The 55,808-nt window shown below is 66.7% G+C and carries 51 protein-coding genes and 1 pseudogene (1 of these 52 running past the window's edge); 24 read left to right on the plus strand and 28 right to left on the minus strand.

Translation table 11 applies throughout. From position 1 onward, the window contains the following. Positions 1–129 precede the first annotated feature (129 nt). The 5 genes from otsA to ACSFBF_RS33975 form a co-directional block, all read right to left on the minus strand. Positions 130–1,515, minus strand: a complete 1,386-nt coding sequence (gene otsA / locus ACSFBF_RS33955; protein ID WP_435474684.1) for an alpha,alpha-trehalose-phosphate synthase (UDP-forming) — start codon at positions 1,513–1,515, stop codon at positions 130–132. Beyond that, positions 1,512–3,434, minus strand: coding sequence for a glycoside hydrolase family 15 protein (locus tag ACSFBF_RS33960; RefSeq protein WP_435474686.1), 1,923 nt, complete (start codon positions 3,432–3,434; stop codon positions 1,512–1,514). The genes otsA and ACSFBF_RS33960 overlap by 4 nt, the downstream gene beginning before the upstream one ends. Continuing rightward, entirely contained in the window at positions 3,431–4,225 is a 795-nt protein-coding gene (gene otsB, locus ACSFBF_RS33965; RefSeq protein WP_435474688.1) for a trehalose-phosphatase, read from the minus strand. Before otsB ends, ACSFBF_RS33960 begins: the two co-directional genes overlap by 4 nt. An 87-nt stretch (positions 4,226–4,312) precedes the next feature. Next, on the minus strand, positions 4,313–6,136 hold the full coding sequence (locus tag ACSFBF_RS33970; RefSeq protein ID WP_435474690.1) for an ATP-binding response regulator: 1,824 nt from the start codon (positions 6,134–6,136) through the stop codon (positions 4,313–4,315). Positions 6,137–6,181: 45 nt separating this feature from the next. Next, positions 6,182–7,348: a tRNA nucleotidyltransferase/poly(A) polymerase-related protein gene (locus ACSFBF_RS33975; RefSeq protein ID WP_435474692.1), complete on the minus strand. Its 1,167-nt coding sequence runs from the start codon at positions 7,346–7,348 to the stop codon at positions 6,182–6,184. 164 nt (positions 7,349–7,512) lie between these two features. Here ACSFBF_RS33975 and ACSFBF_RS33980 point away from each other — a divergent pair, with 164 nt between their 5' ends. Next, a complete protein-coding gene (locus tag ACSFBF_RS33980; protein ID WP_435474694.1) occupies positions 7,513–8,238 on the plus strand; it encodes an OmpW/AlkL family protein in 726 nt (241 codons plus the stop codon). Between the two features lie 24 nt (positions 8,239–8,262). Here ACSFBF_RS33980 and ACSFBF_RS33985 read toward each other — a convergent pair whose 3' ends face one another. The 3 genes from ACSFBF_RS33985 to ACSFBF_RS33995 form a co-directional block, all read right to left on the minus strand. Beyond that, on the minus strand, positions 8,263–8,949 hold the full coding sequence (locus ACSFBF_RS33985; protein ID WP_435474696.1) for a glutathione S-transferase family protein: 687 nt from the start codon (positions 8,947–8,949) through the stop codon (positions 8,263–8,265). Between the two features lie 110 nt (positions 8,950–9,059). After that, the gene (locus ACSFBF_RS33990; protein WP_435474698.1) at positions 9,060–9,584 is read right to left on the minus strand and encodes an MgtC/SapB family protein; all 525 of its coding nucleotides are present in this window, start codon (positions 9,582–9,584) and stop codon (positions 9,060–9,062) included. 1 nt (position 9,585) lies between these two features. Next, positions 9,586–11,628, minus strand: coding sequence for a lytic transglycosylase domain-containing protein (locus tag ACSFBF_RS33995; RefSeq protein WP_435474700.1), 2,043 nt, complete (start codon positions 11,626–11,628; stop codon positions 9,586–9,588). 9 nt (positions 11,629–11,637) lie between these two features. Here ACSFBF_RS33995 and ACSFBF_RS34000 point away from each other — a divergent pair, with 9 nt between their 5' ends. Beyond that, positions 11,638–12,255, plus strand: coding sequence for a 5-formyltetrahydrofolate cyclo-ligase (locus ACSFBF_RS34000; protein WP_093056112.1), 618 nt, complete (start codon positions 11,638–11,640; stop codon positions 12,253–12,255). A gap of 10 nt (positions 12,256–12,265) precedes the next feature. On the opposite strand, the gene ACSFBF_RS34005 is transcribed toward ACSFBF_RS34000, so the two are convergent. Next, positions 12,266–13,249, minus strand: a complete 984-nt coding sequence (locus ACSFBF_RS34005; RefSeq protein ID WP_435474702.1) for a LysR substrate-binding domain-containing protein — start codon at positions 13,247–13,249, stop codon at positions 12,266–12,268. 172 nt (positions 13,250–13,421) lie between these two features. On the opposite strand from ACSFBF_RS34005, the gene ACSFBF_RS34010 reads away from it, so the two are divergent. After that, on the plus strand, positions 13,422–13,739 hold the full coding sequence (locus ACSFBF_RS34010) for a DUF2917 domain-containing protein (protein WP_435474704.1): 318 nt from the start codon (positions 13,422–13,424) through the stop codon (positions 13,737–13,739). 106 nt (positions 13,740–13,845) lie between these two features. Here the strand turns inward: ACSFBF_RS34010 and ACSFBF_RS34015 are convergent, their stop codons facing one another. Next, entirely contained in the window at positions 13,846–14,256 is a 411-nt protein-coding gene (locus tag ACSFBF_RS34015) for a BLUF domain-containing protein (protein WP_435474706.1), read from the minus strand. A 92-nt stretch (positions 14,257–14,348) separates the two neighbouring features. Here ACSFBF_RS34015 and ACSFBF_RS34020 point away from each other — a divergent pair, with 92 nt between their 5' ends. Beyond that, positions 14,349–15,119: a Crp/Fnr family transcriptional regulator gene (locus ACSFBF_RS34020; protein ID WP_435474708.1), complete on the plus strand. Its 771-nt coding sequence runs from the start codon at positions 14,349–14,351 to the stop codon at positions 15,117–15,119. Positions 15,120–15,137: 18 nt separating this feature from the next. On the opposite strand, the gene ACSFBF_RS34025 is transcribed toward ACSFBF_RS34020, so the two are convergent. Further along, positions 15,138–16,025 carry a DUF6279 family lipoprotein gene (locus ACSFBF_RS34025; RefSeq protein WP_435474710.1) on the minus strand — a complete coding sequence of 296 codons (888 nt, stop codon included), beginning with the start codon at positions 16,023–16,025 and terminating at the stop codon, positions 15,138–15,140. On the opposite strand from ACSFBF_RS34025, the gene glmU reads away from it, so the two are divergent. Continuing rightward, positions 16,024–17,451 carry a bifunctional UDP-N-acetylglucosamine diphosphorylase/glucosamine-1-phosphate N-acetyltransferase GlmU gene (glmU, locus tag ACSFBF_RS34030; RefSeq protein ID WP_435474712.1) on the plus strand — a complete coding sequence of 476 codons (1,428 nt, stop codon included), beginning with the start codon at positions 16,024–16,026 and terminating at the stop codon, positions 17,449–17,451. The two genes, ACSFBF_RS34025 and glmU, sit on opposite strands and share 2 nt — an antisense overlap. Before the next feature lie 6 nt (positions 17,452–17,457). Here the strand turns inward: glmU and ACSFBF_RS34035 are convergent, their stop codons facing one another. Beyond that, positions 17,458–17,949: an Lrp/AsnC family transcriptional regulator gene (locus ACSFBF_RS34035; protein ID WP_435474714.1), complete on the minus strand. Its 492-nt coding sequence runs from the start codon at positions 17,947–17,949 to the stop codon at positions 17,458–17,460. A gap of 138 nt (positions 17,950–18,087) precedes the next feature. On the opposite strand from ACSFBF_RS34035, the gene glmS reads away from it, so the two are divergent. Next, complete coding sequence (gene glmS / locus ACSFBF_RS34040) at positions 18,088–19,968, plus strand: glutamine--fructose-6-phosphate transaminase (isomerizing) (protein WP_435474716.1); 1,881 nt, start codon at positions 18,088–18,090, stop codon at positions 19,966–19,968. A gap of 48 nt (positions 19,969–20,016) precedes the next feature. Here glmS and cuyB read toward each other — a convergent pair whose 3' ends face one another. From cuyB to ACSFBF_RS34085, 9 genes and pseudogenes are all read right to left on the minus strand, one after another. Next, entirely contained in the window at positions 20,017–20,733 is a 717-nt protein-coding gene (gene cuyB / locus ACSFBF_RS34045) for a cysteate racemase (protein WP_435474775.1), read from the minus strand. Beyond that, positions 20,733–21,422: an aspartate/glutamate racemase family protein gene (locus ACSFBF_RS34050; protein WP_435474777.1), complete on the minus strand. Its 690-nt coding sequence runs from the start codon at positions 21,420–21,422 to the stop codon at positions 20,733–20,735. The genes cuyB and ACSFBF_RS34050 overlap by 1 nt, the downstream gene beginning before the upstream one ends. 15 nt (positions 21,423–21,437) lie before the next feature. Further along, positions 21,438–22,931, minus strand: a pseudogene (gene hydA, locus ACSFBF_RS34055) (dihydropyrimidinase); the annotation flags it as partial. A gap of 20 nt (positions 22,932–22,951) precedes the next feature. Further along, on the minus strand, positions 22,952–23,887 hold the full coding sequence (locus ACSFBF_RS34060; RefSeq protein WP_435474718.1) for an N-carbamoyl-D-amino-acid hydrolase: 936 nt from the start codon (positions 23,885–23,887) through the stop codon (positions 22,952–22,954). A 43-nt stretch (positions 23,888–23,930) separates the two neighbouring features. Next, positions 23,931–24,617 (minus strand): amino acid ABC transporter permease, encoded by a 687-nt coding sequence (locus ACSFBF_RS34065; protein ID WP_435474720.1) that lies wholly within the window; start codon positions 24,615–24,617, stop codon positions 23,931–23,933. A 21-nt stretch (positions 24,618–24,638) separates the two neighbouring features. After that, positions 24,639–25,319, minus strand: a complete 681-nt coding sequence (locus ACSFBF_RS34070) for an amino acid ABC transporter permease (protein ID WP_435474722.1) — start codon at positions 25,317–25,319, stop codon at positions 24,639–24,641. A 21-nt stretch (positions 25,320–25,340) separates the two neighbouring features. Next, complete coding sequence (locus ACSFBF_RS34075; RefSeq protein ID WP_435474724.1) at positions 25,341–26,090, minus strand: amino acid ABC transporter ATP-binding protein; 750 nt, start codon at positions 26,088–26,090, stop codon at positions 25,341–25,343. 39 nt (positions 26,091–26,129) lie between these two features. Then, positions 26,130–26,972 carry a transporter substrate-binding domain-containing protein gene (locus ACSFBF_RS34080; RefSeq protein ID WP_435474726.1) on the minus strand — a complete coding sequence of 281 codons (843 nt, stop codon included), beginning with the start codon at positions 26,970–26,972 and terminating at the stop codon, positions 26,130–26,132. A 256-nt stretch (positions 26,973–27,228) separates the two neighbouring features. Then, entirely contained in the window at positions 27,229–28,143 is a 915-nt protein-coding gene (locus ACSFBF_RS34085; protein ID WP_435474728.1) for a LysR family transcriptional regulator, read from the minus strand. 207 nt (positions 28,144–28,350) lie between these two features. On the opposite strand from ACSFBF_RS34085, the gene ACSFBF_RS34090 reads away from it, so the two are divergent. Next, positions 28,351–29,208, plus strand: coding sequence for an AraC family transcriptional regulator (locus ACSFBF_RS34090; protein WP_435474730.1), 858 nt, complete (start codon positions 28,351–28,353; stop codon positions 29,206–29,208). A 40-nt stretch (positions 29,209–29,248) separates the two neighbouring features. Next, positions 29,249–30,298, plus strand: coding sequence for a threonine aldolase family protein (locus ACSFBF_RS34095; RefSeq protein WP_435474732.1), 1,050 nt, complete (start codon positions 29,249–29,251; stop codon positions 30,296–30,298). Here the strand turns inward: ACSFBF_RS34095 and ACSFBF_RS34100 are convergent. Beyond that, positions 30,222–31,493, minus strand: coding sequence for an NADH:flavin oxidoreductase/NADH oxidase family protein (locus ACSFBF_RS34100; protein WP_435474734.1), 1,272 nt, complete (start codon positions 31,491–31,493; stop codon positions 30,222–30,224). The two genes, ACSFBF_RS34095 and ACSFBF_RS34100, sit on opposite strands and share 77 nt — an antisense overlap. 79 nt (positions 31,494–31,572) lie before the next feature. Between ACSFBF_RS34100 and ACSFBF_RS34105 the strand changes: the two genes are divergently transcribed. Then, positions 31,573–32,025 carry a MerR family transcriptional regulator gene (locus tag ACSFBF_RS34105; protein WP_435474736.1) on the plus strand — a complete coding sequence of 151 codons (453 nt, stop codon included), beginning with the start codon at positions 31,573–31,575 and terminating at the stop codon, positions 32,023–32,025. A 30-nt stretch (positions 32,026–32,055) separates the two neighbouring features. Here the strand turns inward: ACSFBF_RS34105 and ACSFBF_RS34110 are convergent, their stop codons facing one another. Next, the gene (locus ACSFBF_RS34110) at positions 32,056–32,643 is read right to left on the minus strand and encodes a DUF308 domain-containing protein (protein ID WP_435474738.1); all 588 of its coding nucleotides are present in this window, start codon (positions 32,641–32,643) and stop codon (positions 32,056–32,058) included. A gap of 170 nt (positions 32,644–32,813) precedes the next feature. Here ACSFBF_RS34110 and ACSFBF_RS34115 point away from each other — a divergent pair, with 170 nt between their 5' ends. Beyond that, positions 32,814–34,289, plus strand: a complete 1,476-nt coding sequence (locus ACSFBF_RS34115) for an HD domain-containing phosphohydrolase (RefSeq protein WP_435474779.1) — start codon at positions 32,814–32,816, stop codon at positions 34,287–34,289. On the opposite strand, the gene ACSFBF_RS34120 is transcribed toward ACSFBF_RS34115, so the two are convergent. Next, positions 34,282–35,712, minus strand: coding sequence for an MFS transporter (locus ACSFBF_RS34120; protein WP_435474739.1), 1,431 nt, complete (start codon positions 35,710–35,712; stop codon positions 34,282–34,284). The two genes, ACSFBF_RS34115 and ACSFBF_RS34120, sit on opposite strands and share 8 nt — an antisense overlap. Before the next feature lie 141 nt (positions 35,713–35,853). Between ACSFBF_RS34120 and ACSFBF_RS34125 the strand changes: the two genes are divergently transcribed. After that, on the plus strand, positions 35,854–36,780 hold the full coding sequence (locus ACSFBF_RS34125; protein ID WP_435474741.1) for a LysR family transcriptional regulator: 927 nt from the start codon (positions 35,854–35,856) through the stop codon (positions 36,778–36,780). 43 nt (positions 36,781–36,823) lie between these two features. Here ACSFBF_RS34125 and ACSFBF_RS34130 read toward each other — a convergent pair whose 3' ends face one another. Next, positions 36,824–37,177 (minus strand): nuclear transport factor 2 family protein, encoded by a 354-nt coding sequence (locus tag ACSFBF_RS34130; protein WP_435474743.1) that lies wholly within the window; start codon positions 37,175–37,177, stop codon positions 36,824–36,826. Positions 37,178–37,928: 751 nt separating this feature from the next. On the opposite strand from ACSFBF_RS34130, the gene ACSFBF_RS34135 reads away from it, so the two are divergent. Then, positions 37,929–39,959: an alpha/beta hydrolase domain-containing protein gene (locus ACSFBF_RS34135; protein WP_435474745.1), complete on the plus strand. Its 2,031-nt coding sequence runs from the start codon at positions 37,929–37,931 to the stop codon at positions 39,957–39,959. Positions 39,960–40,038: 79 nt separating this feature from the next. Here ACSFBF_RS34135 and ACSFBF_RS34140 read toward each other — a convergent pair whose 3' ends face one another. After that, positions 40,039–41,184: an NAD(P)/FAD-dependent oxidoreductase gene (locus ACSFBF_RS34140; RefSeq protein ID WP_435474747.1), complete on the minus strand. Its 1,146-nt coding sequence runs from the start codon at positions 41,182–41,184 to the stop codon at positions 40,039–40,041. A gap of 119 nt (positions 41,185–41,303) precedes the next feature. Here ACSFBF_RS34140 and ACSFBF_RS34145 point away from each other — a divergent pair, with 119 nt between their 5' ends. From ACSFBF_RS34145 to ACSFBF_RS34180, 8 genes are all read left to right on the plus strand, one after another. Continuing rightward, positions 41,304–41,786 carry a helix-turn-helix domain-containing protein gene (locus ACSFBF_RS34145; RefSeq protein WP_435474749.1) on the plus strand — a complete coding sequence of 161 codons (483 nt, stop codon included), beginning with the start codon at positions 41,304–41,306 and terminating at the stop codon, positions 41,784–41,786. Positions 41,787–41,797: 11 nt separating this feature from the next. After that, positions 41,798–42,187, plus strand: a complete 390-nt coding sequence (locus ACSFBF_RS34150; RefSeq protein ID WP_435474751.1) for a VOC family protein — start codon at positions 41,798–41,800, stop codon at positions 42,185–42,187. A gap of 143 nt (positions 42,188–42,330) precedes the next feature. Further along, positions 42,331–43,128 carry a (R)-mandelonitrile lyase gene (locus ACSFBF_RS34155; protein ID WP_435474753.1) on the plus strand — a complete coding sequence of 266 codons (798 nt, stop codon included), beginning with the start codon at positions 42,331–42,333 and terminating at the stop codon, positions 43,126–43,128. A 14-nt stretch (positions 43,129–43,142) separates the two neighbouring features. Then, positions 43,143–43,994: an aldo/keto reductase gene (locus tag ACSFBF_RS34160; protein ID WP_435474781.1), complete on the plus strand. Its 852-nt coding sequence runs from the start codon at positions 43,143–43,145 to the stop codon at positions 43,992–43,994. After that, positions 43,987–45,078 (plus strand): alpha/beta hydrolase, encoded by a 1,092-nt coding sequence (locus tag ACSFBF_RS34165; RefSeq protein ID WP_435474755.1) that lies wholly within the window; start codon positions 43,987–43,989, stop codon positions 45,076–45,078. The genes ACSFBF_RS34160 and ACSFBF_RS34165 overlap by 8 nt, the downstream gene beginning before the upstream one ends. A 189-nt stretch (positions 45,079–45,267) precedes the next feature. After that, the gene (katG, locus tag ACSFBF_RS34170) at positions 45,268–47,469 is read left to right on the plus strand and encodes a catalase/peroxidase HPI (protein WP_435474757.1); all 2,202 of its coding nucleotides are present in this window, start codon (positions 45,268–45,270) and stop codon (positions 47,467–47,469) included. Positions 47,470–47,600: 131 nt separating this feature from the next. Beyond that, on the plus strand, positions 47,601–48,029 hold the full coding sequence (locus ACSFBF_RS34175) for a hypothetical protein (RefSeq protein WP_435474759.1): 429 nt from the start codon (positions 47,601–47,603) through the stop codon (positions 48,027–48,029). A gap of 67 nt (positions 48,030–48,096) precedes the next feature. Next, complete coding sequence (locus tag ACSFBF_RS34180) at positions 48,097–48,489, plus strand: carboxymuconolactone decarboxylase family protein (protein ID WP_435474761.1); 393 nt, start codon at positions 48,097–48,099, stop codon at positions 48,487–48,489. A gap of 13 nt (positions 48,490–48,502) precedes the next feature. Here the strand turns inward: ACSFBF_RS34180 and putA are convergent, their stop codons facing one another. Further along, on the minus strand, positions 48,503–52,231 hold the full coding sequence (putA, locus tag ACSFBF_RS34185; RefSeq protein WP_435474763.1) for a trifunctional transcriptional regulator/proline dehydrogenase/L-glutamate gamma-semialdehyde dehydrogenase: 3,729 nt from the start codon (positions 52,229–52,231) through the stop codon (positions 48,503–48,505). 158 nt (positions 52,232–52,389) lie between these two features. Here putA and ACSFBF_RS34190 point away from each other — a divergent pair, with 158 nt between their 5' ends. From ACSFBF_RS34190 to ACSFBF_RS34205, 4 genes are all read left to right on the plus strand, one after another. Further along, the gene (locus tag ACSFBF_RS34190; RefSeq protein ID WP_435474765.1) at positions 52,390–53,418 is read left to right on the plus strand and encodes an alpha/beta hydrolase family protein; all 1,029 of its coding nucleotides are present in this window, start codon (positions 52,390–52,392) and stop codon (positions 53,416–53,418) included. A gap of 57 nt (positions 53,419–53,475) precedes the next feature. Further along, the gene (locus ACSFBF_RS34195; RefSeq protein ID WP_435474767.1) at positions 53,476–54,072 is read left to right on the plus strand and encodes a helix-turn-helix domain-containing protein; all 597 of its coding nucleotides are present in this window, start codon (positions 53,476–53,478) and stop codon (positions 54,070–54,072) included. Positions 54,073–54,077: 5 nt separating this feature from the next. Then, positions 54,078–54,632 carry a GNAT family N-acetyltransferase gene (locus ACSFBF_RS34200; protein WP_435474769.1) on the plus strand — a complete coding sequence of 185 codons (555 nt, stop codon included), beginning with the start codon at positions 54,078–54,080 and terminating at the stop codon, positions 54,630–54,632. 99 nt (positions 54,633–54,731) lie between these two features. Beyond that, positions 54,732–55,265 carry a DUF2147 domain-containing protein gene (locus ACSFBF_RS34205; RefSeq protein ID WP_435474771.1) on the plus strand — a complete coding sequence of 178 codons (534 nt, stop codon included), beginning with the start codon at positions 54,732–54,734 and terminating at the stop codon, positions 55,263–55,265. A gap of 31 nt (positions 55,266–55,296) precedes the next feature. On the opposite strand, the gene ACSFBF_RS34210 is transcribed toward ACSFBF_RS34205, so the two are convergent. Then, positions 55,297–55,808, minus strand: the 3' end of a protein-coding gene (locus tag ACSFBF_RS34210) for an N-acyl-D-amino-acid deacylase family protein (RefSeq protein ID WP_435474783.1). 937 nt of this gene lie beyond the right edge of the window; the window shows 512 of its 1,449 coding nt (coding positions 938–1,449); its start codon lies beyond the right edge, outside the window; it ends in the stop codon at positions 55,297–55,299.

Genomic DNA, 55,808 nt, shown 5'->3' on the forward strand with positions numbered 1-55,808 from the left:
GAGCGGGGTTTACCGGACGGGCTCCCTTCAGCGCTACGGGAGCGGGAGAAACAATATCAGGAGGAGGCCGAAGGCCGGGGGACATTCGCGGAGCAAGGTACCCCGTCGGCGTGAGCGTGCCCCGAACCTTCAACGTTCGCTAGCCGCTTCCCGCAGCGCCTCGAGAAAGCTATTCCGCCACCAGTGAATGTCCTGCTCACGAATACGTGACAACAACTTCTGGTGCCGTTCGCGTCGCTCTTCCAGCGGCATCTGCAGTGCTTGCTGAACAGTCTCAGCCGTGCCGTGCGTGTCGTACGGGTTCACCAGCAGCGCTTCTTTCAATTGCTCCGCCGCCCCGGCAAAGCGCGACAGCACCAGCACGCCCGGGTCGGCCGGGTCCTGCGCCGCGATGTATTCCTTGGCGACGAGGTTCATGCCGTCGCGCAGCGGCGTCACCAGCCCTACGGCTGCTGCGCGGCACAGCCCCGGTACGCGCTTGCGTGCCACCATGCGGTGGATGTAGCGCACCGGCATCCAGTCGAGCTCGCCGTAGTCGCCGTTGATGGCACCGCACAGCGATTCGAGTTCGCGCCGAATGTCACCGTACGCGTCGACCGTCTCGCGCGTGGGCGAGGCGATCTGGATCAGCGTCGCGCTGCGCCGGTTCTCGGGGTAGTTGGCCAGCAGCTCGCGGAACGAACGCACGCGCTGCGGAATGCCTTTGGAGTAGTCGAGCCGGTCGATGCCCAGCAGCAGCCGGCGGCTCGAATACTCGCGCTTCATGGTCTCGTACATGTCGCGCGATTCCTTCGCATGCGTGAGCGCCGCGAATTCGTCGACGTCGATGCCGATGGGAAAGGCGCTGCTTCGCACCGTCTGCCCGTAGGCGCGGTACATGTCGTTGCCCAGGTACTCACCGTGGGCCTCGTTGCGCACGTAGTGCTCGAAGTGCTGCACATCTTGCTGCGCCTGGAAGCCGATCAGGTCGTACGAGAACAGCGAGCGCATGAGCCATTCGTGCTGCGGAATGGCCGCGGTAATGATCTGCGGCGGCAACGGAATGTGCAGGAAGAAGCCGATGCGCTGCCTGCAGCCCATGGCGCGCAGCTCGGCCGCCAGCGGGATCAGGTGGTAGTCGTGCACCCAGATGACGTCGTCGTCCTTCAGCAGCGGCAGCAGCTTGCGCGCGAACAGCTGGTTCACGCGCCGGTAGCCGCCGATGAAGCCAGCGTCGAAGTGCGCCAGGTCGAGCCGGTTGTGAAACACCGGCCAGAGCACGTCGTTGCTGTAGCCGAGGTAGTAGCTGTCGTGGTCTTCGCGACTCAGGTCGATGGTGGCGAGCGTTACCTTGCCGGCCTGTTGCCGGTGCAGTTCGCCTTCGCCGGTGGGGCCGCCTTCGATGACTTGGCCGCTCCAGCCGAACCACATGCCGCCGCTTTGCTGCAGGCTTTCGCCGAGCGCCACGGCCAGGCCGCCGGCTGCCGGCTTGCGTGGGTCTGCCACGCGGTTGGAAACGACGACTAGACGGCTCATATGCAAGAGTCCCAGGGAGCGGACAGGCGCACGGCCGCGTTGATGATGCCGACCATCGAATAGGTCTGCGGAAAGTTGCCCCACATCTCGCCCGTGACCGGGTGCGTGTCTTCAGACAGCAGGCCCAGTGGGTTGCGCGCAGCGAGCATGGTCTCGAAGATCTGGCGGGCCTCGGCCTTGCGGCCGATCTTGGCGAGCGCGTCGATGCGCCAGAAGGTGCAGATGTTGAAGGCGGTCTCGGGCTTGCCGAAGTCGTCGGCCGCTTCATAGCGGCGCATGTAGGGGCCGTCGCACAGCGACTTCTCCATCGCGTCGACGGTGGAGATGAAGCGCGGGTCGCGTGCGTCGATCAGGCCGACCTCGACCATCAGCAGGATGCTCGCGTCGAGCTCGTGCCCGCCGAAGCTCTCGGCAAAAGCCTGGCGCTCTTCGCACCACGACTTGGCGAGGATCTCTTCCTTCATGCGCGAGGCGTGGCCGTGCCAGTAGGCGGCGCGCTCGGGCAGCGCCAGCGCGCGCGCGATCTTGGCAAGCCGGTCGCAGGCGGCCCAGCTCATCAGTGCCGAGCTGGTGTGCACGCGGGCGCGCGTGCGCAGCTCCCACATGCCGGCGTCGGGCGTGCCGTAGACGCGCACAGCCTGCTCGCCCACCGCCTCGAGGTGAGGAAACTCCGCCAGCCCCGCGCGGCTGAGCAGCCGGTGGTCGTGAAAGGCCTGTGCCGCGCCGAGCACGATGTTGCCGTACACGTCGTGCTGGAAGTGCTCTTGTGCCTGGTTGCCCACGCGCACCGGGCCCATGCCGCGGTAGCCCGCCAGGTTCTCGACAAAAGACTCGGGCAGCTCGCGCTCAAGCCCGATGCCGTACAGCGGCTGGATGTGCTCGCCGTGCGAGCCGATCACCACGTTGGCGAGCCAGCGCAGATAGTCTTCCATGGTGCCCACTTCGCTCAGCGAATTGAGCGCGCGCACCACGAAGAAGGCGTCGCGCAGCCAGCAGTAGCGGTAGTCCCAGTTGCGCTGGCTGCCCGGCGCCTCGGGAATGCTGGTGGTCATGGCGGCGACGATGGCGCCGGTGTCCTCGTACAGCGAGAGCTTCAGCGTGATGGCCGCGCGGATCACCGCCTCCTGGTACTCGAAGGGAATCGCCAGGCGCTTGCTCCAGGTGCGCCAGTAGGAGATGGTTTCCTGCTCGAAGCGGCGCGCGGTGTCGGCAATGCCGTCCATCAGCGTCTCGTCCACGCCGAACATGAAGTTGAATTCGCGCGAGATCACGAAGGGCTGGCGCGAGAGGATGTGCGAGATCGACGCATCGGTGTTCAGCCGCAGCGTCACGTCGGGCCCGACGTAGCGGATGTGGTTGCTGCCGCGCGTAACCTCCACCGGCGCCGAGGCGCCCCACTGGAAGCGCGGGTCGAGCGACACGCGGATGCGCGGCGCACCAGCAATCGGCCGCACGCGGCGCACCATCATCAGCGGGCGGAAGTAGCGCGAGCGGCTGTAGAAGCGCGGCGCGAAGTCGGTGATCTCCACGCCCTGGCCTGCGCTGTCGAACAGCTGCGTGCGCAACACGGCCGTGTTCGGCTCGTACCACTGCTTGGCTTCGGCGAAGTCTTCGATGTCGATGCTCCACGCGCCCGCATCTTCACCGGGGTGCAGCAGGGCGTTGAACACCGGGTCGCCATCGAAGCGCGGCAGGCAGCACCACACGGCACGGCCGCGCGCGTCGATGAGCGCGCTGTAGGCGCAGTTGCCGATCACGCCGACGTTGAGCGAAGGCTCGGCCGGCGGGGCAAAGCCGCGCGGGCCGGGGGCTGCGGCTGCCTGCATGTCGGCCGGCGCGCGGTCGTCCGGGCCGGCCGCACCTGCCAGCGCCTGGCCGGCGCGGTCCTCGGGCGCCACCGGCAGTTGTTGTTCGCTCATCGGGGGCTCCTCGGGGATTCTTCGGTTTTCGTGGGGCGTTGTGCGCCCAGCATGTCGCGTGCCTGCACCAGCCATTCGTAGACGGCGCGCGGCGATTCGAGCCGGTGCAGCGCCAGGCTCGGCCCCGAGCCGACCTTGATGGCAATGCCGCCGCGCGGCTGCACCACGGCAAAGCCGCTCTCGTCGGTGGTGTCGTCGCCCAGAAAGACCGGCGTGCGGCCCGCGAACGGCGCCTCGGTCATGAAGGCGTCGATGGCAATGCCCTTGTTGATGCCCGTGGGCTTTACCTCGAACACGAACTTGCCGTGCATGAGCTCGAGCTGCGGATGGTTTTCGATGGCGCGTGACATCGCGTCACGGCACACCGCCTCGAGCTGCGGCGCGAGCCGGTAGTGCAGGGCGATGGCGGCGTGCTTGCGCTCCACCAGCAGGCCTTCGTGCACCCGTGCGAGTTCGTTGGCAATTTCCAGGATGGGGATGAGGTCGGGCGGGCGCTGCTCCTGCGTGTGACCGCTGGCGTTGCGGCGCTGCACGCCGTGCTCGCCGGCCGCGGGCAGCCGCAGCGGCGCGAGAAAGCGGTCGATGGAATCGATCTGGCGGCCCGACACCACGGCGAGCGCGCCGCCGAGCTGGTCGCGCAGGTCGCTCAGCAGGGGCACGAGGGCAGGCGGAATCTCGATGGCTTCAGGCGTGGGCGCAAGCCCGACCAGCGTACCGTCGAAGTCGAGGAAGAGGGCTGCATCCCGGCCCAACGGAGGAGGCAACTGCAAGTTGCTGGAGGACTTTGGCATCGGGAAAAACCTTAACACGCACTGCAACGCAAGCATGTCGGCCAAAACCTTGAGCTGGGCTTTTCCCGGGGGCCGTGCCCCTTCGCGTCAGGTGACGGGCACCACCTCGGCGAGTGCGCGCAGCAGCGTCGCGGCGTTCACCGGCTTGAACAGCACCGGCACGCCGGAGGCGCGCACATGCTGCAGCCGCTCGGGCGAGGTCTCTCCGGTCACCAGCATCAGCGGCGCCTGCAGCCCGAAGCGGCGCTGCAGCCTCAGGCCGACGTCGAGGCCGTTGTCGCCGTTGGAAAGGCGGTAGTCGCACATCAACAGTGCGAAGGGCCGCTCCTGCGCATCGGGCCGGCCCAGCACCTCGACGGCTTCGGTTTCGCTGGCCACGGCGTCCACGGCCAGGTCGTGGGCGTGGAAGAGGCCGGTCATGGCCTCGCGGATCTCGGCTTCGTCGTCTATCAGCAGGATGCGTGCGCGTGTCGCGTGGATCATCGCCCCGGGCGAAGCAGCGGTGCCGCGGAAAGCGGGTGCGGCCGACTCGACGTCGGCCACCAGGGGCGCCGCGGCCGGCAGCCGGATGCGGAAGCGCGAGCCGCCGCCCAGGCGCGACTTCACCTGCACCGGATGCTGCAGCAGGCGCGAGAGCCGCTGCACGATCGACAGGCCGATGCCCAGCCCCTGTGCGCGGTCGCGGCCGGGGTTCTGCACCTGGTAGTACTCCTCGAACACGCGCTCCTGCTGCTCGGGTGCGATGCCGATGCCGGTGTCGAGCACTTCGATCCACACCGTGTCGCCGCGCGAACGGGCCCGCACGGCGACGCCGCCGCGTGCCGTGTACTTCAGCGCGTTGTCGACGAGGTTCGAGAGCATGCGGTACAGCAGCTGCGGATCGCTGCGCACCCACAGGCCGCTGGCGCGCACCCGCAATTGCAATTGCCGCTGCTCGGCCTGCGCCGCGAACATGTGGTTGAGCGAGCGGAACAGCGCGTCCAGCGACACGGGCCCGACGGCCGGCATGACCACGCCCGCGTCGAGGCGCGACACGTCGAGCATGGTGTCGAGTGAATTGCCCAGTGCATTCACCGCGCGCATCAGCCGCTGCGCGTTGCGCCCGCCGTGGTGCTCGCGCAGCTCGTTCTCCAGCGCGGCGCCGAACAAGGCGATGGCATGCAGCGGCTGGCGCAGGTCGTGGCTGGCGGTGGCGAGAAAGCGCGTCTTCTCGGCGCTGGCGCGTTCGGCGACGGCAATCTGCTCGCCGAGCTGCGCGGCCAGCGCCTCGTTTTCGAAGCGCAGCACCAGCGAGTCGGTCAGCAGCTTGTGCTGCTGGTCGCCCACGCGCAGCGTGAACAGCAGATAGCCCAGGCTGAACACCGCGAGGAAGAAGTGCAGGGCGTCGCCCTGCCAGGCCAGCGCTGCAATCAGGCTCAGCATCATCGGCAGGGTGTAGCCGTACAGCGCGGGCTTGAGCGGCCACAGCAGCTGCATGGCCCTGGCGCAGCTGCCGATGATGACCACCGTTACCACCGAGGTCACGGGCAGGTCGTCGGCCGAGATGAAGAGCAGTGGCGCGGTGGCCGTGGCCAGGCTGACGGCAGTGACGGTGCGCGAATGCCGGCGCGCCCAGCGCGTGGTGTCCGCGAGCGGCACGCCGTCGTGCCAGCGCGGCATGAAGAACAGGACGAGGCCGAACGACAGGTGGGCCGCCATCCAGGCCAGGATCCACAGGCGGGGCTGGTGCACGTACATGGCCGCGCCGAGCGCCGCGCCCAGGCCGAAATGCACGAACACCGACGCGTTGTAGGTCGCGTACACCGAGGCCACGTGCTCGCGCAGCACGCGCAGGCTCAGGTCGTCCGGCCCGGCGGACGGATGCGGGGAAGCGTCGGATTTGTGTGCAGGCTTCGGCGCGGGGGCATTCACCCGGTCGATGCTATCGGCCGGGTCTGCTCCGGGAAGTGCCAGAAGTCATGCCCTGGCGGGCAGCGATGCCGCGACGGCTTCGACCCGGGCCCGGTGGATCGCCTCGCCAATCTTCGGGCCGGTGGCGCCGGACTGCTGGGCGGCTTGGGCCACCACGTCGGTGGCCACGGCCGCCGCCGTCGCCAGCACTGCGAGCAGGCGCTCGCGCTGCGGGTAGGGCGCGTCTCCGGAGCCCGGCCGGCCGCGCGTATCGCACTCGCAGGCCAGCAGCGCCTCGGCGAAGCGCGCGGGCTTGCGGAAGGCGTCGCAGCGCTCCAGCAGGCGCACCAACCCCGCGGCATCGAGTGCGTCGCTGCCGTCGATGTGGCCGTGCTCGCGCGCCACCACTTCGGCCAGTTCGCGGATTTCCACCGGCACGCGCCAGCGGTCGCACACCTGCTGCAGCTGCTTGACGCTCTCGTTGCGCATGAGGCAGGCGAAGCGCACCGCCAGCGAGGCCTGCAGGCGCGCGCTGGTATCGACGACTGCCATCGTCGCTTGCGTGCCGCCGTCGAGTTCGGGCAGCAGCACGGCCAGCGCACCGCATTCGCGCAGCACCTCGAACATGCGCGAGGGGCGCGTTTCCATCAGGCCGCGCGACAGCTCCTGCCAAACGCGCTCGGCCACCAGCGCATCGACCTCGCCGGCGGCGACCATCTCGCGCATCAGCGCCATGGTTTCGGGGGCGACGCTGAAGTCGTCGAAGCGCGCGGCGAAGCGCGCCACGCGCAGGATGCGCACCGGGTCTTCGCGGAAGGCGTCGGTCACGTGGCGCAGCACCTTGTCGCGCAGGTCGCGCTGGCCGTGGAAGGGGTCGGCCAGCGTGGCAGGCGTGGGGTCGAAGCGGCCGTCGGCGCTCACCAGCTCGGCCGGCAGCGCAATGGCGTTGACGGTCAGGTCGCGGCGCGCGAGGTCTTGCTCCAGTGTGACGTCGGGCGCGGCGTGCACGGTGAAGCCGCGGTAGCCCGGCGCGCTCTTGCGCTCGGTGCGGGCCAGCGCGTATTCCTCGCGCGTCTCGGGGTGCAGGAACACCGGAAAGTCGCGCCCCACGGGCAGGTAGCCCCGGGCCACCATTTCTTCAGGCGTGGCGCCGACCACCAGCCAGTCATGGTCGGACACCGGCCGCTGCAGCAGCCGGTCGCGAAGTGCACCTCCAACGAGAAAAATTTTCATAAGTGCAGTGTAGGGATACTCCCGGGCTAAGAATAGAACGGTCGTTCGATAATCCTTGACGCAGACCGGGCAATCGTTCGTTCATCGGACGAAATTCAGTGGCAGCCACAAGTCCACGCCTGCATCCGCAGAGGGATATTTCAACCAAAGGAGCAATTCACATCATGAAGAAAACAATGTTTGCGCTGGCGGCTCTGGGTGCCTTGGCATCTGGAAGCGCAATGGCGCAGCAGGCGGGCGACTGGGTCGTCGGCGCGGGCTGGTTCCATCTGTCACCGCAGGATTCCAGCAAGCCGCTGACCGTGACCTCGCCGATTCCGGCCGTTCTGGCCGGTTCGGGCGCCAGCGTGAGCGATTCCGACACCCTGGGCCTCAACGCCACCTATTTCATCGACAGCCACTGGGCGGTGGAAGGTGTCTTTGGCGTGCCGCCGAAGTTCAAGCTCAACGGCACCGGCACCCTCGGCCGCGTCGGACAGCTCGGCGAGGCGCGCCAGTGGAGCCCGACGATCCTGGGCAAGTACTTCTTCAACGAAGGCAACGACGCCTTCCGGCCGTTTGTGGGCCTGGGCGCCACCTACGTCTGGTACAGCGACGTCAAGCTGACCTCGAATCTGCAGGGCGCGCTGGCCAGCCAGTTCCACCAGTCGCCGCTTGCGGTCAATACCACGGCCAAGCTCGACAGCTCGTTCGCACCGGTGATCAACGTGGGCGCGGCCTACCAGTTCGACAAGCACTGGGGTGTCTCGTTCTCGGTGTCGTACATCCCGCTGAAGACCAAGGCCAAGCTGACCACGACCTCGATCTACGGCCTGCCGGTGGCCAACAGCGAAGCCAGCCTGAAGCTGAACCCGATCGTCACGTACGTGGCGGCAACCTACCGGTTCTGATCCGCCCCACCTGCTTCGAAGACCCTAGCGCCCCGTGCGATAGGGCTCTTCGAACTGCAGGAAGTCTTTCTCCGCCAGTGCATCGTCGATCCAGGCCTTGACGCCCGGCAGCGCCTGCACGCGCTCGATGTAGGCCGTGATGTGCGCCGGCACCGGCAGGCCATAGGTCTTGATGCGCGTGCCGATGGGCGCGAAGTAGGCGTCGGCGATGCCGAACGCGGCGCCGAACAGCATCGGGCCGCCATGCGTGTCGAGCAGGCCGCTCCACATCTGCACGATGCGCGCGAGGTCGCTGACGACCTCGGGCACTTCCTTCAGCAGCCGCGCACCCACCTCGGGCAGCGAGGCCTCGATGTTCATGCCGCAATGGTTGCGCAGGCCGCCGAAGCCCGAGTGCATCTCGGCGCAGACGCTGCGGGCGCGTGCACGGTCGGCTGCCGACCGGGGCCAGAGCTGCTTTTCGGGGAAAGTTTCGGCGAGGTATTCGGCGATGGCCAGCGTGTCCCAGACGACGAGGCCGTCGTCCACCAGCACCGGCACCTTGGCCACCGGGTTCAGCGCGGCGATGGTGTGCTTGAACTGCGAATCGGCCTCGAACGAATCGAAGCGCACGATGACTTCCTCGAAGTCGATGCCGGCCTGCTTCATCAGCACCCAGGGCCGCATGGACCACGACGAGTAGTTCTTGTTGCCAACATAGAGCTTGCGCATGAGAGGGGTCTCCGGTCCGTTGCGGTGGTTCAAAACAGGGTCTTCGATGCTAGCCGGGCGCGGTGCGGCGATTGATGCCGAAGGCAGCGCGAATTGATGCGGGAGCGCGCTCAGCGCTCGGGGGTGTCGTCGTTCTTCTTCGGATCACCGGCTACGCGCTCGATCACGCTCACCAGGCGCGGCACCAGCGCCAGCACGGCGAGTGCCAGCAGCGCGCTCACCACGGCTGTCACCTCGCGGCCGAGCCCGCAGGCCATGCCGATGGCAGCCGTCATCCACAGGCCGGCGGCTGTGGTCAGGCCCTGCACGTGGCTTTCGTCCTTGCCCTGCTTGAGGATAGTGCCGGCGCACAGGAAACCCACGCCCGCCACCAGCCCCTGGATCACGCGGCTCATGTCGGCCGGCACGATGCCGGTCTGCTGCGGGATCAGCACGAACATCGCCGAGCCGATGGCCACCAGCATGTGGGTGCGCACGCCGGCCGCCTTGCCCTGCTGCTCGCGCTCGAAGCCGAGCACGAAGCCCAGTGCGCCAGCGAGCGTGAGGCGCAGCACGATGCGCGTGAGTTGCGCGACGTCGCTCACGTCCGAGAACTCGGACGCGAGGGTGTCGAGCACCTCGTCGCGCCAACTCATCTCAGGGGAGGTCCTTGTTGGGTTCCGGCTCGGAAGCATCGCGCGGACCTACGCGGCCCAGGCGTTCCTTCAGCGACTGCGGCCGGCCGCTGATGATGGCCGCGTAGTTGGTGGTGTTGGCCAGCACCTTCTTCACGTAGTCGCGCGTTTCGTTGAACGGCACGTTCTCCGCCCAGATGGCGGCGTCGATCACCGGGCCGTTGCGCCAGCTGCGCGGCCGGCCGGGGCCGGCGTTGTAGGCGGCGGCGGCCAGCGCCATCGACCCGTCGAAGTCGTCGAGTGCGAGCTTCAGGTAGTTGGTGCCGATGGTGATGTTGGTCTCGCGGTCGTTGATCTGGCCGGGCGAGAAGTCGGTCATGCCGATCTTGCGGGCCGTCCAGCGCGCGGTGGCGGGCATGACCTGCATCAGGCCCGAGGCGCCGACGCCCGAGCGTGCGTCCATGATGAAGCGGCTTTCCTGGCGGATCAGGCCGTAGACGTAGGCCGGGTCGAGGCCGATGTCCTGGCTCTTGCGCAGCACCGTGTCGTGGAAGGGCATGGGAAAGCGCTGCTCGACGTCGACCACGCCCTTGGTGCGCTCGCTGGTGTTGATGCAGCGGTCCCACACTTCGCGCTGGCAGGCGAAGTCGGCCGCGGCCAGCAGCGCGCGGTCGTCCATGCCGCCCTTGTCGTGCAGGTTGGTGGCGTAGTTCCACTCGCGCGTGCCTTCGGAGCGCAGGCCGATGGCGATGGCGTAGAGGCCGCGGGCGAGCGCCGGGTTGTTGCGCGCGGCGGCTTTTTCCTCGGGGGTGAGCGGGTCGGGGCGGGTGGGCACCACGGTGCGCTGGCCGAGTTCCTCGAGCGCCAGCATCTCGTAGAAGCCGCGGGAGCCGGCGATGCTCTGGTAGAGGTCGCGGGCTTGTGCGCGGCGTTCGTCGCCGCCAGCGCTGGCCAGGGCGCGGGCCTTCCAGTAGACCCAGGTCGGGTCGAGCTGGGCGGTTTCGCTCATGGCGTTGATGGCGGGCGCCACCTCTTTCCACTGGCCGGCGCGCAGGGCGGCGCGCGCGCGCCAGCCGAGCATGTCGTCGGACAGGTCGCTGTTCTTGGTGACGTTGGCGTAGTAAGTGCCGGCCTGCGGCCAGAGCTTCAGCGCGGCGGCGCGGCCGATGGTGCCCCAGAGCCAGTTGCGCTCTTCGGCGGAGAGCATCGGGCCCCACTTGCTGTCGAGCTGCGAGGCGGCCAGCTCGGGGTCGGCAATGGCGATCTTGATGAGCGCGAGCACCACCAGCTCCTTGCGCGACTTGGCGGCCACGAAGGCGCGGCCGGTCAGGAACTTGGCCGAGCTGGCGTTGAGCTCCTCGAACAGCGGCAGCGCATCGGGCGCGGCGATGGTGACGGCGGCGCGCGCGGCTTGCGGGCGGTTGGCCTCGATGGCCAGGCGCGCCTTCTTCCAGGCGTCGTTGGTCGACATCAGGCGGGCGGCGACCATGCGGTCGGCGGCGGTGAGGCAGCCGTCGTCAAGGTCTTTCTGGGCGAGCCAGTTGCGGCGCACCTCGTCGGCCTGTGCCTGCGTGGCGGTGCCGGTGCGCAGCGTGTCGACCAGGACCGCATAGCAGCGCACCTGCGCGTCGTCGCCCATGCGGAAGCCGTCTACCGAGGCGGAGAAGTTGTCCCAGTCCCGGCGTTGGCCGAGCAGAAGCAGCCAGTCGTTGCGCAGGCGGTCTTCCTGGTAGGTGCCGGGGTAGCGCGCGAAAAAGTCTTGCACTTCGTTGGCGGGGGCGTCCTGCAGGCGCGCCTTGAGTTCCCAGTAGGCGGCCCAGGGCTCCAGTGCATGGCCGCGGGCTTGCGGCAGCAGGGCGGTCAGGCGGGCCTTGTCGCCGCGCTGGAAGGCCTGCTTCATCTGGGTCAGCACATCGTCGTTGGTGTTGCTCTGCGCGGCTGCGGGTTGCTGCGAGAGCAACGCAGCGAGGGCAAGAACAGTGGAAAAAACGAGTGCGGGTGCCGCGTTGCGCGGGTTGACGCGCGGGCGATGGCGCTTGGGTGCCAAAATGCTTGGGAACTGCATCGGGGGATTATGGACAAGTCAAAGGGTGCCGACACTTCGGCAACGGCGAGTTTTCTTAAGGAACAGTTGAGGAAGGCACTCATCGAGCAACGTCTTGCGATGCCCGACCGGCTGACACGCGCAGACCTTTTGCAGCGCGTGATGCGGATCTGGCTGGTCGGCCGGCCCGACACCGTGATCGGCGCCTACTGGCCGATCAAGGGCGAGTTCGACCCGCTGCCCGCCCTGCACCGCTGGAAGGAAGACGGCGAACTCATGGAAGAGACGCAGCGCCGGCGCATCGGACTGCCGGTGATCGACAAAGTCCACAAGACCCTGACCTTCCACGCCTGGTACCCGGGCTGCCAGATGGAAGAAGACGCCTACGGCATTCCCAAGCCCAAGGACACCGAGCTGATTGTGCCGACCCTGCTGTTCGTGCCCTGCGTGGGCTACAGCGCGGGCGGCTACCGGCTGGGCTACGGCGGCGGCTTCTATGACCGCACGTTGGCGGCGCTGGAGCCGAGGCCCTTCACGGTGGGTCTGGGCTTCACCCACGGCTTTCTCGAAGACTTCGAGCCCGAGGCGCATGACCTGCCGCTCGACGCCATCCTCAACGACAACGGCGTGGTCTGGCCGACCAGCTGACCTGTCAGCGTCAGTCGATGTTGTCGACGGTGTCCGGGTCGGGCACTTCGCCGATGGTCTCGCGTGTGGTCACGGCCTGGAGCAGCAGCCAGTCGCAGAAGGCCCTGATTTCCGGCCGTAGCGCGCTGCGCGGCCCGGCAATGAGCCAGTAGGACATCGGCGAATCCATGCGGTGCTGGGGCAGCACCTCGACCAGGTCGCCGTTGGCCAGGCTCTCGGCAATGAGCGAGCTGCGCGCCAGCGTCACGCCTTGCCCGGTAAGAGCGGCCTGCACCATCTGGTAGGCGTAGTTGAAATAGAGCCAGCGCTTGGGCTGCGCGCGTTCCAGCCCGTTCACCTCGAACCAGCGGCGCCAGGTCAACCATTCCAGGTGCGTGCGGTGCGCGTCGCCGGCCTCGATCAGCGTGAACTGGGTGATGTCGGCGGGTGTCTTGATGGGCGGGCTGCTCTTCAGCAGCCAGGGGCTGGCCACCGGCGTCAGAGTTTCTCCGAACAGGCGCACGGCGCCGGCCGTCATGGACTCGCGCGGGCCGTAGCGCAGGGCGATGTCGACGTCGGCCACTTCGAGGTCTACCGCCACGTCGCTGGCGTCGATGCGGATGTCGATCTCGGGGTTGTCGCGCTGGAAGGCCTCCAGCCGCGGGATCAGCCACATCGAGGCGAACGAGGCAAAAGTGGTCAGCGACACGCTCTGCCGCCCCGCGCTCTGGCGGATCTGGCGCACCGCCGTGTCGATGCGCGGCAGCGATTGCTGCACCGCCAGCAGCAGCAGCGCCCCTGCGCTCGTGAGCTCCACCGCGCGCGTGTGGCGCAGGAACAGGGCCACGCCCACCTCTTCTTCCAGCGACTGGATCTGGCGGCTCACGGCCGACTGGGTCAGTGCCATTTCTTCAGCTGCTGCGCGGAAGTTCAGGTGCCGGGCCACCGCCTCGAAGGCGCGCAGGTGCCCGGCGGAGATCGGACGGGAGCGCAGATGGGTTTGCGAATGTTGCATGGATATGACTTTGGAGGACTGGTCGGCGTTCAGATCGATTGATGCGAAACACGCATCAGTAGGCTACCTCGTTTTCATTGGACCGCCAACGCCATAGAAACGATCATTCATTCCCGAACTGCGCTATTGCCACTTTCTGACAAGCGCTTCGGCAAAGCCAAGGAGTTACATCATGTCCACCGCCGTCTGCACCACCCAATCGCTCTCGTCCCTGTCCGTTCCCGCCCGCACCGCCGCCGTTCCGCCGGCCGTTCGCCGCGGTGCCTGGCAGATCGCGCCCGGCGAGGCGATGAGCCTGAAGGCGCGGGCGGCCAGCATTCTGCGGGTCAAGCAGGGCCGGGTGTGGATCACGCCTGATGCCACGCTCCAGAACCCCAGCGAAGACCTGGTGCTCGCACCCGGCGAATCGCTGACGGTGGCCGCGGGCCAGCGCATCGTCATGGAGGCGTGGGACGGCTACGGCGCGACCTACAGCTGGGACAACGCCTGAGCGATTGTTTTCCCTCCATGTGCTGAAAAGGCGGCCTCGGCCGCCTTTTTCTTTTTGAAGCGTCTTTTGGGGTAGGGCCGCCGGGCCGCCGCCCATTCAGTTCAATTCAACCGTTGATGTCGAAGCTGGGAACCAGCGCCAGGAAGTGCCGCAGCGCCGCCTCGCCGTCCAGCGCATGCACGCCGGCCATCAGGTCGGGGCCCTCGCATTCGGCCAGCCCCATGCCAAAGCCGCTGTAGCGGCGGGCTGCCAGCGGGGCCTGGTAGACGACCCTGACGCCGACATGGCGCGGATCGCTCTCGATCTGCTGCATCAGCGCGTCGATGGCTTCGGGCGGGCCTTCCAGGTGCTGGCAGAAACGCATGCCGTCGAACACCAGCAGGCCGGTGATGTCGCGCTCCGCATTGCGCATGCGTGCCCGGGAAGCGATCGAACCCACCGTGTCCGGGGGCAGGCCTTGGGCGAGCGTGCTGCAGTAGAGGACTTCGTAGAGCGGGAGCGTTGGTTCTGCTGTCATGCGTCTTGGGGGAGGAAGGCGGTGCGGAGTGTAGGTACCCCCGGGACGCCGCGAAATGTCAAAAGACACAGGCGCAGCGCCTATAGTGAAGCGTGAAATTCGAGGACTATCCCGCCGCTGCCGCGCCTCCCCAGGGCGTGAACTCGTGCGACCAGTGCGCGTTGCGCCAGCTCGATGCCTTCGTGCCGGCCTCCGGCGAAGAGCTGCAGGCCATCCAGTCTTTCCGCATCGGCACCCGGCGCGTGGAGGCGGGCAGTTCGATCATCGACGAGCACCGGCCGAGCCCGCAGCTCTTCACCCTCTATTCGGGCTGGGCCTTCCGCTACAAGACGCTGAGCGACGGCCGGCGGCAGATACTGAGCTTTCTGCTGCCCGGCGATTTCCTCGGCCTGCAGGACGAGTTTGCCGAGGGGCAGACGCACGGCGTCGAGGCGGTGACCGACGTCACGCTGTGCGCCTTCTCGCGCGACCGGCTCTGGGACCTGTTCCATGCCCAGCCCAAGCTGGGCTACCACATCACCTGGCTTGCGGCGCGCGAGGAAAAGATGGTCGACGACAGTCTAGTCACCACCGGCCGGCGCAATGCCGGCGAACGTGTGGCCATGCTGCTGATGCACCTGTACCGCCGCGCACAGCGCGTGGGCATGGTGCGCGACGGCTGGGTCGAGTTTCCGTTCAACCAGCAGCACATCGCCGATGCGCTGGGGCTCTCGCTGGTGCACACCAACAAGACGCTGCGGCGGCTGCAACGGCTGGGGCTCTACAAGATCGACGCCGGCTGGCTGCGCATCATGGAGCCGCACGCGCTGGAAACGCTGGGCGACTACTTCGAACGCCCGATGCGGCCGACGCCGCTGATCTGACCGGGCGCAAGGCCTTCTTCAGCGCGTGGCCACCAGCTGGCGCAGATCGTTCTCGTAGGCCTGCAGCCGGCGCACCGCCTGCGCGCGCTGGCTGGCAGTGGTGCCGTTATGCAGCGCAGCCGTGTTGCGGCAGCCCTCCTGCAGCAGCGCTTGCTGCTGGTCGCGCCATGGCCCGGGCGGCGGCTCGGCGATGCGCTGGATGTAGCCATGCAGCGCCGTGCGCGCCTCGGCCGGCGACGGCTTGCTGGCCACGAAGCCGCGCAGCAGCACCAGCGCCTCCTGCTGGCGCTTGCGGCGCTCGGCGTCCGCCAGCCGCGGATCGAACACCGACTGCGCAACCTGCTGCTTCAGCAGCTCACGCTGTTCCGTGCTGAGGCGGCCGTAGAAGTCTTCGGTGCGGTCCAGGAACTGGTCGTAGCGCTTTTCCTGCACCTGCGCCGGGGTGCGGTCGAGCCAGTCCTTGCGGTATTCGGCGTTGTTCTTCGCGTACTTGCGCTCCAGCTGCTGCAGTTGCGCGTCGGTCAGGCTCAGCGCCAGCTCGGTGCCGGCCGGCTCGGCGCGTTCGGTAACGGCCAGCAGGCGCTCGCGGACGCGGTCGGCCATGGCGCAGACCTGCGCCGGCGTCACCTCTCCCGGCGCCAGCGCCTGCGCTTCCTGCAGCAGCGATGCGATGCGCGGCAACTCGTTCTGGCGGTGCCAGGCCAGCAGCTGATCGAGCTCGTCGCGCACCTTCGGGGTCTGCGCGCCGTCGAAGTCCAGGTAGCCGTCGAGCCACCAATAGCTCACCGTGGGCAGGTTGTTGTAAGCCAGCTTGATCGCGCTGCAGGCGCCCAGGGCGGCGGCGATGAGCAGCACGCCGATAATTCGCGCCACTGCAGCGCAACGAAATCGGGAAGAAAAACGCATGAATCAGACTCCGCAACAAGACAGCCGGGGGCCGGTCGACGTCGTCATCATGGCGGCCGGCAAGGGCACGCGCATGAAAAGCAGACTGCCCAAAGTGTTGCATCGATTGGGCGGCCGCGCATTGCTGGCCCACGTGACGGGCACCGCCGCACGCATCGGCGCGCGCGGCGTGGTGGTCATCACCGGCCATGGCGCGGCCGAAGTCGAGGCCTCGCTGGCCAGCGGCATCGAGGGCGCCACGCTGCGCTTTGCGCGCCAGGAGCCGCAGCTCGGCACCGGCCACGCGGTGCAGCAGGCCGCGCCGCTGCTGCCGGACGACGGCACGGTGGTCGTGCTGTCGGGCGACGTGCCACTGATCGGCGAAGACACGCTGCGCGCGCTCATCGCGGCCAGCGCGGGCAGCAAGCTGGCGCTGCTGACCATCGAATTCGACGACCCAGCCGGCTACGGCCGCGTCATCCGTGCGGCGGAGCAGGGCGAGGTAACAGCCGTCGTCGAGCACAAGGACGCCACCGAGGCGCAGCGCGCCGTGCGCGAGATCTACAGCGGCGTGATGGCCGTGCCCGCGCGCCTGCTCAAGGGCTGGCTCGCGCGGCTGGACAACAAGAACGCCCAGGGCGAGTACTACCTGACCGACGTGGTGAAGTTCGCCGCCGCCGACGGCGTGCCCGTGGTTGCACACATCACCACCGACGCACTGCAGGTGGCCGGCATCAACAGCCCGGCCCAGCTCGCGGCGCTCGAACGCGCCTGGCAACTGCGCCAGGCGAATGCGCTGATGGAGCAGGGCGTGCGCCTGGCCGACCCGGCGCGCTTCGACCTGCGCGGCACGCTCGAATGCGCGGCCGACGTCGAGATCGACGTCAACTGCGTGTTCGAAGGCGCGGTGTCGCTGGGCGAGGGCGTGCGTATCGGCGCGAACTGCGTCATTGCCAATGCGCGCATCGAGGCGGGCGCGGTGATCCATCCGTTCACCCACATCGAGGGCGAGAAGGCCGGCGTGACGGTGGGCGCGGGCTCGCTCATCGGCCCCTTCGCGCGGCTGCGGCCCGGCGCGCAGCTGGGCGCAGAGGTGCACATCGGCAACTTCGTCGAGGTCAAGAACTCGACGCTGGCCGCCGGCGCCAAGGCCAACCACCTTGCCTACCTGGGCGACGCCACCGTGGGCGAGCGCGTGAACTACGGCGCGGGCAGCATCACCGCCAACTACGACGGCGCCAACAAGCACCGCACCGTGATCGGCGACGACGTGCACGTGGGCAGCAACTGCGTGCTGGTGGCGCCCATCACCATTGGCGCGGGCGGCACCATCGGTGGCGGCTCGACCATCAACAAGTCGACCGAGCCGGGGGCGCTGACTGTGGCGCGCGGCAAGCAGGTGAGCTTCGCCAACTGGAAGCGCCCCCAGAAGAAGCCGAAGGCCTGACGGTTCTCAGGCAGAGGGTGTCAGCGGCAGCCGGGGCTCGAATTTCGCGCGCTTGAGGCTGAAGAAGGCCTTGACGTTGCGCACATTCGCATCGGCCGTGAACAGGCGCTGCGTGAGCGCGCCGTAGTCGGGCATGTCGCGCGCGGCCACGACCAGCACGAAGTCCGGGCCCGGCGACACGCGCCAGCACTGCTGAACTGCGTCGTCGGCGATGACGCGGGCCTCGAAGGCGTCGAGCGAGGCGGTGTCCTGCCGGTCGAGCGAGATTTCGATCACCGCCTGCAGGCCGTGGCCCAGTACTGTGGCGAGCCGGTCGGGCGACAGCAGTGCGACCTGGCGTTCGATCAAGCCGACTTCGCGCAACCGCTGCACGCGGCGCAGGCAGGTGGGCGGCGAAATGCCGACATCGGCGGCCAGGCGCTGATTGGTCTGCGAAGCATCGCGCTGGAGGGCGTCGAGCAGCCGCAGGTCAATTGAATCCAGGGAGATTGATTCCATATTCAATGAAATTATGGAATAAAAGTCCAAATCAAAGAAATGAAGAAATAAAAGTCCGAAATCTATGAAATTTCGAATGCATATTTCTTTCTCGCCTTCCTACCATCAAGGCTCTTCTTCATTCAAAGGCAGCTCACCATGTGCGGCATCGTCGGGGCAGCGTCCCATCGCAACATCGTTCCGGTCCTGGTTCAGGGCCTCCAGCGGCTCGAATACCGTGGCTATGACTCGTGCGGCGTGGCGGTGCATGCCGGTGGCCTGACACGGGCGCGCACCACTTCGCGCGTGGCTGACCTCGTGGCGCAGGTGCGCGACGACAAGGTCGAAGGCCTCACCGGCATTGCCCACACGCGCTGGGCCACGCACGGCGCGCCGGCCGTGCACAACGCGCACCCGCATTTCAGCCACGGCCCCGGCACCGATGCGCAGAACGCGCGGCCGGGCCGCATCGCGCTCGTGCACAACGGCATCATCGAAAACCACGAAACGCTGCGCGCCGCGCTCGAAGCGAAGGGCTACGTCTTCGAGAGCCAGACCGACACCGAGGTCATCGCCCACCTCGTCGACAGCCTCTACGACGGCGACTTGTTCGAAGCCGTGAAGGCGGCCGTGCTGCAGCTGCACGGCGCCTACGCCATCGCCGTGATCTGCCGCGACGAGCCGCAGCGCGTGGTCGGCGCGCGCGCGGGCTCGCCGCTGATCCTCGGCGCCGGCAAGGACGGCGCGGAGAACTTCCTCGCCAGCGACGCGATGGCCCTGGCTGGCGTGACCGACCAGATCATCTATCTGGAAGAAGGCGACGTGGTCGACGTGCAGCCGGGCAAGTACTGGATCGTCGACAAGAGCCACAAGCCGGTCACCCGCCAAGTGCGCACCGTGCACGCCCACAGCGGCGCGGCCGAACTCGGCCCCTACCGCCACTACATGCAGAAGGAAATCTTCGAGCAGCCGCGCGCCATCGGCGACACGCTCGAAGGCGTGGAAGGCATCGTGCCCGAGCTGTTCGACGGCATCGGACAAGACGGTGCCACCGGGGCCAGCGCGTACCGCGTGTTCCAGGACATCGACAAGATCCTCATCCTCGCCTGCGGCACCAGCTACTACAGCGGCTGCACGGCCAAGTACTGGCTCGAAGGCATCGCGAAGATTTCCACGCAGGTCGAGATCGCCAGCGAATACCGCTACCGCGACTCCGTGCCCGACCCGAAGACGCTGGTCGTCACCATCAGCCAGTCGGGCGAAACCGCCGACACGCTGGCCGCGCTGAAGCATGCGCGCTCGCTCGGCATGGAGCAGACGCTGACCATCTGCAACGTCGCCACCAGCGCGATGGTGCGCGAGTGCAAGCTGGCGTACATCACGCGCGCCGGCGTCGAAATCGGCGTGGCGTCGACCAAGGCCTTCACCACGCAGCTCGCGGGCCTCTTCCTGCTCACGCTCGCCATCGCGCAGGCCAAGGGCCGGCTGAGCGACGCCGACGAGGCGCGCTACCTGAAGGAGATGCGCCACCTGCCCGTCGCGCTGCAGTCGGTGCTGGCGCTGGAGCCGCAGATCATCGGCTGGGCCGAAGACTTCGCGCGAAAGGACAACGCGCTCTTTCTCGGCCGCGGGCTGCACTACCCGATTGCGCTCGAAGGCGCGCTCAAGCTCAAGGAAGTGACCTACATCCACGCCGAGGCCTACGCCGCCGGTGAACTCAAGCACGGCCCGCTCGCGCTGGTGACGAGCGAGATGCCCGTGGTGGCCGTGGCACCGAACGACGCGCTGCTCGAAAAGCTCAAGAGCAACCTGCAGGAAGTGCGCGCGCGCGGCGGCGTGCTCTACGTGCTGGCCGACGGCGACACGAAGATCAAGAGCAGCGACGGCCTGCACGTGATCCGCATGCCCGAGCACTACGGCGCGCTCTCGCCGATCCTGCACGTGGTGCCGCTGCAGCTGCTGGCGTATCACACGGCATGCGCGCGGGGGACCGATGTCGACAAGCCGCGCAATCTGGCCAAGAGCGTCACGGTGGAGTGACGATGAAGCTCAAGCACTGAGGGGCCTGCGGCGGCACTGCGCGGCAGTTCAGGCCGCGGCGGGTCGCATCAGGCCGATGGCCTCCAGCGCCAGCGCGTCGATCGAATCGGTCAGCACGATGTCGAACTCGCGGCGCCGCTGCGCCGGAACGGCGAGCGGCAGTTCGGTGCACCCGAGCACCACGGCCCGTGCGCCTTGCTGTGCGAGCAGGCGAATGCCCTCGGTCGCGGGGGCGAAAGCGTCGTCGATGCGATTGGCTTTCACGGCCGCGATTGCCGGCACGCACAGGCGCTGCACGTCTTGGGGCGAAGGCTCGATCGGCTGGTAGCCCGCGGCGCGCAGGTGACGCTGGTACAGCCCCATGGCGATGGTTGCGGGCGTGCCCAGGATGCCGACCTTGCCCTGCGTCACGCCCTGGCGGCGCAGGTCCGCCACCACCGAATCGACGATGTGCAGCAGCCGCGTCGGACTGGCGGCCTGCAGTTCATCGAACCACAGGTGGGCGGTGTTGCACGGAATGGCGATGCAGTCGGCGCCGCCGGCCACCAGCGTCTCGATGCCGCGCAGCATGGCGGGCAGCGGGCTCGGCCCGTGGCCGAGGAAGGCCGATGAGCGGTCGGGGATGCCGGGGTCGTTGCACAGCAGCACCGGAATGTGCTGCTGGTCGTTGTCGGCGGGCGTGAGCTGCACCATGCGCAGCGCGAATGCGGCGCCGGCCAGCGGCCCCATCCCGCCGAGCACGCCCAGCCGCCGCGGTGCGGCCATCATGGGGCGGCTCCGTCGCGCCACGCCAGCGCAAGCCGGGCCGAGAGCTCGGCCGCCGCCTCGCACGGGTCGACCACGGGCACGCCCACCGCGGCTTCCAGCGGGGCGCGCAACTCGGCCATGCCGGCGCAGCCGAGCAGCACGACGTCGGCGCCGTCCTCGTCGACCAGCATGCGGGCCGCCGCGATCATCGGCGCCAGCGCGTGGGCGGCGTCGCCCGACAGGTGTACCGGCAGGTCGAGCGGTCGTTCGGCCACCACGTGGTCGCGCACGCCCAGCGCCTCCCAGTAGCGCAGGTGGCGCCCGATGGCGGCACTGGCGATGGCGATCACGCCCACGCGCTGGCCGCACGCCATGGCGGCGCGCATGCCGGCTTCGCCCAGGCCGATGACCGGGCGGTCGCAGCGCGCGCGCGCCGCGGCCACGCCGGGGTCGCTGAAGCAGGCCAGCACGAAGGCGTCGGCCTCGGCCGCGTGCGCAGCCACGTCGTCGGCCGCGATGCGCGCGCCGTGCTCGAAGTCGTCCTGCGTCACGATGCCCGGCGGGCCGTCGTGCGCGGTGATGCAGTCGAAGGCGCATTGCGTCGGCGGCACGGCGGCGCGGAAGGCGCGCGCCACGGCCTCCGTCACGGAGGCGCTGCTGTTCGGGTTCAACACTCGCACGCGCGGCGGGGCGGCGAGCGTGTTCATGCCTTGTCCTTCCCCCAGGCCGATCAGTGCCTTCAGCACATGGCCGTGCGGGCGTTGCGCGTCGGCGACCGGTGCGCGGCGCGCCAGGTCCGGCGCGCCGCGGCGCAGGTAGTGGCCGCTGCCGCGCTCGGCATGCAGCGTGTCGTTCTCGACCACCACGCGGCCGCGACTCACGACCACCTCGGGCCAGCCCTGGATGGTTCGGCCCTCGTAGGGCGTGTAGCCGGCGTTGTCGTGCAGCATCGCGGCGGTGATGGTGGTCTCGCGCTCGGCGTTCCACACGGCGATGTCGGCGTCCGCGCCCAGGGCAATCGCGCCCTTGCGCGGTGCCAGGCCGTAGAGCTTCGCGTGGTTGGTGGCCGTGAGCGCCACGAACTGGTGGATGTCGATGCGCCCCTTCAGGAGTCCTTCGCTGAACAGCAGCGGCATGCGCAGCTCGATGCCCGGCACGCCGTTGGCCATTTCCTTGAAGGTGGTGGCGTCGCCCTTGGGCAGCTTGCCGGTTTCGTCGAAGCGATAGGGCGCGTGGTCCGACGAGTAAGTGGCCAGCGTGCCGTCGATCAGGCCGCGCCAGATGGCCTCCTGCGCATCGGCATCGCGCGCGGGGGGCGAGCAGCAGAACATCGCGCCCTCCAGGCCCGGGCGGTCCATGTCGGCGGCGGTCAGGAACAGGTACTGCGGGCAACTCTCCGCCAGCACGTTGGCGCCCAGGGTCTGGGCCTGGCGGATCACTTCCACTGTGTCGCTGCCGGCCACGTGCACCAGCAGCAGCGGCACGTCGACCAGCCGTGCCAGCGCGATGGCGCGGTAGGCCGCCTCGGTCTCGGCCAGCGGGTCGTGCGCCACGCCGTGGAACTTGGGCGCGGTGTGGCCGCGGTCGATCAGGCGCTGCGCGATCCAGCGGATCATGTCGTTGTTCTCGGCATGCACCATCACCAGCGCACCCTCGGCCCGCGCCAGCGCCAGCACGTCGAGCAGCTCGTAGTCCTCGAGCTTCATGCGGTCGTAGGTCATGTAGACCTTCAGCGAGGTGATGCCGTCGCGGATGGCCGCGGGCAGGTCTGTCGAGAGCGTGGTGGCGTCGGGGTTCGCCAGGATCAGGTGGAAGCCGTAGTCGATCACCGCCTTCTCGGCCGCGCGCCGGCTGTAGTCCGCCAGCACCTCGGGCACCGACATGTCCCGGTGCTGCGCCGCGAACGGCACGATGGTGGTGGTGCCGCCGAACGCGGCGGACACGGTGGCCGAGTAGAAGTCGTCGGCGCACATCATGCCCATGCCCGAGCGCTGCTCGACGTGGCAATGGCTGTCGATGCCGCCCGGCAGCACCCAGCGGCCGGTGGCGTCCACGTCGCGCAGGCCCGGCGGCAGCGAGCCCCCGATGGCCGCGATGCACCCGTCGCGCACGCCGAGGTCGCCCTCGACCACGCGGCCGTCGGTGACGATGCGCCCGCCGCGGATCGTCAGATCGAAGCGCTCTTCGCCGATCAGCGAAGCGATGGTGGTTTCCATGAGGGGCTCCGTGCGCGCGTTCAGACCAGTGGCTCGCCCGCGCCCGTGCGCTCGACGATCAGGCGGTAGTGCTCGGGGCGGCGGTGCTTGGCGAAGTTGAAGACGTGCTGGCGGAAGTGCTCGCCCAGCGACATGTCGGCCTTCACGCAGATCACCTCGTCTTCCTCGGTGAGCGAGCGCGCCACGATCTCGCCCGTGGGCGCGACGATGGCGGAGCTGCCGATCATGTGGTGGCCGTCCTCCGAGCCGCACTTGGCGGCCGCGGCCACCCAGATGCCGTTCTGGTACGCATTGGCCTGCAGCGACACCAGGTGCGTGGTGGTGCGCAGGTGCACCGGCTCGTTCCAGTGAATGTTGAGCGAGGGCGTGTTGTAGCCCAGCACCACCACTTCCGCGCTCTGCAGCGCCATCACGCGGTAGGTCTCGGGCCAGCGTCGGTCGTTGCACAGGCACATGCCGAAGCGCGTGCCCATGGTGTCGAACACGCGAAAGCCCAGGTCGCCGACCTCGAAGAACTTCTTCTCCAGGTGCTGGAAGGGCGCGTCGGGCTTGTGCTCGGAGTGGCCCGGCAGGTGGATCTTGCGGTACTTGCCGACGATGGCGCCCGCGCGGTCCACGATGATCGCGGTGTTGTAGCGCGTGCCCTCGGGCGTGCGCTCCGCGTAGCCGAGGTAGAAGCCCACGCCGAGCTTCTTCGCCTCGTCGAACAGCGGCTGGACCTGCGCGTTGGGCATGGCCGGCTCGAAGAAGCGGGCCTCGGCCTCGGCCTCGTCCATCCAGTAGCGCGGGAAGAAGGTGGTGAGCGCGAGTTCGGGGAACACGACCATCTCGGCACCGCGGCCCTTGGCGTCGCGCATCATCTCGACCAGGCGGCGCACGACCGCCTCGCGGGTGTCCGACAGGTGCACCGGGCCCATCTGGGCGACGGCCAGGCCCAAGGTACGTTTCGTTGTCATCATTGCTTCCTCAGTTAGCGTTGGTGGTTGTTCGGGGGGCGCCTCAGGCGGCCTTGGGGTTCGGGCGGCGATGGCGTCTTTCCAGGCGCCCCAGCAGCACGACCAGCGGCCACAGCAGCGCGAGATAGATCAGCGCGGCCAGCACGATGGGCGTGGGGTTGTAGAGCATCGATTGCGCGGAACGCGCGGCGTAAAGCATCTCGGGCACCGACACCACGCTGGCGATGGTGGTGAGCTTCACCACCTCGATCATGTTGCTCACCAGGTCGGGGAACACGTTGCGCACCGCCTGCGGAATCTCCACGTACAGCAGACTGCCCAGGCGGCCCATGCCGGTGGACAGCGCTGCCTCGCGCTGGCCGCGCGGCACCGACTCCAGGCCCGCGCGCAGGATCTCGCCGAAGTAGCTCGAGTTGTTCAGCATGAAGCCCAGCGCCACGCAGGCCATGGGCGAGAGCTCCACGCCGAGATAGGGCAGCCCGGTGTACAGGAAGATCAGCAGCACCAGCGGCGGGAACGCGCGGAAGAAGTCGATGTACACCACGAGCAGCGCGCGCACCAGCCGGTTGCGGATCACGAAGCCGGCCAGCGCCAGCGCCATGCCGGCCGCCAGCCCGAGCGGGATCACCCAGGCCGACAGCAGCAGCGTGTTGAGCAGGCCCTGCAGGATGTAGGGCGCAACCTCGCGCACCACGCCGAGGTTGAAGAAGTACTGGAGGATGAGTTCCATCGGGGGCTCCGTTCGGCGGCTTCAGTGGCGGCCCGCACCGTGGCGCCGTTCGATGTAGCGCCCGGCGACGACCACGGGCAGGAAGATCACGAGGTAGCCCAGCGCGCCCAGCATCAGCGGCGTGGGGTTGCCCGCGAAGCTGGTGGCCGAGGTGGCCTGGTTCAGGATTTCATTCAGCGCGGCCACCGAGCCGTAGGCCGTGCCCTTGGTGATGGCGATCACGCGATTGGTCAGCGGCGCCACCATCAGCCGGCACGACTGCGGCAGCAGCACGTGCACCATGGCTTGCGTGTGGCTCAGGCCGGTGGAGCGCGCGGCCTCCATCACGCCGCGCGGCTGCGACTCGATGCCGGCCCAGAACACCTCTTCGGAGAAGGCCGCGAGCACCAGCGTCAGTGCCAGCCAGGTCGAGGCGAAGGCGCCCAGCGACACGCCCAGGAAGGGCAGCGCGTAGTACAGCAGGATGATGAGCACCAGCGGTGGCAAGGCGCGCAGGATGTCCACCAGCGTGGACACCAGCAGCGGCAGCCCGCGCACCGGCAGGCTGCGCAGGTAGGCCAGCACGATGCCCAGCGCCAGGCCGGCGGCGATCACCGCCAGGCCCAGCTCGATCGTCACGCGCGCGCCGTCCAGCACCTGGGGCAGGTAGCGCGCGGCGATGTCGCCGTTGAAGAAGGTGAAGACGAGCTTGTCGAACTGCATGCCGCGTTCCCGTTCGGGCGCTCAGAGCGCGCGGCTGCCGATGCTGGCAATGAAGGCCTCGGTGCGCGCGTGCGCCGGCGCCTCGAACACCTGCGCGGGCGAGCCCTGCTCGACGATGGCGCCGCCGTCCATGAACACCACGCGGTCGGACGCCGCCTTGGCGAAGCCCATCTCGTGCGTCACCACGACCATGGTCATGCCGTCGGCGCGCAGCTCGCGCATCACCTGCAGCACGCCGCCCACCATCTCGGGGTCGAGGGCGCTGGTCGGCTCGTCGAACAGCACCAGCGCGGGCTTCAGCGCGATCGAGCGCGCAATGCCCACGCGCTGCTGCTGGCCGCCCGACAGCTGCGTGGGGCGCACGCGCGCCTTGTGCTCCATGCCGACGCGCGCGAGCGCCTCCATGGCGGTGTGCTCGGCGGCGTCGCGCGCCATCTTCTTGACCTTGCGAAGCGCCAGCGTCACGTTGCCCAGCACGTCGAGGTGCGGGTAGAGGTTGAACGCCTGGAACACCATGCCCACGCGTTCGCGCAGCCGGTTCAGGTTGGCGCCCGGCGCATAGATGTCGTGGCCTTCCACGCGCACCTCGCCGCGGCTCGCGTCTTCCATGCGGTTGCAGCAGCGCAGCAGCGTGCTCTTGCCCGAGCCCGAGGGCCCGATCACCGAAACCAGCTCGCCCGCCTGCACGTCGAGGTCGATGCCATTGAGCACGGGAACGCTGCCATAGGATTTGTGCAGGTTGCGAACTTGCAGGAGCGAAGAAGACGTCACGGCGGTGGTCGGCGAGGGGTGGACGGGATGGCGCGCCGCTTACTGGCAGACGGGCTTGGCGGCAGTGGCTTCGTAGCCGAACAGGCCCGGGACGCCATGGCCGGGCGGCGAGACCACCGTGGCCGAGTCGGCCGCCGGTGCGGCGCCGAACCACTTGGTGTGCATCTTCTGCAGCGAGCCGTCGAGCTTCATGCACTTGAGCACGTTGCTCACCTGGTCGCGCCCGGCCTTGTCGTCCAGGCGGAACGGAATGGCCCACACGGAACCGGTTTTGATGATGAAGGTGGTCTTGATGGCCGGCGTGCTCTTCACGGCCCAGGCCGAGGGCGTGACGCCCGCGAGGTTGGCGTCGCCGCGCCCGGAGATCACGGCTTGCACCGCGTCGGCGTTGGTGCCGTACACGGCGATCTCGTAGCCGTACTTCGCCTGGTTGTTGCGCGCCCATTCCTCGGGGCCCGAGCCCTTGTTCACGGCGATGGTCTTGCCCTTGAGGTCTTCCAGGCGCTGGATGTCGTCGCGCTCCTTCTTCATGACCAGCGTGAAGTTGTTCTCCAGGTAGCCCTCGGTGAACAGCACCGACTTCGCGCGCTCGGGCGACACCGTGGTCGGCGCCATCAGGAAGTCGAACTTGCCCGCGTTGAGCGCGGGAATCAGCGCCGAGTACTGCGCGCCCTCGATCTCGATGCGCCGGCCGAGGCGCCGCGCGATTTCTTCGCCGAGCTCGACGTTGAAGCCCTGGTAGCCGCCGCTGAGCTTCGGGAACGCATGCGGCGGAAAGTTGGGGTCGATGCCGGTGCGCAGCGGCGTGGTCTGGGCGACGGCGGCGCCGACGGCAAAGGCGAAGGCCAGGGGCGCCAGCAAGAGCTTGAGGTGACGGGACATGGGCTTTTCTCCAGAAAAAATCGCAAGCGGGACAGCAGGGTTCGCGGGGAGCGAGCTGCACCGCAGTGGCGTGCTGCGGCGATGCGATGAATTATTTCGAGGTAAAAAAGCGGCGTCGATTGATGCTTTGTGCGGCGTCGTTGCGCGTGTGTTAACACCTGGCCCTGGGCTGGTGCACCATGCCGATGCGTGCCCATATGCGTGCGCAGCGCATGCTATTGGGGTATTCCCTTGCGAGGGGAGCGAGGCAGGGCGATCAGCCTTCCTGAACTTGCGGCGCGGCGAGCCCGCGCTGCATCAGCACGCTGCGCAAGGTACGCACGAAGGCTTCGGCGGCGGGCGAGAGCGGGTCGGTACGCAGGTGCACGAGGTGTGCGACCAGCGGCTCGAGTCCTTCCACGGGCAGGATGCGAAAGCGCGCGTCGGACCATGCCTGCAGAGAGAACTCGTCGACCAGCGCGATGCCCGCGCCCAGGTGCGTGAGTGCGCATGCGTTCTGCGGCGAGCCGACTTCGAGCATCGTGCGCGGGGCGTCTTCCAGCGGCGCGAAGAAGTTGCGCACCAGCTCGCCGAACGGCGTGCCGCGCGGGTACGACATCAGGTCGTGCGCCAGCAAGTCCTGGGCGCCGACCGCGTTGCGCGCGGCCAGCGGATGCGTGTGCGGACAGATGCACACGATGCGGCAGCGTGCGACCGGCATCGTGATGAGGTTCGGATGGTCCACCGCCTCCAGCGAAATGCCCAGGTCGAAGTGGCGGCTCAGCAGGCGCTCGCGCAGCAGGTCCTGGTTGAGGCACTTGAAATGCACGCGCGTCTCTGGGTTGGCCTGGTGGTAATGCGCGATGGCCATCGGCACCAGCATGTGCCCGATGCCAGGGCTGGACACCACGCTGACCAGGCCCGAGCGGCGGGCCATGAGTTCATGCGTGAGGTCGCTGATGCGTTGCACGCCCTGGTACACATCCTCGACTTCGTGGTACAGACGACGGGCCTCGGCGGTGGGCGAAAGTCGGCCCTTGATGCGGATGAAAAGCGGAAAGTTGAGCTGGGTCTCGGTGTGCGAGAGCACCCGGCTGATGGCGGGGACCGACACATGCAACAGGCGGGCGGCATCGCTCACCGATCCGGTGGCCATGATGGCCCGAAACACTTCGATTTGACGCAGATTCATGGTGCAGAACTTTAGCGCCGCAGTTTTCTTGCGCGACGCGGCAGGGTCATCCGTGCCTCTGCCGAGGCCAGACATGGCCGCGACGATGCCGTTTACGGCACTAAGATCGCGGGCTCCCTTTCCGTTGCTCCGCCAAACCGCATGGATGCCCGGTTGCGGTTTCCGACTTTGACTCTATTAGCCCAGATTGACTGACTGGAGCCGTTCATGCGTGAAGAAGTCCAATACGACCGCGCTGCCGACATACCCGGCCTCGTCCTGAGCACGGCCCGGTTCGCCGAGTTCCGGTTCGAGCCTCACTACCACCTGGACTGCCACATAGCGCTCGTCACCGATGGCGTGCAGCGCCAGACTTACCAGAGTGAGTCGCTGCTGCTTTCACGCGGTGCAATCCAGTTGATGCCCGCGGGTGAGGTTCATGACGGAACGGCGGGTGCGGACGAGTCGTACACGCTGCACACTTTCCGCATCTCGCCTGCATTGCTTGCAGGCCTGGGTGAAGAAGTCACCGGCAGGCACTACCTTCCCTCCCAACCTGCAATGGTGTTGCGGGACGCTCACCTCGCAAACGAGCTGCTGAGGGCGCATGCAAGCCTTCGGCACGCACCGGCCGATCCGCTGCTGAACGAAGCCCGCGTGATGGACTTGTTCGAGTCCATCTTTTCCCGCTTGCTGCGCCCCGCGCCCCAGATCGTCGCCGGGACCCTGTCGCCGCAGCAGTTCGGACTTGCCCGGGACTTCATGGAGGCGAATATTGCCGACAAGATCGTCCTGGAAGACTTGGCCGTCCTGCTCGGCCTGGAGCGGTTTCGATTCCTGAAGCTCTTCAAGCGCACAGTCGGCATGACGCCCCATGCCTGGTTGCTGCGATTGCGGCTCGAGCGCGCGGTGGAGCTGATCAGAGTGAACCGCGACATGGCCATCACCGATGTTGCGCATGCCGTCGGGTTCTTCGACCAGAGCCATTTCACTCGGGCGTTCAGCCGGGCTTACGGCGTGACTCCGGCACGCTTTCAGCGGCCTGGCGTCAATTTTTTACAAGGCGACTTCGTCACTGGCCAGTAGTCTTCCGTGCCTTGGCATCCATCCAACTGCACGGCACCGAATGACCACCTTCAGTTTTCTCGATGACTACAGCGAGGGCGCGCATCCTGACATCCTGCGCGCGCTCACCGACTCCAACCTGGTGCAGCAGGCACCCTACGGAGACGACGCCTACTCTGCACAGGCCAAAGCGCAAATCAGGTCGCGCCTGGGCGAGGGGTTCGACGGCGCGATCCACTTCGTCGCCAGTGGGACCATGGCAAACATCGTTTCGATATCGAGCTGCCTTCGCCCCCATGAAGCCGTGATTGCCGTGGGCTCCGGGCACATCGTCGTGCGCGAGGCCGGTGCCATCGAGGCGACCGGGCACAAGCTCATCGTGGTTCCGGCGGTCGATGGAAAGATCACCCCGCAGGCGATAGAGGAAGCGCTTGCCTCCAACGCGCACTTTCCGCACATGGCCAAGCCGCGGCTCATCTATCTTTCCAACGCGACGGAAACGGGCACCATCTACACCCTCGCGGAACTGCAGAAAATCTCCGCCCTTGCCAGGCAAAGGGGCCTTCTGCTCTTTCTCGATGGCGCGCGCCTGGGGGCCGCACTGGCTTCGCACAAGAACGACGCGAGCCTGGCCGACATTGCCGCGCTGGCCGACATTTTCTGGATTGGCGGGACCAAGGTCGGTGCGCTGCTGGGAGAGGCCATCGTGGTCTGCAACCACGCGCTGAAGGAAGACTTCGCGATTCATCTCAAGCAGCGCGGCGGCATGCTGGCGAAGGGGCGGTTGCTGGGCATCCAGTTTCAGGAGTTGTTCGGCGCCGCCAATCTGTTCACGTCGATGGCGCAGCACGCCAATGCCATGGCGGCAAAGCTCGCAGCCGGCATCACCTCGGCGGGCCACGCACTGGCTGCGGACACCGAGACAAACCAGGTGTTCCCCATCCTGCCGGACCCGGTGATCTCTGCGTTGCAGAAGGACTTCGCGTTCTATGTGTGGGGAAGGGCGAGCGACGGCCACTCCGTGATCCGCCTGGTCACCTCATGGGCAACGGACGAAAGCCAGGTCGACTTGTTCTTGTCTCGCCTCGCCATTGCCGGTAGCGGCGCGTGAGCCGTTGCGTTCTTGCAAGCATCAAGACCGTGCTGACGAGCGGCGAATAGGTCCGCTGATTCGATCGCCCTTCACCAAGCGCCCAGAGCCGGCGCTTGACCATTGCCATCGATGCGAGCGCGGCCATGGTCTTGTCTTTCCAGCGCACGGGAGTGGCGTCGCCCGTTGGGTGCTTGCCTGCCAGCCACTGTGCAGGCAGGTCAGGCACGAGCGCGAGCGCGGTAGCCATGCCTGCGACGGCCACGCCGCCCTCGATGACCTTCTCTGCGACTGCCATGCTCCGGATGCCGCCCGTCGTCATCAGCGGCATCTTCGCCACGGCCGCGAGCTTCGATGCGAACTCGAGAAAATACGCCTCGCGGGCCAGCGTGCGGCCGTCGGCGGTTGCGCCTTGCATTGCAGGGCTCTCGTAGCTGCCGCCCGACAACTCGACCAGATCGACCGGCAAATCGTTCAGCCAGAGGATGACTTGCCGCGCGTCGTCTTCCGAGAACCCGCCGCGTTGAAAGTCGGCTGAATTGAGCTTCACGGCGACACAGAACCCCGGCGAGACACGCGCCCGAACCGCCTTCACCACCTCAAGCAGCAACCGCGCACGGTTGACGAGGTTTCCGCCCCAGCGGTCGTCGCGCCGGTTGGTCAACGGCGAGAGAAACTGCGAGATCAGGTAGCCGTGCGCCGCGTGGATTTCAACGCCGGTGAAGCCTGCGCGTTCGGCCGCTGTCGCGGTGTCGGCAAAGCGGGCAATGGTCTCGACGATCTCGACCTCGCTCATTGCCTTCGGACTGGCGAACAGCTTGCTGTGCTTGCCGAGATCGAGTGCAACCGCGGACGGCGCCCACGCCTCTTCGCCCATGTTGGCGCGCACCTGCCGGCCCGGATGGTTGATCTGCATCCACGCTTGCGCCCCGCGGCTGCGCGCGACCCTCGACCACTCGATGAACGGTTCGATGGCCGTTTCCGCGTCGAGCACGATGCCGCCTGGCCCCGTCAGCGCCCGCCCGTCGATCATCACGTTGCCGGTGATGATCAGGCCGGTGCCGCCACTTGCCCATGCCCTGTAAAGCTCGAAGATCGCGGGCCCGGGCAACTGCCCGACGGCCGCCATGTTCTCTTCCATGGCCGCCTTGGCGATGCGATTGGGAACGACGCTGCCGTTGGGCAGGGTCAAGCTGGAGAAGAGGGGACTGTTCACGTTGCGCTGGCCTTCCGTACTCACGAAGAGAAGAATGCGGGGGATGCTAAGTTTGAAGTCAACTTGAAGGTCAAGCGCCATGAAGATCGGTGAACTTGCCGCGGCAACGGGCGTGGCCGCATCCGCCATCCGGTTCTACGAAAAGAGTGGCCTGCTGCCGGCGGCCCAGCGTGGCAGCAACGGCTACCGGAGCTACTCGAGCGATGCGATCGAACGGCTCCGGCTGATCCAGATCGCGCAATCGCTCGGCTTCTCGCTCGACGCGCTTGGGGGCGTCTTCGCAAGCCCCGAAGGATTCAGGAAGGACGAGCTGATGCGCAACCTCGACGTTCGGCTCGCCGAGATCGACAGGCTCATGTCCACGCTGAGGTCGCAGCGCCGCGAGCTTCGTGATCTTCGGGAAACGCTGCGCAGCAGCTGGGCCGCGGGCGATTGTGTCGATGCGATGGCGCTGGCGAAGGAGATGTCGGCGAAGCCTGTGCGCGTGGTGAGTGGGCAGCCGATGCGGGCTGCTCAGGCAAGGCGCATATAGATCGAGATCGGCATTGGTGGAACGTCGGCATCAACCCTTCTCGGGAGCCAACCCGCCAGCCTTGGCTCTGGACTGCCGAAACAGGATGACAAGCCCAGAAATAAGGAAATACACGGCCCCGACCGCCACATAACCGCCAAAGGTCTGCACAACGGGCGCCGCACTGCCTTGCTGCGCCACAAAAAATCCACCAGCCAGCGCAGACTGCGCCCCGCTCAGCATCATCACCCACTGCCCTCGATCGCTCTTGCGACGACGAATGGCCGTCGCCAGCTGAAGCAGGCCCGCAACGATGGCCCATACCCCAAAGATCACCAAAATGATCTGCAGCTTGAGCACGAGCGAAGCCACCACGGCAACCGTGACCAGCCCGCTCATCCAGGCATTCAGGACCTGCGTGGGATTGACCTTTGCGCCCCCCGTCATCCGGGCGTCCAGCAGGTTTGCCAGCGCATCCCATGCGGGATAGACGATCAGCAGGCCGCTTGCGAGTGCGGGCGACCCCTTGGCCACGGTGAACGCCAGCGCGACCCACGCGAAGGAAAAGGCGGCGCGAATGAGGTAGAGCTTGCGCAGCCACGCGGCTCGCTGAAGAGGGGATTGGTTGGTGTTGGGCATGGCATTGGCGGTGAAGACCGCGAGATCAGGTGGGAAGGTCGTAGCCCCTTGAGCGGGGCCGGTGCAGGGGATTCTGTTTCGGCGGCACCAGGCGCGGTATCGGTCGAATGACCGACAGACCCCGAAAAAAGAGCGACTGTGCGATGCTGGGCTTTTGCCGCAGCCATTTCATGTCCGACGACACGACCATTGCCGTTTTCGACGCAGTCCGCGCGCTTGCTTTCATCGGCGACCTGAGCATGGGCCAGCCGACCGACCATTCGCTGCGCACCGCGTGGCTCGCCGGAATGATCGCGACGCAGACCCGCTGCGACCCATCGCAGGTCGAGGCCGCCCGGCACGTCGCGCTGCTGCGCTGGTCGGGTTGCACTGCCAATGCCCAGGAGTTTGCGGACTTTCTGGAAGACGACGTGCAGGGGCGAAGCGCCCTTCTTGCATCGCAAAAGCCGCGAATGGCGCAGCCGCCGCCCCGCAGCGTGCCCATTCCCAACGCCATGCTCGCCATGGCCAACATTCATTGCGAGATCGCCGGCGACATCGCGAACACGCTGGGCCTGGGTCTCGATACCGAAGCGGCGCTGCGCGCCATCTTCGAGACCTACGACGGCGGCGGCGTGCCCGGCCTACTGCAAGGCAACGACGTGCCGCTTGCGACGTACGTCGTGGCCCTGGCGAGCGACCTCGAGATTTTCAGCCGCCTGTACGGGCTCGACGAAGCGCTCGCGCTGGCCCGCGGACGCGCGAACAGCGTCTACCCCGGCTTTCTTGTCGACGCCATCGCACCGTGGGTCTCGACGTGGATGAAAGCGCTGGATTCCGCTGCCCCGCCGTGGGCCGACGCTGCCGACCAGCCCGCTTCGATGCTTCGACGCGTCGGGCTGGAGCTCGTGGGCGACGTGATCGATCTCAAGCTTCCCTGGATGACGGGTTACTCGCGTCGCGTGGCCCAACTGGCGCGCGATTGCAGCACGCGTGCCGGCATGGACGAGGCCTTGTGCCACCGCACGTACAAGGCTGGATTGATCCACGGCATCGGGCGGGCGTCGGTGCCCAACGTCATCTGGAACGCGCCCGAACCGCTGCCAGCCTCGTCTCTGGAACGCTTGCGGCTCGTGCCGTACTGGACCTCCCGCGCCGCCGGACAAATCGACGGACTCGCGCTCGAAGCAGAAATCGCATCCTTCGCCTTCGAACGGCGCGATGGCTCCGGCTATTTCCGCGGCCGATCGGGTGCGGCGATGCCGCAGGAGGGGCAAATCGTTGCCGCAGCCGAGCAGTGGGTTTCTCTTCGAACCCGCCGTCCGTGGCGAGCGGCGTTCACGGAAGCAGAGGCGCTCGATCGCATGAAGGAAGAGGCCGAGGCGGGCCGCTTCGACCAGGAAGTCGTCGCTGCGTTGCTCGCCAGTGCTCTGTCGCATACGCCCGCGAAGCCTGTGGCGCTAGCGCGCGGCGAGCAGTCTCTGTCAGAGCGCGAACTGGAAGTTTTGCGCTGCATCAGCCGGGGCGACAACACCAAGCAGGTTGCTCGTGCGCTGGGCATCAGTCCGCGCACGGTGCGAACGCATGTCGAACGTCTGTTCCTCAAGCTCGAGTGTTCGACGCGAGCGGCCGCGACGTTGAAGGCGGCGACCAGAGGGCTTATCTGACGAGACCTCGGGCATGGGTGACGCCAGTCCTTGCGGGACTCCTGAGCAAGCTCGCCACGCTCCCGGCCAATGCAGCCAGGGCGGCCACCGCCAGACCCCAGTGCACGGCGCTGTGGGACGGCAGCAGCCCGAACATCAAACTCATCAACAGGCTGCCGAGCGTCAACCCTGTGAGTCGGGCGGTGCCTTGCGCGCCACCGGCCGCGCCGCTGCGTTCCTTGGGTGCCGAAAGCAGCATGTTCTGGTTGTTGGGCGTCTGGAAGAAGCCGAAGCCCAGGCCGGCGAGGCTCGTGAACAGCGCGATCGGCAAGGCCGGGTTGCCGTGGAGCGGCCACAAGGCACACAGGGCCAGACCACTCGCGAAACACGCGCTTCCGGCCGCGCAGAGCCATGCGCTCGGCACGCGCTGGGCCAGGCGTGCCGACAGCGGCGCGGCCAGCATCACCGCCAGGGGCCAGGGGGTCATCAAGAGGCCGGCGGTCACCGCGCTCTGGCCCAGCTCGTGCTGGATATAGAACGGCAGCGCGACAAGGCTGGCCATCTGGCCGGTGAAGCAGCACACAGAGGCAATGACCGAGACCCGAAAGGAATGCACGCGCAGCAGGTCGAGCGGGATCAACGGCGCCGCCTTCGGTATCTCGCGCCGTACCAGCAGGACCATGCAAACGGCCGACAACACGAGCAACGCGCCGCCGTGCAACGGATGCACCACGAGCCGGTCACTCCCGAGCACGAAGGAGGCGAACATGACCGCGTTGAGCGCGATGCTCCACACGTCGATGCGGCGCACCGAGCGCGGCGGGCTCGGCAACACCGCACAGGCGGCGAGCACGACGAGGCCGATCGGCAAATTCACCGCAAAGAGCCACGGCCAGCTTGCCGCGGAGAGTATGAAAGCGCCAAGGGTGGGCCCCGACGCGGAAGCGGCCGCGACGGCGAGCGCATTCCAGGCGATCGAGCGCGCCAGCAATCGACGCGGATAGGTGAAGCGCAACAACGCCAGCCCAAGGGGCATCACCGCCGCACTGCCCAGGCCCTGAAGGCACCTCGCGGCCACGAGCCATGGCAGCGATGGGGCCAACGCGCACAACACCGACGCCGCGGTGAACAGCGCGACGCCGCCAGCGAACACGCGCCGATACCCGAACCGCTCCCCGACAGCGGAAGCCGGCAACAGGAACATGACCACGGCCAGCTGGTAGGCGGTGATGATCCAGACGGCATCGGCGGGTGTAGCCTGCAGTTGCTGGGCAATGCCGGGCAGCGCGATGTTGGCGATGGCGCCATCGAGCACCACCAGCACGCCCGCGCCCAGGATCGCGGCGACGGCTGCGAAGCGCCGCGGCAGAGGCAGGCCATCGGCGTCATGCACCGCGTTCACGTCGGTGGAAGAAGAGTTCGGTCGAAGCGTGGAGGACAACATGATTAGGCAACTGGGAGAGGCACGCTCTATTGCGCCAAGCCAGCTTAGGACCGCACACACGGCTTGCCCAGCGCGTGGCGCGCAGCTTGTTCCTGCATGCGGCGCCTGTCGAAACCATCGCAGCCGTGCTAGGTTTCGGGCATGCCAACAGATGCCGACCTGAACCTGCTGTTTGCGTTGAACGCACTTCTTTCCGAGGGCAGCGTTGCGAAAGCCGCCGAGCGCCTGGGTCTGAGCGAATCGGCCATGAGTCGGGCGCTCGCGCGATTGCGGGAATCGACCGGGGACGAGCTGCTCGTGCGCGCGGGTCGCGCCATGGTGCTCACGCCGCATGCACTGGCACTGCGCGACCGCGTCAGGGAGCTGGTGCAGGAGTCACGCGCGGTGCTTCAGCCCGCCGGCGCGAGCATGGACCCTCGCACGCTCCAGCAACTGTTCACCATACGGGCCAACGACGGCTTCATCGAGGGCTTCGCGCATCGGCTCGTGGCTCGCACAGCACACGAAGCGCCCGGCGTTCGCCTGCGCTTCGCGCCCAAGCCCGACAAGGACGTTCGGCCCCTGCGCGAGGGATTGATCGATCTGGATGTCGGCGTTCTCGGCGAGTCGGGCCCGGAGGTGCGCGTTCAGGCGCTCTACCGCGACCGCTTCGTCGCTGCGGTGCGTGAGGGTCATCCCCTGCTCGCCGAACCCGAGATCACTGCCGAACGCTACGCCGCCTGCGACCACGTGGTCACTTCACGCCACGGCCGGACTGTGGGACCGGTGGACGACGCGCTCGCAGCGATGGGCCTGGTGCGCAATACCGCAGTCGTCGTGCCCAGCTTCAGCACCGCCTTGTCGATAGCGGCCGCGACCGACCTGGTGGCGCTGATACCGTCTTCGTACTTCGAACACATGAGGGCGCGGGGCACGCTGCGTTCGTTCCCGCTGCCGATGCCCACGGAGCAGATCACCGTGTCGCAGATGTGGCATCCGCGTCTTGATCGGGACCCCGCGCATCGGTGGCTGCGCGGGGTGGTGCTGGAGGTTTGCCGGCCGCTGAATGAGCAAACAGGAGCGGCGTGAGTTCGTGCTCTCGGCCACGACCGGACATTCCATGAACGGTGGGTCAGGGTGTGGTGGAAGTCGCCATGGTGGCTTGAGTCATGACGGTGGCCCATGCACCATCGACGCGCTTCCAAACTTCCACTACCCATAGCCCGCCGCTGAAAAAGCGAGTGACTACAAGGTCGCCTTGCTGTTCGTGTTGCTCACGTTCGCGTGGAACATAGGGCCGCTGCTTCTGCGTTTGAAGGTTGCCGATCCGTTCGGCCCGAGACATGAACTGGCCGTTCTGCTGGACAGTCGTGAAGTTGCTCGCGGTGTACTTACCCCACTGCGCCGAATCGACGGCATAGAAGGCTTCGTCTCGTGCACGCATAGCGGCTTGAAGGTCAGGAGGGAGCATGCTTGTGTCGGTCATGAGGCACTTTAGCGCCCATGGCCGAGGTCCGCTGCGGGCCCGAAGCGGAAGTAGCGCCATTCCGAAACCGGGCGTTCAGGTGTGAGGGGAATCGTCCAAGTAGCCGTTCATCCAGGTTGGAACTTGTGTGTCACTCATGATGGAATTCTTTGCAATTTGCACCACTGAGTTTGGAATTTTCGGCCTGCGTCAAGGCAGAGCCGGAAGGCAATCGCTGCCGTAGTGCTTGAGAACATTGCAGCAAGAGAATGGAAGCATGCAGTCACTGCGAGAGCCATGGCACTCAACATCGGAAGGCCTCTGCCGTCGCAGCCTGACTCTCGCGAAGCTAGGAGTTCTCCCCCTCAGCCTGCTCTCTGACGCTGAAGTTGATCGGTGAGGCCCTCCCGCGACGTGCTCGCGCAAGGTCGCCAGTCCCACTTGTAGCCCCTGGCTTTGGCGCAACCACGAGCCCTCGGCTCCAAGAGCGATTGATTCGACAGCGAAATGGGCACGAAAAATCCGAAATCCAATAGCCCAGCACTACGTGCTCACGAGGGAGTAAAGACCGGCCGCGGGTGGCAGGATTTCCGTATTTACCCCGAATCTGATCGATGAACGAACGGTGGCGGATGGTCATCGAATCCGCCGTTGGCTTGAGGTCTGGGCACTTTGGAGGAAAGGGATGATGCTCCGGCACCTCGTTGGTGCAAGAGCATTCAGCGATGTATTTTTCCAGCGCCCTTGAAGGCTTGCTGGGATCGAAAACAACATGGAGACAACCTTGAGAAGATCGTGCCTGCTGGCGGCGGTGTGTGTGTTCGCCTTGACCGCATGTTCTGGCATCGCCCCAACCGGCATGCCTCTCTCATCGAGATCGAGTCCTGCTGCTGTGGTGGAGCGCTTGGATATCGAAGCCCGCAGACCTGCTTTCGGTGGCCAGAGATTCGGTGAGGCCGGAAGCTATGAATATCTCGCCGGTACCGCCACTGTGCGAGTCGACTCCCGTCACCCCGCAAACAGGGCCGTGGTGGACCTGGAGCGTGCGGCCGACACCAATGGAGTCGTGCGCTTTCGCACGAACGTTGTGATATTGCGCCCGACAGAGGCTGCACGTGCATCGCGCGCATTGATTGTCGAGATCGCCAATCGTGGCAACAAGCTTGCCCTGGGCCGACTGGCTGACGGTGGCAATCAGCTGGACAAGGCCACGGACGCCGGCAATGGCTGGGCAATGCGACAAGGACACACACTTGCCTGGATCGGCTGGCAAGGCGACGTTCCCCTGAGCAACGGAGGACAAACCGTAGGTACCGACCTGCCGATTGCAAAAGCCGATGGAAAAGCGATCACTGGTCGAAGCTTGGAAGAGTTTGTCTTTGACGACGATGCAACCAAGAGCGTTGGCGTGCTCACATACCCGGCCAACTCTTTGGACGTCGATCAGGCTCGCTTGACCGTGCACGCTCGTCCCGGCATGCCTGCAACGGTACTTTCGCCAAGCACTTGGCGCTTCCTTGATGCGAATCGCATAGAGATCACGCGCGCGGCCGGATTCGACGCTGGTTCCATCTATGAATTCGAGTACACGGCGCGTGATCCGAAGGTCATGGGCCTGGGATTTATCGCGGTGCGTGATGTCGCTGCCTTTCTCAAATCGGGCCGGCCCGATTCCGCCGGACAAACCAATCCCATGGCCGATCTACGGCCTGCTGTCAGCATCCTGATGGGAATATCACAGTCGGGTCGCTTCTTGCGCGACTTCTTGTGGCTGGGATTCAATGCAGCACCCGATGGCGGTCGCGTATTCGACGGCGCAATGCCGCTGATTGCGGGGTCCCGCAAGAGCTTCGTCAATGCGCGCTTCGCGCAGCCTGGGCGCTTTTCACGCCAGCATGAGGATCATCTATACCCTGGAGATCAGTTCCCGTTCAGCTATGCGGTGAGTACAGATGCAGTCAGCGGTGCGACAGATGGAATCTTCAGGCGCTGCGAGCGCGACCGCACCTGCCCCAAGCTGATGCACCTCGACAGCAACTTGGAATTTTGGCAAGCGCGTGCGTCGCTCATCACGACGAATGGCGACGGCAGTTCGTTGACTCTGCCAGGTGACGTGCGGGCTTATCTGATGGCCAGTACTCAACATGGTCCGGCAAGTCAGGCCGTGGCGGGTATCTGCCAGCAGCCCAACAATCCTGCTGTTCAGGGCCCTTTCGTGCGCGCTGCAATGGCGCGCCTCATCGAGTGGGCGAGGGATGGCAAGACTCCACCACCGAGCCGCTATCCCACTGCCGAGCAGGGTTTGATGCCGTTCGATCGTGCTGTCATGGGCTTTCCTGATTTATCTGCGTTGGGAGTACGCTTTCCCGAGGTGCTGAACAAACTCTCCGTCGTTGGGGCCGGTGATCCACCATGGCGGGCCGATACCGCACGCCCATACCGCATCCTGATGCCGCGCACTGATGCAGACGGGCATGACGTCGATGGCGTCCGCCTGCCTGACGTAGAAGTGCCGTTGGCAACGTACAGCGGCTGGAATCTTCGAAAGGCGGGGTTCGCAGAGGGAGACCTGTGCGGATTGAATGGGATTTCCATTCCTTTCGCCAGGGATGCCACCGAGCGCTCGGCGCTTCGTGATCCTCGGTTGTCGATTGCAGAGCGCTACCCCACACGAATGGACTACGTGCAACGAGTGAAGACGGCGGCGGAGCGCTTGCGGGATAGCGGCTATATGCTCGATGAGGACGTTCTGCGTGCGGTTGAACGTGCCCGCGTGGAGCCACGAATTTCTTTTCTCCCATAGGCGCATTTGGGTGTTCGTGGCAACGTCTGCTTGTGGCCGGTTGCGGCTATTGGCGCATCGTTTCGCACAAATCAGGGCATCAGGGCGAAAGCTCTGCTCTGACCTCACCGAGCAGCGCCATGCCACCTAGTCGACCCAATTCGTCCGAACACTTCGCGCTCTTGCCGTAGCAGCCGAATGCAACGGTGATGCGCTCCGAAAGCGGCCCGATGCAGGGGAGGCCCGTTTTGCCAAAGGTGGTCATGCAAGGCACGACGCGGCGTTCTTCAAAATCCAGACTGGGAATGCGATCAAGGATCTGCTTTTCAAGCCCATCAGCGACGGGAATCGAGCCGCCCGATCGGAACCAGTCCTTGATGTCCGCCTCGCTTTCGAGCGGAAGATCTACGGGATCGCTGCCGAGCTTCAACCAGGTTTGGCCGTCCGGATAGCGGATGGGCGGCAGGATGTAGGGATCCTTGCCCTTGGGCCCGAAACAGCGCATCGACGGCATTCCGGCCAAGCGTTCAACCTCCGCCGCACCAAGCCGAAACATTGCCACGGTGCGCCCATAGACTGCAAAACCCAATGATTGACCGAGCAGTGATTGGGTATGCCCGCCTGCCGCAACGAGAACGCGCTCGGCCTCGACATGGCCCGAGCTCGTCCGGATCGTCACACCTGAGCCGCTTTCCGAGATTCCAAGAGCGGGTTCGGCGATGACCCGAGCCCCGGCGCGTTCCGCCGCGATTGTCTGCGCGCGGACCAAGCGGCGCGGGCTGATGTATCCGGCATTCCGCGGCTCGAAATAGCCGCGCATTCCGGCCGCAAATCCCAGAAACGGAAATCGCTCTGCGAGCCCTGCATCGTCATACGCTTCGACAAGAATGCCGGCTTCAGCCGCGATTTCGTCAATGCAAGCAACCTCCTTGCTCTCGCCAGGACCAACGTGAAGCACGCCGACCTCCCGGTAGAACTCCACGCCGCTTTCGGCTGAAATCTCACCGTAGCGCGAGATCGCGGCACGATTCACTTGCCTCCAGAATGGGCTCGAATCGAAACTGCGCGTGATCCGGCCCTCGTCGTAGTGGCTCCCGAAGACCCCGCTATGGTGCGCAAGATCGGCCGGCTCATCGGGCCCGATCAGCGCAACGTCATGGCCCATCTTGCATAGATGGCGCGCTGCTGCCGCCCCGATCAGGCCACGTCCTATCACCGCAAGTTTCATCGCTTTATTCACGCTCACGACAAGACCCCTTTCTTCGATTGCATTTCGCTGCCAATCATCGGCATTCGTGGACTCTTGAAATCGGGCCGGCACATTGTGAAGGCCCGGGCCTTGATCGAACACAAGCCGCAACGACAATGCAGAGCATCACGCGCCGCCGCTTGCCCATGATCTCGCCCAACCTTCTGAAACGAATGTGCGATGCCCGCCACCGCCTCCAGTTCGAACTGGAGCCGCCGGCAAGTGTGGCGTATCTGGCGCAAGAGGCTGGCTTGTCGACTTCGCATTTCATCACCCAGTTCAGCGCTCTCTTCGGCGAGACGCCTTTGCAATGCCGAACGCGCGCACGCCTGGACCGCGCGCGCGAAATGCTCCTTGCCACTGATGAGCCCGCCACGCAGATCGGCCTGGCGCTGGGCTTCGACAACCCGGGGAGTTTTTCGCGCCTGTTCAGCAGGCGATTCGGTGTGCCGCCACGGGCATACCGTCGGACGGCCAAGCCCTTCGCCGCGCCTGCAGGGTGCATCGCGCTGATGAACCAGGCCCATGCGGGCGACCTCAATTTCGGCGAAGTCGTGCGGGGCCATGTCGGGCAGGATGGTGGTCCTACACCTCACTGAGCCCATTCATCATGCGCATCAACCTCACGAGCATCTTCGTCGACGACCAGGACAGGGCCCTGGCCTTCTACACGCGAGTCCTCGGTTTCGTGAAGAGCCAGGAGATCCCGCTCGGGGCGTACAAGTGGCTCTCGGTACGGTCGCCCGAAGGCGGCGACACGGAGCTTTCTCTGGAGCCCAATGCCAACCCCGCGGCCCTCGCGTACCAGCAGGCGTTGATGAGCCAGGGGATCCCATCGACGGCCTTCGAGAGCGACAACCTCGAGGCAGACGTGAAGCGCCTGAAGGAGCATGGCGCGCGCTTCACCATGGACCCGGTGGACAGCGGCGCGGTCAGGCTTGCGATCTTTGCGGACACGTGCGGCAACCTGATCCAGATCTACCAGCATCGCAAAAAATGAAGCTGGCTTGAAGCCGGGCGCGGCAGTGCCGATTGTCCGTTCTGGCTTGTCAATCCAACAAGCGTTTGCTGGCTATTCCGATGCGGATGCGGCTCCTAGACTGCCTGGATATTGCCTCCAGGCAGCCAATCAAGGAGAACCCGATGAAGCATTTCGCCGCCGCCGCGCTGGCCCTTTCGATACTGCCGTCCGTGGCCGCCGCCGAGCCCGATCTGCAGATTTCCCGCGCAGGCACTCGCACTGTGAACAGCGCGCCAGCGCAGAACTTCACCGGCAGCGTCCGCGTCGAGATGCTTCACTCGCCGGCCGGCCCTGACCGCGCGTCCGCCGGTTCGGTGAGTTTTGCCGCCGGTGCGCGCACTGCGTGGCATACGCATCCACTGGGGCAGACCTTGATCGTCACCGCCGGCGTTGGCCGCGTGCAGCGCCTCGGCGGCCCGATCGAAGAGATCAAGGCAGGCGACGTCGTGCGCATTCCACCGGGCGTGAAGCATTGGCATGGGGCCGCTCCCACCAGCGCGATGACGCACATCGCCATCACGGAAGCGCTCGATGGCAAGGCGGTGGATTGGTTGGAGCAGGTCAGCGATGCGCAGTACGGCGCGCCACAGGCCGCTGCGGCCGCCGGGCCGTCGCAGGCCCAGCGCCTGCTTGGCGACGTCGCTCCAAAGCTGGCACAGCTCACCGACGACGTGCTCTTCGGCGACGTGTGGGCGCGGCCGGGTCTTTCGCCGCGCGACCGGAGCCTGGTCACCGTGAGCGCGCTCATCGCAATGAACCGGCCTGACCAGCTGCGCTCGCACATGTCCCGCGCGCTCGACAACGGTCTTTCGAAAGACGAGCTGGCCGAGGCACTGACGCACCTCGCCTTCTATGCCGGTTGGCCCAACGCGGTGACGGCAACCGGCGTTGCTCGCGAAGTGTTCGCGACGCGGCCTTGATGAAGGGACTCGATGTGCAGTACGTGACTTTGAACAATGGCGTGCGGATGCCGATCCTCGGTTTCGGCGTCTTCCAGATTGCCGACCCAGCGGAGTGCGAGCAAAGCGTGGTCGATGCCATCGAAGCCGGCTACCGCCTGATCGACACTGCAGCCTCTTACAAGAACGAAGAGGCTGTCGGCAAAGGCCTGCGCCGCAGCGGCGTGGCGCGAGACGACTTGTTCGTCACGACGAAGCTCTGGGTCGAAGACGCTGGCTACGAGCGCACCCTGCTGGCCATCGACAAGTCGCTGCGCCGCCTCCAGCTCGACTACCTCGACCTGTACCTGATCCATCAACCCTTCAGCGACGTTCACGGCTCTTGGAGAGCGATGGAGGAAGCCCACAAGGCAGGAAAGCTCCGCGCGATCGGCCTGAGCAACTTCCGCCCCGACCGGCTGATGGACATCAAGGTTTTCAACGAAGTGGCGCCCGCGGTGAACCAGGTGGAAGTGAACCCCTTCCATCAGCAGACCGACAGCGCGGCGTTCATGCGCGACAACGGAGTGCAAGCCGAGGCATGGGCGCCGTTCGCCGAGGGGCGCAACAACCTGTTCGGCAACGAGGCTCTGCTGGACATCGGCGGAAAGTACGGCAAGTCGGTCGGGCAGGTCGTGCTGCGTTGGCTCGTCCAGCGCGGGATCGTGGCGCTCGCCAAGTCGGTGCGCAAGGAGCGGATGGCGGAGAACCTGAACATCTTCGATTTCCAGCTGGACGAATCGGACATGCTTCGCATCGCAGAGCTTGAAACCGGCACGAGCAGCTTCTTCTCGCATCGCGATCCGGCAATCGTCAAGTGGATGAGCGAACGGCGGCTCGATGTCTGAGGTGCATTGCAGGCAGAACAATTCGCCGCCAGTGGCTGGCGTATTCATTGCAACGGTACTGGCGCTCGCGACCTGTCTGACGACAGCCCACGCGGCCGACGACAGAAGCGCACAGCCGGCTGCGCTGATGATCAAGGAGCAGGGCAGCTTCGCCGTCGGCGGCACGGTGATCCGCTCCGCTGGACCAGAGGGCCAGACCTTGCACGGCGATCATGCGCGGGTCTTCTACCAAGTGCCGGTGGATGCCCGCAAGCTTCCCCTCGTGATGTGGCACGGCTTCGGGCAGTTCGGCAAGACGTGGGAAACCACCGCCGATGGCCGGGAGGGCTACCAGACCATCTTCCTGCGGCGCCGCTTCCCGGTCTACCTGGTCGATCAGCCCCGGCGCGGCGGTGCGGCGCGAAGCACGGTGGGCACGACCATCAGCGCGGCACCGGACGACCAGCGCTGGTTCAACATGTTCCGCTTGGGCCGCTGGCCCGATTTCTTCGCGGGCGCGCAGTTCTCGCGAGATCCAGAGGCGTTGAACCAGTATTTCAGGCAGATGGTTCCGGACACCGGGCCATTCGACGCGAAGGTCGCGACCGATGCGATTTCGGCGCTCTTCGACCGCATCGGTCCCGGAGTGCTCGTCACCCATTCGCAAAGCGGTGGGCTGGGCTGGATAGCCGCGATGAAGAACCCCAATGTGCGCGCGGTCGTGTCCTATGAACCGGGCAGCGGCTTCGTCTTTCCCGAAGGCGAGGTGCCTGCGCCGATGCAGAGCATGACGGGCCCGCTCGAAGGAGTCCCCGTGCCGAAGGCCGAGTTTGCGAAGCTGACGCGGATTCCGATCGTCGTCTACTACGGCGACAACATTCCCGAGGAGCCCTCGAAGAACTTCGGCGAGGACAACTGGCGTGTGCGGCTGGCAATGGCCCGGCTGTGGACGGACGCGATCAATCGCCATGGTGGCGACGCAACGCTGGTGCATCTGCCGGCGCTCGGCATCCGCGGCAACACGCACTTCCCGTTCTCCGATCTCAACAACGTGCAGGTTGCGGATCTGATGTCCGGATTTCTCGCGCGCAAAGGCTTGGACTGAGCGCAATCAATACGGCGGTCGACGGGACCACGGGCGCTCGCTGAAACGAACCGGTGCAATTTCCGGCAAGGGCAGAAACCATAGTTCGCCGCTATGGATTCAATTCACTCAATTGGGTTGATCGACGTGAAATCCAAACCTAGACTGGTCTCGGACCCCACGTGTGATCACCAACCAAAGGAGAACCCCTTGTCCGATGAAACCAAGTGCCCCTTCCCGGGCCATGCGCGCACACACAGCTTTGCCGGCACTCCTGCGAATGCAGACTGGTGGCCCAACCAGCTGAACCTGAAGCTCCTGCACCAACACTCCGCCGAGTCCAACCCCATGGGCGAAGCGTTCGACTACGCCGAGGAGTTCAAGACCCTCGACCTCGACGCCGTGATCAAGGACCTCCATGCCCTGATGACCGATTCGCAGGACTGGTGGCCCGCTGACTACGGCCACTACGGACCTCTGTTCATCCGCATGGCCTGGCATTCCGCGGGCACGTACCGCATTGCAGACGGTCGTGGCGGTGGTGGCCACGGCGCGCAGCGCTTCGCGCCCCTGAACAGCTGGCCGGACAACGGCAACCTCGACAAGGCGCGCCGGCTGCTGTGGCCGATCAAGCAGAAGTACGGCCGCAAGCTTTCGTGGGCCGACCTGATGATCCTGACCGGCAACGTGGCGCTGGAATCCATGGGCTTCAAGACCTTCGGCTTCGCCGGCGGCCGCCCCGACATCTGGGAGCCGGAAGACGACATCTTCTGGGGCCCCGAAGGCAAGTGGCTGGCCGATGAGCGCTACAGCGGCGACCGTGTGCTGGCCGGCCCGCTCGGCGCCGTGCAGATGGGCCTGATCTACGTGAACCCTGAAGGCCCGAACGGCAACCCCGATGCGCTCGGCTCGGCCCGCGACATCCGCGAGACCTTCGCCCGCATGGCCATGAACGACGAAGAAACCGTGGCGCTCACCGCCGGCGGCCACACCTTCGGCAAGGCCCACGGCGCGGGCGACCCGGGCCTTGTCGGCGCCGAACCCGAGGGCGCCGACATCGAGGAACTGGGCCTGGGATGGAAGAACGGCTTCGAAAGCGGCCTGGGTGTGCATGCCACCACCAGCGGTATCGAAGGCGCCTGGACCCCCACGCCCACGAAATGGGACAACAGCTACTTCGAGACGCTGTTCGGCTACGAATGGGAACTCACCAAGAGCCCTGCGGGCGCCAACCAGTGGAAGCCCAAGGGCAGCACGGGCGCGGGCACCGTGCCGGACGCGCACGATTCGGGCAGACGTCATGCCCCGATGATGACCACGGCCGATATGGCCATGCGCATGGACCCGGCATACGAAAAAATCTCGCGCCGCTACATGGCGAATCCGGCGGAGTTTGCCGATGCATTCGCCCGCGCCTGGTTCAAGCTGACGCACCGCGACATGGGTCCGCGCGCACGCTACCTCGGCGCGCTGGTGCCGAAGGAAGAGCTGATCTGGCAAGACCCGATTCCCGCCGTGAACCATCCGCTGGTCGATGACAAGGACGTCGCGGCCCTGAAGGCCAAGGTGCTCGCCTCGGGCCTGGGCATTGCGCAGCTCGTGGGCGCCGCCTGGGCTTCGGCCTCGACCTTCCGCGGCAGCGACAAGCGCGGCGGCGCCAACGGCGCGCGCATCCGCCTCGCCCCGCAGAAGGACTGGGAAGTCAACCAGCCGGCCCAGCTGTCGAAGGTGCTCTCGACGCTCGAAGGTATCCAGAAGGAATTCAACGGCGCGCAGTCCGGCGGCAAGAAGATCTCGCTCGCCGACCTGATCGTGCTGGCCGGCAACGCAGCGGTCGAGGCCGCTGCGAAGAAGGCCGGGCAGGACGTGACGGTGCCCTTCTCGCCGGGGCGCGAGGACGCCTCGCAGGAGCAGACCGACGTCGAATCCTTCGCGCCCCTGGAACAGCAGGCCGACGGGTTCCGCAACTACCTGAAAAAGGGCATCGATGGAGCGGCGGCCGCCGGGCTGCTGCTCGACAGGGCACAACTGCTCACCCTGAGTGCGCCTGAGCTGACGGTCCTGATCGGAGGCTTGCGCGTCCTGAACGCGAACGTCGGGCAGTCGCCGAACGGTGTGTTCACCAAGCGCCCGGAGACTCTGAGCAACGATTTCTTCGTGAACCTGCTCGACATGAACACCGGATGGAAGAAGTCAACGACGGCTGAAGGCGTGCTGGAAGGCCGCGACCGCAAGACGGGCGAACTCAAGTGGACCGGCACCGTGGTCGACCTCGTGTTCGGCTCCAACTCGCAGCTGCGCGCGCTCGCGGAAGTCTATGGCGCTGGTGACTCGCAGAAGCTCTTCGTCAAGGACTTCGTGGCCGCCTGGACCAAGGTGATGAACCTCGATCGCTTCGACCTCAAGAAGTGATCGGGCGGTGATTGGAGGCGACCGGTTCCGGTCGCCGCCGAGTGAGTGACAGCAGTGCAGCCCCGGCCTGGTTTCGGATGATTCCGAGCCAGGCCGGGGCGCATCCAAAAAAATGACAGCAGGAGACAACCATGCTAGTCGTGAAGAAGGCGCCTGCGGCGTCGATGGAGTTCTTCCAGCCTGAGCAGTGGATGCATCTGCTCGAGCAGCTCGACATCATCCTGGCGACAGTGCAAAGCGATGATTCGAATCCCATACTTCGCCGTTTCGGCGTGCGCCGGCGCTCTGCCATATTTCGTCGCCTGATGCAGGAGCGATGGCGTCTCGTCAAGGAGATAGAAGCATTCGGCCAAGCCGGACTTCTCGCCTTCGCGAAGAACCAGATGCCGGACGCATCGCCGTCGCGCCGCCATCTCGACGTCGAATTCAAGCTTCTGGGCGAAGCGTTCGATCAGTGCTCCAAAGACCTGTCGCCCGATACGCAGGCCGCGCTGAGAAAGTGGCTGCTCGCGCGCTCGCACATGCATCAGGAGCACGCGAGGTTTCTGGAGACCTACTGAGGGGCGCGGCGTGGAGGCTGGTACCGTTGTCGGTAACGGCCAGCGGCCTTCAACAACAGGAGCTTCCATGAAACCCCAGCCCATCGAATACGCCAACGCCTCCGTCGAAGTCAGGGCCGTCTTCGACGACATCAAGACCTCGCGCAACGTGCCCGACGTCAACAACTTCTGGAAGTACCTGGCCAACGACCCCGTCGCGCTCAGGCGCACCTGGAGCAGCCTGAAGGAGGTGATGGCACCAGGCGCGCTCGACCCGGTCGTGAAGGAGATGGTCTACCTTGCCGTGAGCGTCACCAACAACTGCGGCTACTGCATCGCGAGCCACCATGCTGGCGCAGAGAAGGCCGGCATGACGCCCGCGATGTTCGCCGAGCTGATGAGCGTGGTCGGCATGGCCAACGAGACCAACCGGCTGGTGAATGGCTACCGCGTGCCCATCGATCCGGCGTTCGACAAATAGACAGCGGCAGCGCTCAACCGATCGTCATCAGGCTCGCATTGCCGCCGGCCGCCGCCGTGTTGATGCTGAGCGCGCGCTCCACCACCAGGCTTTCGAGCGGGATGTGCGCATCGCCGGGCGCGAAGGCGCGCACGCCGACGATCGGGCCCGGCCGCGCCGCGATGCGCTGCATCACGCCCGACAGGCTCTGCTTGCTGCCGTGGTGCAGTGCGGCGTCGAACATCACCGTGTCGGAGGCCCAGTCGTTCGCGATGGCCACGCACTGCTGCACCTCGGCCGGCAGCGATGCGCGAAGGCTTTGCGCGGCGGCATCGGCGGGCCAGATCGCGGTGCTGCCCACCGACAGCACTGCGGCCAGCTGCACCAGTCGGTCTGTCTCCATATCGGCCAGGCACAGCACCGCTTCGCGCGGCTCCAGCGTGTAGACGTTGCGCTCGCCAGTCGGGCCGGCCAGCGTGCGCGAACTGCCCGAGCGCGACTGCCCGGCGAAGCGCGCGCATTGCGCCGCCAGCGCGGGGCGGTCGGTGGCTTCGGCCCAGCGCGACAGCGCCGACAGCTCGACGCGTGAAGCCGAAGCAGCACCACCCGCCACCGCGCGCACCATCACATCGTCCGGCCGCGCCGACAGCATGCGCAGCATGTACAGCGGACCACCGGCCTTCGGCCCCGTGCCCGACAGCCCCTCGCCGCCGAACGGCTGCACGCCCACCACCGCGCCGACGATGTTGCGGTTCACGTAGACGTTGCCCGCCTTCGCGTTCCCCACGATCTGCGCGATGGTCTCGTCGATGCGCGTGTGCACGCCCAGCGTCAGCCCGTAGCCCGTGCCGTTGATCTGCCCGATCAGCGCGCCGAGGTCGCGCCTGCGGTAGCGCACGACGTGCAGCACCGGCCCGAACACCTCGCGTTGCAGCTCCGAGATGCTGCCGAGCTCGATCAGCGTCGGCATCACGTACGTGCCGTTGCGCGTGTCGTGCGCATGCTCGCGGCCCTGGCGGAAGACCTTGCGGCCGCGCGAGCGCATGGTGGCGATGTGGCGCTCGATGCCGTCGCGCGCTTCGGCGTCGATCACCGGGCCCACGTCCACGGCCAGCCGTGCGGGGTTGCCGATGCAGGCTTCGGCCATCGCGCCCTTCAGCATTTCCAGCAGCCGGTCGGCCGCTTCTTCCTGCACGCACAGCACGCGCAGCGCGGAGCAGCGCTGCCCCGCACTGTCGAAGGCCGAGGCCATCACGTCGGTGACGACCTGTTCCACCAGCGCGGACGAGTCGACGATCATCGCGTTCTGCCCGCCGGTCTCCGCGATGAGCGGCACCGGCGCACCATGCGCGCCGAGCCGCTGCGACAGCGTTTTCTGCAGGATGCGCGCAACCTCCGTCGAGCCGGTGAACATCACGCCCTGCACGCGCGCGTCGGCCACCAGCGCGGCGCCGACGGTTTCGCCGCGGCCGGGCAGCAACTGCACAGCCGCATGCGGCACGCCGGCTTCCCACAGCACGCGCACCGCTTCGGCCGCCACCAGTGGCGTCTGCTCGGCGGGCTTGGCCAGCACGGGGTTGCCCGCTGCGAGCGCGGCTGCCACCTGGCCGGTGAAGATCGCCAGCGGAAAGTTCCACGGGCTGATGCAGACCATCGGGCCGAGCGCGCGGTGCGTGTCGTTCGAGAAATCGCCGCGCGCCTGCGCCGCGTAGTAGCGCAGAAAGTCGACCGCCTCGCGCACTTCGGCGATGGCGTTCGCGTATGTCTTTCCGGCCTCGCGCGTCAGCAGGCCGAGCAGGCGGGGCATGCCTTCTTCGAGCTTGCCGGCCGCGCGGTCGAGCAGGGCGGCGCGCTCGGCGGGCGGCGTGGCCGCCCATGCCGGAGCGATGTCATGGGCCTGGGCGATGGCCGATTCAACGTCCGCCAGCGTGGCTTCCTGCACCTGTCCGACGATGTCGCGGTGGTCGGCGGGGTTCAGCACGCTGACCGCTTCGCCATCCGGCGCGGCGGCGGCGAGCATCGGCGCCGCGCCCCAGTCTTCGCCGGCGCTGCCGGCGAGCACATGGCCCAGCGCGCGCAGGCTATCGTCGTTCGCCAGGTCGAGCCCTTGCGAGTTGACGCGCTGCGTTCCATACAGCGCCGCGGGCAGCGCAATGGCCGGATGCGGCAGGCCCAGCGTGCCTTCCTGCTGCGCCATGCGTTCAACGGTGGCGACCGGGTCTTCCACCAGCGCGTCGAGCGAGATCGTCGGGTCCGCGATGCGGTTCACGAACGAGGTGTTCGCGCCGTTCTCCAGCAGGCGTCGCACAAGATAGGCCAGCAGCGTCTCGTGCGTGCCCACGGGCGCGTAGATGCGGCAAGGCCGCCCGAGCGGGCCGACCACCTGCTCGTAAAGCGGCTCGCCCATGCCGTGCAGGCACTGGAACTCGTACTGCCCCGGCTTGTAGCCCGACGGGCCCGCCGCTGTGTAGATGGCGGCCAGCGTGTGCGCGTTGTGCGTGGCGAACTGCGGGTACACGGCCTCCGGTGCATCGAGCAGCTTGCGTGCGCAGGCGAGGTACGACACGTCGGTGTAGGCCTTGCGCGTGTAGACGGGGTAGCCGTCGAGCCCGTCGATCTGCGCGCGCTTGATTTCGCTGTCCCAGTACGCGCCCTTCACCAGCCGCACCATCAGCCGGTGCCGGCTGCGGCGTGCCAGGTCGATCACGAAATCGATCACGAACGGGCAGCGCTTCTGATACGCCTGGATCACGAAGCCGATGCCGTTCCAGCCCGCGAGTGCCGGCTCGAAGCAAAGGCGCTCCAGCAGGTCGAGCGAGAGTTCGAGGCGGTCGGCTTCCTCTGCGTCGATGTTCAGGCCGATGTCGTACTGCTGCGCCAGCAGCGCAAGTTCGCGCAGCACCGGGTACAGCTCGGCCATCACGCGCGAATGCTGCGCGCGGCTGTAGCGCGGGTGCAGCGCCGACAGCTTGATCGAGATGCCCGGGCCCTCGTACACGCCGCGATGGTTCGATGCCTTGCCGATCGCGTGGATCGCTTCTTCGTACGCGACGCGGTAGCGCTTCGCGTCTTCCATGGTGAGCGCCGCTTCGCCGAGCATGTCGTACGAATAGCGAAAGCCCCCGGCCTCCAGTTCGCGCGCATTGCCCAGCGCCTGCGCGATGGTCTCGCCGGTGACGAACTGCTCGCCCATCATCCGCATCGCCATGTCCACGCCCTTGCGGATCAGCGGCTCACCACCCTTGCCGATCAGGCGCGTGAGCACGGTCGACAGGCTGGTCTCGCTGTGCGTGGCCACGAGCTTGCCCGTCAGCAGCAAGCCCCAGGTCGCGGCGTTGACGAACACCGATGGGCTGCGGCCCGCATGCGACTGCCATTGGCCGTGCGCGATCTTGTCGCGGATCAGCGCGTTGCGCGTCTCCGAGTCGGGGATGCGCAGCAGCGCCTCGGCCAGGCACATCAGCGCCACGCCTTCCTGCGACGACAGCGCGTATTCCTGCAGCAGGCCCTGCACGAGGCCGGCGCGGCCACCTGCGTTCTTGCGGTCTCGCAGTTGCTGGGCGATGCGGTAGGCGAGTTCCTGGGCTGCTTCGGCCTGGTCGCCTGGCAGGCGCGCCTGTGCGAGGAGCGGCGGCAACGCCTCCGGTTCGGCTCGGCGCCAGGCTGCGGTGATCTGCTCACGCAGCGCCGAAGAGGGCTCGGACAGGCCATCGGCAAACGCCGCGAAGGAAGAGGGCAGGGGGTCGGCGCTGATGGTGCTCATGGGCGGCTCATGCTGGTGATATGTTGGATGATCCGCGTCCTCATGGTGAATTTGTGTTCGAAGAATGGCAGTTCGATAGAGTAAATCGCTAAAGCATGCGGGCGGGCCGCGCGAGAGAATCCGTGTTCCAACCACCAGCCCCGGGGAGTCGCACGAACATGCACAACAACAGATGGCTTTGCCTCGCGGCCGCGTGCCTGTCGCTCTGGTCGGCGCACGCGGCGGCCGATCCCGCCGGCTGCACGGCGTCGGCTTCCACGGATTGCTACCGCAGCTTCCAGCCGACCGGGGCCGGCGGCACGCTGAATTACTACGCCTCGCTCGCGCCCAGTGCGGCGGCAACTACCGGCCCGACGAAGGCGCTCATCGCCGTGCACGGCCATCCGCGCGACGCCAACAAGACCTTCGACGCCGCACTGCGCGCCGTTCGCAATGCCGATGCGCTTGGCGACACGCTGGTCGTTGCGCCGGTGTTCCAGGTTGCTGCGGACAAAGCCGGTAAATGCAGCACGCCGGGCGTGCCCGCTGCACAGTCCGGCGACCTGCTGTGGACCTGCGGCTCCTGGCTCGAAGGCGGCCGCGCGAGCGAGGGCAGTCGCATCACCTCGTTCGCGGCCATGGACGCGCTCGTGACCGAGCTGGCGCAACGCTGGCCGAGCCTGCGCACCGTCACCATCGCCGGCTTCTCGGCCGGCGCGCAGATGGTGCAGCACTACATCGGCTTCGCGCAGAACGGGAGCACGGTGGCTGTGCGCTACGTGGTCGCCGACCCGGGCACGTGGCTCTACTTCGATCCGTTTCGTCCGCAGCCGACGCCCGATGCCGCTGCGTGCCCAGAGATGAACCGCTGGAAGTACGGCACCGACGACCTGCCCGCGCACCTCGGGCGCAGCGCCGTGCAGGCGCGCCGGCAGTATGTGGAGGCTGACATCAGCTACCTCGAAGGCGAACTGGACAGCAACGACGCGCGCGGCACGGCCTATCGCGTGCTCGACAAGTCCTGCGCGGCCGCCGCGCAAGGCCCGTATCGCCTGCAGCGCGGCCTGGCCTACGCGCAGTACGACCGCACGCTGCTCGCGCCGGCCAAGCGCCGCGAAGTCGTGGTGGTGCCGGGCTGCGCGCATGACGTGGCGTGTGTCTTTCCGTCCGAGGCTGCCCGCGCCGCGTTGATTGGCCCTTCGCGGTGAGGGCGGCTCGCGGGGAGGCTTGACGCAAATTCCTTTATGGTGGATATTTAATCCAATATGAAGGAAATAGAAGAAACACCGTCCGGCCTGAATGACCGCATCGCTGAACGCGTGCGCGACCTGCGTGCGCAGCGTGGCCTCTCGCTCGATGCGCTGGCCACTCATTGCGGCGTCAGCCGTTCCATGATCTCGCTTATCGAGCGCGGCGAAAGCAGCCCCACCGCCGTGCTGCTTGAAAAACTCGCGACCGGCCTGGGCGTGTCGCTGGCCTCGTTGTTCGAGGCACCCGCGCCCGCCGTCGATCTGGTGTCGCGCCTGGCCAGCCAGCTGCAGTGGCGCGATCCGCACTCCGGCTATGTGCGGCGCAACGTTTCGCCCAGCGGCTTCGCGTCGCCCATCCAGATCGTCGAGGTGCTGTTTCCGCCCAAGGCCCGCGTAGCCTACGAAACCGCGGCGCGCGAGCCGCTTATCCACCAGCAGGTGTGGGTGCTCGACGGCGTCATCGAACTCACGCTGGGCGACGACCAGCACCGGCTGGGCACCGGCGACTGCCTGGCGATGGTGCTCGACCGCCCCACCAGCTACTACAACCCCTCGCGCACGACCACCCGCTACGCCGTGGTGATCGCGACCGTGCCTTCTTCGTGGAGATGAACAACATGACGAATTTCGAAGCGCCCCGCATCCGTCTTCTTGCGACGGTGGGCGATGTCCAGCTGCAGGCGCTGGCTGACCTGCTGATCGATTGCGTCGAGGGCGGCGCATCTGTCAGCTTCATGCTTCCGCTGACCCGCGAGCGCGCCCTCGCGTTCTGGCGGAAGGTGGCCGACGGCGTGGCGCGCGGCGAGCGTGCATTGCTCGTGGCTGAAGACGCCGAGGGCCTCCTCGGAACAGTGCAGCTTGTGCTCGACCAGCCCGAGAACCAGCCGCACCGCGCCGAGGTCTCGAAGATGCTCGTGTATCGCAGGGCGCGGCGCCGGGGCATCGGCGCGCTGCTGATGCAGGCGGCTGAAGACCAGGCGCATGCGCACGGCAAGACGCTGCTGGTGCTCGACACGTCGAGCGCCGAAGCCGAGCGGCTCTATGCCCGCATGGGCTGGCAGCGCGTGGGCGTGATCCCCGGATTCGCATTGCTGCCGGAGGGCGAACCGTGCAGCACCACCTTCTTCTATCGCGCGCTGGAGGCCCGCGCACAGGCACCGGCGGCGGGCTGAGCGGCACAGATTTGTATCGCACCTTGTCTGGCACGCGGCCAGATACGGAGCGCGACCATTCAGTGGGTGCCCCGACACACTGCGAAGGCAGGTGCTGCGATGCAATGGGTGCTTCATCCACTCGACACGAAGCCCGCCATGACCATGCACTCGTTCCATCGTCCATCAGGCCGCGCGCTGACCGCCGTCCTGCTGCTGACCGCAGCCTTCGCCGCGCAGGCGCAGTCGTCTTCCGCTGCAACCGATCCGCGCGGCCGCTGGATCACCGCGAACGGCAATCTCGAAGTTGAGCTCGCATCGTGCGGCACCGCGCTGTGCGGCACCGTCACCAAGGTCCTCGGCAATCGATCGATGGCGCCCGGCGGCGGCGACATGCAACCCGCCGACGGCCGACCGGCCCTCGGCATGACGCTGCTGAAAGACTTCACGCCCGTCGACGCGACCGATCCGTCCCGGCCGCCCACCGAATGGGCCGGGCAGATCTACAACCGCGAGAACGGCAAGACCTACAGCTGCAACATGTCGGTCAGCACTGCCGGCAATCCGGCGGGCGAGCTGTTGCTGCGTGCGTACGTCGGGCTGCCGCTGTTCGGCAAGACGCAGCGCTGGGTGCGCGCCTCGTCGGACAACTGAATGCCGCCGGCTGCCGTGCGCGGCTGGCCGGTCAGTCGGTCAGGCGCACCACGCGCCCATTGCGCACGTCCAGCGATTCGCCATCGCGCCACGCGGGCCGCCCGTTGACGATGACGGCGTCGATGCCCTCCGCGCGCAGCGTAGGGGCCTCCCAGGTTGCGCGGTCGGCGATCCGACCGGCATCGAACACGGTGATGTCGGCAAAGGCGCCTTCGCACAGCACGCCGCGGCCGGGCAGGCGGAAATGCCTGGCGGTCAGCCCCGTCATCTTGTGCACTGCCTGCTCGAGCGAGAACAAGCCGACATCGCGGCAGTAGTGGCCCAGCACGCGCGGAAAGGTGCCCCACAGGCGCGGATGCGGTGACGTGTCGTGGGGCATGCCGTCGGAGCCGATCATGGTCTGGGGAAAGGCCAGCACGCGCCGCACGTCGGCCTCGTCCATCAGGAAGTAGATGGCACCTGCCGGCTGCAGCAGGTCGACAGCGTCTTCCATCGACACACCAAGGCGCTGCGCGATCGCGTCGAGGTCCATGCCCGCGAACT

This window comes from Variovorax nivicola (assembly GCF_051216475.1).
In the GTDB taxonomy this organism is placed as follows: Bacteria; Pseudomonadota; Gammaproteobacteria; order Burkholderiales; family Burkholderiaceae_C; genus Variovorax.

Excerpts from the sequence above, each read along its gene's own strand:
- ACSFBF_RS34090 (WP_435474730.1), top strand. The coding sequence starts at position 28,351 with ATGCGTGAAGAAGTCCAATACGACCGCGCTGCCGACATACCCGGCCTC.
- ACSFBF_RS34200 (WP_435474769.1), top strand. The coding sequence starts at position 54,078 with ATGACGAATTTCGAAGCGCCCCGCATCCGTCTTCTTGCGACGGTGGGC.
- ACSFBF_RS34105 (WP_435474736.1), top strand. The coding sequence starts at position 31,573 with ATGAAGATCGGTGAACTTGCCGCGGCAACGGGCGTGGCCGCATCCGCC.
- ACSFBF_RS34195 (WP_435474767.1), top strand. The coding sequence starts at position 53,476 with ATGAAGGAAATAGAAGAAACACCGTCCGGCCTGAATGACCGCATCGCT.
- ACSFBF_RS34145 (WP_435474749.1), top strand. The coding sequence starts at position 41,304 with ATGCAGAGCATCACGCGCCGCCGCTTGCCCATGATCTCGCCCAACCTT.
- ACSFBF_RS34130 (WP_435474743.1), bottom strand. The coding sequence starts at position 37,177 with ATGACCGACACAAGCATGCTCCCTCCTGACCTTCAAGCCGCTATGCGT.
- ACSFBF_RS34065 (WP_435474720.1), bottom strand. The coding sequence starts at position 24,617 with ATGGAACTCATCCTCCAGTACTTCTTCAACCTCGGCGTGGTGCGCGAG.
- ACSFBF_RS34120 (WP_435474739.1), bottom strand. The coding sequence starts at position 35,712 with ATGTTGTCCTCCACGCTTCGACCGAACTCTTCTTCCACCGACGTGAAC.
- ACSFBF_RS34180 (WP_435474761.1), top strand. The coding sequence starts at position 48,097 with ATGAAACCCCAGCCCATCGAATACGCCAACGCCTCCGTCGAAGTCAGG.
- ACSFBF_RS34000 (WP_093056112.1), top strand. The coding sequence starts at position 11,638 with ATGGACAAGTCAAAGGGTGCCGACACTTCGGCAACGGCGAGTTTTCTT.
- putA (WP_435474763.1), bottom strand. The coding sequence starts at position 52,231 with ATGAGCACCATCAGCGCCGACCCCCTGCCCTCTTCCTTCGCGGCGTTT.
- ACSFBF_RS34165 (WP_435474755.1), top strand. The coding sequence starts at position 43,987 with ATGTCTGAGGTGCATTGCAGGCAGAACAATTCGCCGCCAGTGGCTGGC.
- ACSFBF_RS34050 (WP_435474777.1), bottom strand. The coding sequence starts at position 21,422 with ATGAACACGCTCGCCGCCCCGCCGCGCGTGCGAGTGTTGAACCCGAAC.
- ACSFBF_RS34035 (WP_435474714.1), bottom strand. The coding sequence starts at position 17,949 with ATGGAATCAATCTCCCTGGATTCAATTGACCTGCGGCTGCTCGACGCC.
- ACSFBF_RS34150 (WP_435474751.1), top strand. The coding sequence starts at position 41,798 with ATGCGCATCAACCTCACGAGCATCTTCGTCGACGACCAGGACAGGGCC.
- ACSFBF_RS33980 (WP_435474694.1), top strand. The coding sequence starts at position 7,513 with ATGAAGAAAACAATGTTTGCGCTGGCGGCTCTGGGTGCCTTGGCATCT.
- ACSFBF_RS34010 (WP_435474704.1), top strand. The coding sequence starts at position 13,422 with ATGTCCACCGCCGTCTGCACCACCCAATCGCTCTCGTCCCTGTCCGTT.
- otsA (WP_435474684.1), bottom strand. The coding sequence starts at position 1,515 with ATGAGCCGTCTAGTCGTCGTTTCCAACCGCGTGGCAGACCCACGCAAG.
- ACSFBF_RS34175 (WP_435474759.1), top strand. The coding sequence starts at position 47,601 with ATGCTAGTCGTGAAGAAGGCGCCTGCGGCGTCGATGGAGTTCTTCCAG.
- ACSFBF_RS34190 (WP_435474765.1), top strand. The coding sequence starts at position 52,390 with ATGCACAACAACAGATGGCTTTGCCTCGCGGCCGCGTGCCTGTCGCTC.
- ACSFBF_RS34155 (WP_435474753.1), top strand. The coding sequence starts at position 42,331 with ATGAAGCATTTCGCCGCCGCCGCGCTGGCCCTTTCGATACTGCCGTCC.
- otsB (WP_435474688.1), bottom strand. The coding sequence starts at position 4,225 with ATGCCAAAGTCCTCCAGCAACTTGCAGTTGCCTCCTCCGTTGGGCCGG.
- ACSFBF_RS34110 (WP_435474738.1), bottom strand. The coding sequence starts at position 32,643 with ATGCCCAACACCAACCAATCCCCTCTTCAGCGAGCCGCGTGGCTGCGC.
- ACSFBF_RS34205 (WP_435474771.1), top strand. The coding sequence starts at position 54,732 with ATGCAATGGGTGCTTCATCCACTCGACACGAAGCCCGCCATGACCATG.
- ACSFBF_RS34080 (WP_435474726.1), bottom strand. The coding sequence starts at position 26,972 with ATGTCCCGTCACCTCAAGCTCTTGCTGGCGCCCCTGGCCTTCGCCTTT.
- ACSFBF_RS34115 (WP_435474779.1), top strand. The coding sequence starts at position 32,814 with ATGTCCGACGACACGACCATTGCCGTTTTCGACGCAGTCCGCGCGCTT.
- ACSFBF_RS33985 (WP_435474696.1), bottom strand. The coding sequence starts at position 8,949 with ATGCGCAAGCTCTATGTTGGCAACAAGAACTACTCGTCGTGGTCCATG.
- ACSFBF_RS33975 (WP_435474692.1), bottom strand. The coding sequence starts at position 7,348 with ATGAAAATTTTTCTCGTTGGAGGTGCACTTCGCGACCGGCTGCTGCAG.
- ACSFBF_RS33995 (WP_435474700.1), bottom strand. The coding sequence starts at position 11,628 with ATGCAGTTCCCAAGCATTTTGGCACCCAAGCGCCATCGCCCGCGCGTC.
- glmU (WP_435474712.1), top strand. The coding sequence starts at position 16,024 with ATGAATCAGACTCCGCAACAAGACAGCCGGGGGCCGGTCGACGTCGTC.
- cuyB (WP_435474775.1), bottom strand. The coding sequence starts at position 20,733 with ATGGCCGCACCGCGGCGGCTGGGCGTGCTCGGCGGGATGGGGCCGCTG.
- ACSFBF_RS34135 (WP_435474745.1), top strand. The coding sequence starts at position 37,929 with ATGGAGACAACCTTGAGAAGATCGTGCCTGCTGGCGGCGGTGTGTGTG.
- ACSFBF_RS33990 (WP_435474698.1), bottom strand. The coding sequence starts at position 9,584 with ATGAGTTGGCGCGACGAGGTGCTCGACACCCTCGCGTCCGAGTTCTCG.
- ACSFBF_RS34005 (WP_435474702.1), bottom strand. The coding sequence starts at position 13,249 with ATGCAACATTCGCAAACCCATCTGCGCTCCCGTCCGATCTCCGCCGGG.
- glmS (WP_435474716.1), top strand. The coding sequence starts at position 18,088 with ATGTGCGGCATCGTCGGGGCAGCGTCCCATCGCAACATCGTTCCGGTC.
- ACSFBF_RS34060 (WP_435474718.1), bottom strand. The coding sequence starts at position 23,887 with ATGACAACGAAACGTACCTTGGGCCTGGCCGTCGCCCAGATGGGCCCG.
- ACSFBF_RS34070 (WP_435474722.1), bottom strand. The coding sequence starts at position 25,319 with ATGCAGTTCGACAAGCTCGTCTTCACCTTCTTCAACGGCGACATCGCC.
- ACSFBF_RS34015 (WP_435474706.1), bottom strand. The coding sequence starts at position 14,256 with ATGACAGCAGAACCAACGCTCCCGCTCTACGAAGTCCTCTACTGCAGC.
- ACSFBF_RS34095 (WP_435474732.1), top strand. The coding sequence starts at position 29,249 with ATGACCACCTTCAGTTTTCTCGATGACTACAGCGAGGGCGCGCATCCT.
- ACSFBF_RS34125 (WP_435474741.1), top strand. The coding sequence starts at position 35,854 with ATGCCAACAGATGCCGACCTGAACCTGCTGTTTGCGTTGAACGCACTT.
- ACSFBF_RS33960 (WP_435474686.1), bottom strand. The coding sequence starts at position 3,434 with ATGAGCGAACAACAACTGCCGGTGGCGCCCGAGGACCGCGCCGGCCAG.
- ACSFBF_RS34085 (WP_435474728.1), bottom strand. The coding sequence starts at position 28,143 with ATGAATCTGCGTCAAATCGAAGTGTTTCGGGCCATCATGGCCACCGGA.
- ACSFBF_RS34025 (WP_435474710.1), bottom strand. The coding sequence starts at position 16,025 with ATGCGTTTTTCTTCCCGATTTCGTTGCGCTGCAGTGGCGCGAATTATC.